This is a genomic window from uncultured Tateyamaria sp. (assembly GCF_947503465.1).
Taxonomy (GTDB): Bacteria; Pseudomonadota; Alphaproteobacteria; order Rhodobacterales; family Rhodobacteraceae; genus Tateyamaria.
Genome location: NZ_CANNDN010000001.1, coordinates 2406147 through 2462899 on the forward strand (window position 1 = coordinate 2406147; position 56753 = coordinate 2462899).

A 56753-nucleotide genomic window follows, 5' to 3' on the forward strand; every position below is an offset into this window, starting at 1 on the left:
GATCAGAACGGACATCAGGCCGGTTTCAGGTCAACGGCCGGGGCATAGGCAATGAAAAACGGATTGGCATAGCCGTCCTTGCCATAGACCAGCGGGCTGTGGTCGTCGAAGCGCACCACATGACCGCCTGCGCCGGTCAGCACGGCGTGGCCCGCGGCGGTGTCCCATTCCATGGTCCGGCCGACACGGGGATAGATATCCGCCTCGCCCGTCGCCACCAGACAGAATTTCAGGGACGAGCCCGCGCTTGTCATGTCCTTGACGGAATATTTGTTGATGTAATCATCCGTGGCCTGATCGCGGTGCGATTTCGAGGCGACAACCATCAGCGCGTCATTGTCGCTGTCGGCAACGGACAACGGGGTCACGTCACCAACGGCATCCTTGTCCAGGGTACCGGTTTCTTCCACGGTCTGCCCATCGGCCTGCGTATAGAACATGCGGCCCTTGGCGGGCGCATAAACGACACCGCGGGTCGGCACGCCATCCTCGACCAGGGCGATGTTGACGGTAAAGTCACCACGGCGATGCACGAATTCCTTCGTCCCATCCAGCGGATCGACAATCAGGAATGTCTTGCCCGTGGTGCTATGCGTGGCGGCCTGTTCTTCGGTAACCAGCATGATGTCGGGGAAGGCCGCGCGCAGACCGGCGGAAATCAAGGCATCGGCGGCTTCGTCCGCTTCTGTCACAGGGCTGTCATCCGATTTGACTTTCACGTCGAAATCATCGGCGTCATAAATCTCCATAATCTTGTCGCCAGCTTCCAGCGCCAGCTTGCGGATGACGGGGATTAACGCGTCATAAGTCATGAAAAAGCCTCCTTGGTCGGGCTTTTGTTGAAAACGGCCCGCGCGCTTCTTATGATGCGGCGCTAACGGAACGGCAAGATTTCCCTGCGACCTTCGCACTGCACGAGGCAGAACGGCACATGTTTCAATCAACGCGCAAACCACAGACGGGGTTAGGCATCGCGCTGTCGATGTTCGAGGTGATTTATCACTCGGTCGTCCGATCCGTGCGCAAGGCCCATAACAACGCCTTTCTCGCCATCGCGATGAACATGCTGCAGATGGTCATCTTTGTGATGGCCTTTTACGTGATGTTCTCGATCCTTGGACTGCGTGGTGCGGCGATCCGGGGTGATTTCCTGCTCTACATCATGACGGGCATCTTCCTGTATATGACGCATGTGAAATCGCTGGGCGCGGTCACAGGGGCCGAAGGGCCCGCCAGCCCGATGATGCAACACGCGCCGATGAACACGATCGTGTCGATCTGTTCGGCGGCCATCGGGGCCTTGTATATTCAGGTCCTGTCGCTGTTCATGATCCTGTTCATCTATCACGTGGCCTTCACGCCCGTGCATATCGAACAACCCTTTGCCGCGTTTGGCATGTTGCTGCTTGCGTGGTTCACAGGCTGCGCGCTGGGTCTGGTGCTGCTGGCAATCAAACCGTGGTTTCCGACCTTCGTGTCGATCTTTTCCCAAATCTACCAACGGGCAAACATGATCGCGTCGGGCAAGATGTTCGTGGCAAACACCCTGCCCAGTTTCATGTTGGCGATGTTCGACTGGAACCCGCTGTTCCATACCATCGACCAGTCGCGCGGATACACGTTCATCAACTACAATCCCCGCTATTCCAGCTGGGAATATGCATGGTGGGTTGGCGTCATTCTGCTCATGCTTGGGTTGATGGGTGAATTCTATACGCGGCGTCACGCATCTATCAGTTGGAACGCGCGCCGCTAAGCTGCATATAGCCAGCCATGGAACTGGACTGGCTGTCGCTGTTGCGCGACTTCATCACGTTGTTTGTTGTGATCGACCCTGTTGGGTCGCTGCCAGTGTTCCTGTTTGCCGTGGCCCATGTTCCAGCCGCCTTGCATCGGCAGTTCGCCATTCGGGCGGTCGGCATTGCCGGTCTGGTCCTGTTCGCCTTTCTGCTGGGTGGCCAGCTTCTGCTCGAGGCGATTGGCCTGCGCCTCGGGTCATTCCAGATCGCGGGCGGGATCATCCTGTTCCTCTTTGCCCTCACCATGATCTTCGGCGACGCCAAGTCCACGACCGAGATCGCAGAGGCCGAGCGCGACCACCTTGCCGGTGCGGTGTTCCCCCTCGCCATGCCCTCCATCGCCTCGCCCGGCGCGATGTTGGCCATCGTCGTCCTGACGGACAACACAACCGAAAGCCTTACGGACCAGGTGGTGACCGCCGGTCTGTTGCTTCTGGTTTTGGTCATCACGCTGGTCCTGCTTTTGACGGCCACATATGTGTACCGCCTGATCGGCAATACAGGCGCCAGCGTCATCAGCCGGGTTATGGGCATCATCCTTGCCACCATCGCCGTCGATTCGGTTCTTGTGGGGCTCGACACGCTGCAACTGCTGGATCTGGACGCGGCATTTCAGGAACCGGCCACATCCTCCGTCCTCGCGCCCCCGACGGAATAAGGTGCGGCCAGGGTGCAGGTCACTGGCGCTGCACATCTTCCATGACCCTGGCGTCGGGACGGGGACCATCTGCCGGCCCATGCAGCACACTCACGTCACCGGTGGTTTCAACAACGACGGCATGCACGGTTGCAAGGTCAAACGCATTCGCCTCGCGCAGTTTCGCACGCAGATCGGCATGGGTGACGCCTGCCAGTTTCATGTTCTCTTGCAGCGGCACACCGTCTTCCATGATCAGAAGCGGCGCATTGTCCAGGGCGGACGCACCGTCGCGCCAGACCCGAAGACGTGTCAGCAAGAATTGCACCAGAAACAAAGCGGCCAAGGCAATGGCGAACACATGAACGCCCGTCCCAAGTGTTGTCACCGCAGCGGCAAGAATTGAACCGACAGACACCGTGATCGCAAAGTCAAAGCCGGACAGCTTGGAAAAGGATCGCAACCCTTGCAGCCGCGTCAGCAGGATGATGCTGCCGACAATCAGGACAGTGCGCAAAAGGATGTCAAAAATATCGGTCATGTACGGTCCTGACTGGCCACTGGGAAACGGCGCAGGTGACGGATTTGTTCCGCGTCACGTCACCACCCGGCACGTCAGGTTGATGCGCCCGCCCCTGGGCAACAGCGTGGATGACCCGAACCTGATGCGATCCACCCCGTGATAGGTTAGGCGCGCATCGCCGCCCATCACCACGACATCCCCACTTTTCAGCCACAGCGATTCCGTCTTGCCGCCCCGCGTGGTGTTCCCGATCCGGAACAGCCCGTCATCGCCCAGCGACACCGACACCACCGGCCATTTGAAATCGGCCTCGTCCTTGTCCTGATGCATCCCCATCCGGGCCCCTTCGCCGTAGTAGTTGATCAGACAGCAATCGGGATCACGGTCCAGACCGGTCACATCATGCCACAGCGACAGCACGGATGCCGGGATCGGAGGCCAGTCCGAGCCGCCGGGATGCAGCGGCGCATAGCGGTATCCTGACCGGTCCGCATACCAACCGACCGCCCCGGCCGAGGTCATGCGCACCGACATCGGCTTGCCATAGGGCGTGTCGGGCGAAAACATCGGGGCGACCTTGGCGATAGCGCGCACATCGGCCACCAGGGCCGCCTGTTGCGCCGCATCCAGATGCCCTTTGTAAATCTCAAATCCGCGCACGCTTGCGTGCATGGCAATTTCCCCTTCGATAAGTGCAATTTTTGCTGTTTTTGGCCCCGTGACAACGGTTGCAGCACCCCTGCACCCTCCTTATATACGCCGCAGCGCGCACGAAATCGTGCGCAAACCTATGCGTGGCGTCGATGCCGAAACGGGTCGCCGCCTCGTGTCATCGCCTTGAACTGATATGAGGGATCGAAAAACATGGCTAAAGTCATCGGTATTGACCTTGGAACCACCAACAGCTGCATCGCCATCATGGATGGCAGCCAGCCCCGCGTGATCGAAAACGCGGAAGGCGCGCGGACAACCCCGTCCATCGTGGCCTTTACGGAAAACGAACGTCTCGTCGGCCAACCTGCCAAACGCCAGGCGGTCACGAATCCCGACAACACCATCTTTGGCGTCAAGCGCCTGATCGGCCGCCGCAATGACGACGCGGATCTGGCCAAGGACAAGAAAAACCTGCCCTTCGCCGTGATCGACGGCGGCAACGGCGACGCATGGGTCGAAGCGCGCGGCGAGAAATATTCGCCCAGCCAGATCTCTGCCTTCATCCTGGGCAAGATGAAAGAAACCGCCGAATCGTATCTCGGCGAAGACGTGACCCAGGCGGTCATCACCGTTCCCGCCTACTTCAACGACGCGCAGCGCCAGGCCACCAAGGACGCCGGCAAGATTGCAGGCCTCGAAGTGCTGCGGATCATCAACGAACCGACAGCGGCCGCACTGGCCTATGGCCTCGACAAGGAAAACTCGCAAACCATCGCGGTCTATGACCTTGGCGGCGGTACGTTCGACGTGACCATCCTCGAAATCGACGAGGGCCTGTTCGAGGTGAAATCCACCAACGGCGACACGTTCCTGGGTGGTGAAGACTTTGACATGCGCATCGTCAATTACCTCGCGGACGAGTTCAAAAAGGAACACTCGGTCGACCTGACCGCGGACAAGATGGCGCTGCAACGCCTCAAGGAAGCCGCCGAAAAGGCCAAGATCGAACTCAGCTCGGCCAACCAGACCGAAATCAACCAGCCATTCATCTCGATGGGCTCGAACGGCCAGCCGCTGCACATGGTCATGAAACTGACCCGCGCCAAGCTGGAACAACTGGTCGGTGACCTGATCAAATCCTCGATGAAACCCTGCGCCGCCGCGCTCAAGGATGCGGGCCTGTCCGCCTCCGACATTGACGAGGTGGTGCTGGTCGGCGGTATGACCCGCATGCCCAAAGTGATCGAGGAAGTGACCAAGTTCTTCGGCAAGGAACCCCACAAGGGCGTGAACCCGGATGAAGTGGTCGCGATGGGCGCCGCGATCCAGGCCGGTGTCCTGCAAGGTGACGTGAAGGACGTTGTCCTGCTGGACGTGACCCCGCTGTCGCTGGGTATCGAGACGCTGGGCGGCGTGTTCACCCGCCTGATCGACCGCAACACCACGATCCCGACGAAGAAAAGCCAGATCTTCTCGACCGCCGAGGACAACCAGAACGCCGTGACCATCCGGGTCTTCCAGGGTGAGCGTGAAATGGCGTCGGACAACAAGCTGTTGGGTGCGTTCAACCTTGAAAACATCCCGCCCGCCCCGCGCGGCATGCCCCAGATCGAAGTGACCTTCGACATCGACGCCAACGGCATCGTGTCGGTGGGCGCGCTCGACAAGGGCACGATGAAAGAGCAGAAGATCACGATCCAGGCGTCGGGCGGTCTGTCGGACGAAGACATCGAACAGATGGTCAAGGACGCCGAGGAAAACGCCGAAGCGGACAAGGCACGCAAGGAACTGGTCGAAGCGACCAACCAGGCCGAAAGCCTGATCCATTCGACCGAAAAGTCGCTGGAAGAGCATTCGGACAAGGTCGACCCGACCACGGTCGAGGCGATCGAACTGGCCATCGCCGCGCTCAAGGACGAGTTGGAAAGCGAAAACGCCGACAAGATCAAATCGGGCATCCAGAACGTGACCGAAGCGGCCATGAAACTGGGCGAAGCGATCTACAAGGCGGCGCAGGACGACGCCGACGACGAACCGCAAGCGGCGGATGAGCCGCGCGCGAACGATGACGATATCGTCGACGCCGAATTCGAAGATCTCGACGACGATAACAAGCGCGCCTGATTTTGGGCCTCAGAGGAACCAATCACGAGGCCGGCCCCCAATAGGCCGGCCTCAGACGTTCCAGCAAAGGACATGATCCATGGCAAAACGTGACTACTACGAGGTGCTTGGCGTCTCGAAAGGCGCAAGCGCTGACGAGATCAAGAAGGGCTACCGCAAGAAGGCCAAGGAACTGCATCCCGACCGGAATGCAGACAACCCCAACGCCGAGGCGCAGTTCAAAGAGGCCAACGAGGCCTACGAAGTCCTGAAAGACGCCGACAAGAAAGCGGCCTATGACCGCTTTGGCCATGCGGCATTCGAAGGTGGCATGGGTGGTGGCGGTGGCCGTCCCGGCGGCGGTTTCGGCGGCCAGCAGGGCGACTTTGGTTCTGCCTTTTCAGACGTGTTTGACGATCTGTTTGGCGACTTCATGGGCGGACAACGCGCTGGCGGTGGCGGGCGACAGCGCGCGGCGCGCGGGTCTGACCTGCGCTACAACCTGCGCGTTTCGCTGGAAGACGCATTTGCGGGCCTGCAGAAAACCATCAACGTGCCCACTTCCGTGCAATGCGACAACTGTTCGGGCACCGGCGCCGAAGGCGGCTCCGAACCCACGACCTGCCCCACGTGCTCCGGCATGGGCAAGGTGCGCGCACAGCAGGGCTTTTTCACCGTCGAACGCACCTGCCCCACATGCTCGGGTCTCGGCCAGATCATCAAGGACCCCTGCAAGGTCTGTAGTGGCGCGGGACGCGTGGAAAAGGACCGCGCACTGTCCGTGAACATCCCTGCAGGTGTCGAAACCGGCACCCGCATCCGCCTTGCGGGCGAGGGCGAGGCAGGCATGCGCGGCGGCCCATCGGGTGACCTCTATATCTTCATCGAGGTGGCCGACCACAAACTGTTCGAACGCGATGGCACAAACCTGTTCTGCCGCGTACCGGTCAGCATGGGGACAGCCGCCCTGGGGGGCAGCATCGAAGTGCCCACCATCGACGGCGGGCGCGGGCGCGTGCAAATTCCGGCAGGGTCCCAATCGGGGCGACAGATGCGATTGCGCAGCAAGGGCATGCCCGCACTGCGCGGCGGCGGCCCCGGCGACATGTTCATTGAACTCGCGGTCGAAACCCCGGTGAACCTGACAACACGTCAAAAGGAACTGCTGCGCGAATTCGAGGAACTCTCGGAGGAGAACAACCCCGAATCCTCCAGCTTCTTCTCCAGTGTGAAGTCCTTCTGGGATTCGATGAAGGGGTAACACGCCTTTTGCGCGCGATGCGCACGGTCAACCACAATCGTCACATCGGTCGGGCGGGCTTTCAACCCGCCCGCTTTCGACACAGCCACTCAGTTGGTGTGCACCCTGGCGGTGTACAGCCTGTGCACAGGGTGTGCACAGGTTGTGTACGTCCAATTTTGTCCAAATTAACCCTTCGCTAACCGCTCTGATGCACGCTTTGGCTATGTCCCATTTCGCAGAACAACCCCTTCCTTTCGACCTTGACGAGGCGCTCCCTGTCCCCCTGCCGAAGGGCCGGACACCGTCTTACATGGCCGATCATCGCAAACGTCTGCGCACCCGTTTCATGGACGGCGGCGCCGCGGCATTGCCGGATTACGAGATGCTGGAACTGGTCCTGTTCCGGGCCATTCCCCGACAGGATGTAAAGCCATTGGCTCACGCCCTGATGGCCGAATTTGGCGACTTCAATCGCGTCGTCACCGCCCCCGTCGAACGGCTGCGCGCGTTCAAGGGTGTGGGCGACGCAGTGGTCTGTGAACTGAAGATTGTCGAGGCAGCGGCACACAGGATGGCACGGGCCAAGGTGCTGAACAAGCAGGTGATTTCCAGTTGGGACGCTTTGCTGGACTATTGCCATACGACCATGGCACACCGCGAAACCGAACAGTTCCGGGTGCTTTACCTCGATCGCAAGAACGTGCTGATCGCAGACGAGGAACAGGCCAAAGGCACCGTCGATCACGTACCCGTCTATCCGCGCGAAGTGGCCAAACGCGCACTTGAACTGAACGCCTCCGCGCTGATCCTTGTGCACAACCACCCGTCAGGTGACCCGACCCCCAGCCAATCCGACATCGACATGACGGCCAGGATGGAAATGGCCTGTTCCGCCCTTGGGATCACCGTGCACGACCATTTGATTGTCGGCAAAAGCCGGGAACTCAGCTTCAAATCCGAAGGGTACCTTTAACGCAGCCACACCTCGACCCGCCGATTGGCCTGCCGTCCCCAGGCACTGTCGTCGCAGGCCATGGGCAACGCTTCCCCAAACGCGTCCACATCTAATTGAAATCGCTCGAAATTTGCTGTCGGGGCTGCGGCCTCGACCGCGCGGCGCACCGCTTGCGCGCGGCGTAGTGCAATATCCCTGTTGGCGGCGGCGGGACCATCCCCGTCACTGAACCCCACCAAAAGGATCTGCCGCGCATCATACGTCCCTTGCTCGATCGCGCGCGCCAATTGCTGCACATTCGACCGTGATTGCGCATCCAGCCGGATGGACCCTGCCTCGAACCGGAACGACGTCGTCAAACGGGACATGCCGTACAAGGTCCGGGTCATGCGCTGCAATTCCTCCAGCGACACCTCAGGTCCTGCGGACGTGATCGCATTGGCAAACCGGTATCCCTGGGCGTTGATCGATACCTCTTCGGGGGCCTGATCCACAAATCCGGCCCGCCGGATCACCACCTGCGCCGAAGGCCCGCGGGTAAAGGCCAGAAACTCTCGTCCGATCTTGGGCAATCTGCGTGCAGGCAGGTACAGGAACATCGGCGCCGTCAAAGGATAGTCTTCGGTCTTGATCGTCTCCCGCCCCGCGGACAGGGAAAATCCGCAGGGTCCCGTCAACGTCAATGTCCGGGTGTCGCCAGTGTCGGCATAGCTTGCGATGCCGATGGCAAACGGATCGCGCAACACGGCGTTGACCACATCCAGACCGCGGTCATGCCGGATGATACCATCGGCAAGCGCTGCACGCGCAGGGCCCATGATGTCATCTTCGACGGACTGGCCCAGCCCAGTGCGTGCATTCGGCAAGTGCAGCGAAATCGGAGCATCCGCGCCACCCAGTTCCGCCCAATTCTGTATTCGTCCCGCGAACACAGCTGCCAGGTCCTGCGGCGAAATCCGGTCAATCGGGTTCGACGGCGCAACAATCGGCACAAGGGCGTCCAGGGACAGAACGCGGCTGCGATTGGCCTGTGTCATGTCCCCCATCCCGGCATCCCTTGCACGTTGACGTTCGTCCGGACGGATCTCGCGCAGCGCCATGACGATGTCTGCGTCATTGGCCAAAAGGTCTGCGAACCCTTCGTCTGTTGTGGAAACATGGAAGTAAAAGCGGGCCACGCGTTTGGCCGTTGCCGTGTCGATCAGTTCGTAGATAAAGTTCCGCGCATCCACGTCTACGCGCCGCGTGTCGTAGTTGTTGCGCAAGGCAAACCCTTCGATCAGGGCGGGCATCAACACCGCCCCCATGGTGGAGGAACCGGATACACTGATCTCGGCCACGAAATCCTGCAGGTTCGGACAGGCGGGCCCTTCACACAACACACCCGACCCATCCACGGTCAATTCACCATAGACGGTTTCGATCCGGTAAAACTCGCCATCAAAGCCCAGGAGCGTTCCGCTGAGTTCGACCTGCCCGTCTGGGGAGGTCAGCGTGACGTCCTGCGCCCCAAGCGCGGTCCCGAAAAAGGAAAGTGCGGCGAAAATCGCCGCACGTACCAAAGCCATGTGAAGCCTGTTGTCGCTACGGTCAGTTGCTGGCGACTTTCAGGTCTGCGACCAAATTGTTCAACACTAGAAAACTGCCAACTGCATCACAACCGGGCACGGCCAGCGTCAAATCCTGGGTTTTCATCTGTCCGCCGGTCATCATCTCCAGCGATTGCGCCTCAACTTCCAGGCCGCAATTGTTGTGCGTCACTTCGGCTTCGACGCTCAGATCAATGACCCCGGACTTGGCCGAATGGCCGGACGGGTAGGTATAGACCTCGGCGATCAGGGTTTCAGCAGACTGCGCGTCACCCAACCGCATGATATAGCCGTTTTCGCCCTGCGTCATGCCATCGGCATTTTGGTCCACGCCAGACCAGATATGACCAGTCTGACCATACTCCGCACCAAATTCACGCGCGTGCAGTTCAAACCCGGCAAGACCGCGCCATTGAAGCGTCGTGCGTTCGTATTGATCCACGTCCGGTACGCTGGCCTGGACCACCGCGCCGTCACCATTCGAAAAGGCCATGATAAAGACCGCATTCCTGGTCAGTGCAGGCACCTGAATTGTCAAATCGCCGGCGTCATCCGTGGTTTCGGTGAACATCATGCCATTGTGATGCACGGTCAGGCGTTCATTGGCCGCGCACGGTGCGTTCAACGTCAGTGTGACCATGGCTGCCGCACCGACCGTGGCATGCGCGGCCATCTCGCAGCCTTCGGCCCGAGGCAGCGTGTCTGCATCCTGAGGTGTCTGTGCCGTGGCCGGGGCGGCAACACGCTGCACATTGCTTTCTGTCTGAGGAACAGGGACCGCAACGGGGTCCGAGGCTGATGTCAGCTCGATCTCCTGGACTTCCAACAGGACATCAGCGCTGGCGCTGCCGTTCAGGGCACCGTCGGCTTCTGTTGCAGTGGGTATCTGTACCGGTCGCGCATCTTCGCCGTATCGGGCCTGCGCGGTTTCGCTGCTTTGCATGACAAACCCGATACCAACGGCTATTGCCAAGGTTCCCACCGCTGTCGCGATTTCCTTCAAATGTCGCATCGTCCCATTCCCTTCCCACGGATTGGTTCAGGGATGGAATCGCACCACAAACTGGCCGGGGTATGACCGGTGTTGGGTGTCTTTGAGGCAGGAATGCGGCGGCTGGATCAGGCGAATGCGCCGTGACAGTGCTTGAACTTCTTGCCTGAACCGCACGGGCACAGATCGTTCCGCCCCGGGTTGCCCCAGGTGCTGCGGTCGTTTTCATCAAACCCGTTTGCCACCGCTTCGGCGGTTGGTTCAGACAACGCGTTCGCCTTGGTCACCTGTGCGGCCTCTTGCTGTTGCGCCGCCATCTGCGCCAGCATCTGCTCGCGTTCCTCGTCCGTCAGTGGGCGGATGCGGGACAGTTTGTTGGTCACTTCACTGCGCAGACTTTCCAGCATGGTTTCAAACAACTGGAACGCTTCGTTCTTGTATTCATTCAGCGGGTCACGCTGCGCATAGCCACGGAACCCCACGACCGACCGCAGATGTTCCAGCGTCAACAGATGTTCGCGCCACTTGCCGTCAATGGCTTGCAGGATCAGCTGCTTTTCGATGCTGCGCATGTTTTCTTGACCAAACGCTTCGGCCTTGTCCGCCATCAGCTTGTCATGCGCGGCGATCAGGCGCTCGCGGACCTGTTCGTCGTCCACGCCCTCTTCTTCGCACCACTCCATGACGGGCACGTCGATGCCCAGGTTTTCGATCACAGCCGCATAGAGGCCCTGCGTATCCCACTGGTCTGCATAGCTGTTGGCAGGCATGTACTGGTCAATCAGATCATCGACCACTTCGTCCCGCATGTCAGACGTGATTTCGGACAGATCCTCGGCTTCCATAATCTCGCGCCGTTGCGAGAAGATCACGCGCCGCTGGTCGTTCATCACGTCATCGAATTTCAGCAGCTGTTTGCGGATGTCAAAGTTACGGCCTTCAACCTTGGCCTGCGCGCGCTCAAGCGACTTGTTCACCCAAGGGTGCACAATGGCTTCGCCTTCTTCCAGACCCAACGTCTTGAGGACCTTGTCCAGCCTGTCCGACCCGAAGATGCGCATCAGGTCATCTTCAAGGCTGAGGTAGAAGGACGTGCGGCCAGGGTCGCCCTGACGCCCCGACCGGCCGCGCAGCTGGTTATCGATCCGGCGGCTTTCGTGGCGTTCAGACGCCAGCACAAACAGCCCGCCAGCGGACAGCACCTTTTGTTTTTCGTCTTCGTGTTCCGCCTCGATGCGCGTGCGCACCGCTTCGGGGTCGGCTTCGGGATCGGCGGTGATCGCCTCCAGAACCTTCATCTCGACGTTGCCGCCCAACTGGATGTCGGTTCCGCGACCGGCCATGTTCGTCGCGATGGTCACGGCGCCAAACTTGCCCGCGTCGGCGATAATCTGCGCCTCTTGTTCATGCTGCCGTGCGTTCAGGACGTTGTGCACGATACCTTCGGCTTTCAACGCCTCCGAAAACATCTCGGATTTGTCGATGGATGTGGTGCCGACCAGAACCGGCTGCCCCTTTTCATGCGCGGCCTTGATCTCGTCGATCATGGCCTTGTATTTTTCCTGACCCGTGCGGAACACCTGATCATCTTCATCCAGGCGCGCAATCGGCTTGTTTGTGGGCACTTCGACCACGCCAAGGCCATAGATGGTCTGGAACTCTTCCGCCTCGGTCGCGGCAGTCCCGGTCATGCCGGCCAGCTTGTTGTACAAGCGGAAATAATTCTGGAACGTCACAGACGCGAGCGTCTGGTTTTCGGGCTGGATCTGCACGCCTTCCTTGGCCTCGATGGCCTGGTGCAAGCCTTCGGACAACCGGCGCCCGGTCATCATGCGGCCAGTGAATTCGTCGATCAGGACAACCTCGCCGTTGCGAACGATGTAATCTTTGTCCTTCAGGAACAGTTTGTGCGCACGCAGACCCTGATTGACGTGATGCACGATGGTTGTGCTTTCCGGATCATACAGGGATGCGCCTTCCTCGATCAGGCCACGGGCGGTCAGCTGTTCTTCCAGAAACTCGTTGCCCTCGTCGGTGAAGGTCACGTTCTTCTGTTTTTCATCCAATGTGAAATGGTCATCCTCGATCAACGGGATGATCCCGTCGATGGTCACATACATCTCGGACCGGTCTTGCAACGGGCCGGAGATCACCAGCGGCGTTCGCGCCTCGTCGATCAGGATACTGTCGACCTCGTCCACGATGGCAAAGTTATGGCCGCGCTGCACCATATCCTCGATCGAGGGTTTCATGTTGTCGCGCAGGTAATCAAAGCCCAGTTCGTTGTTCGTGGCATAGGTCACGTCGCAGGCGTAGGCCTCGCGCTTGGCATCTTCGTCCATACCGGCGATGGCAACGCCAGTGGTCAGACCAAGGGCGCCAAACACCTTGCCCATCCATTCCGCATCACGCTGCACAAGGTAATCGTTCACGGTGACGACGTGCACACCTTTGCCCGTCAGGGCATTCAGATAGGTGGCAAAGGTCGCCGTCAGGGTCTTGCCCTCGCCTGTTTTCTGTTCCGCGATATTGCCCTGATGAAGAAAGATGCCGCCCAGCAGCTGCGTGTCATAGGCCCGCAGACCCAATGTCCGCTTGGCTGCCTCACGGCAATTGGCAAATGCCTCGGGCAACAGCGCATCCAGGCCTTCGCCACCCATGGCGCGTTCTGCCAGGGCTTGCGTCTTGTCCTTCAGGCCTTCGTCGCTCAGCGCTTCGAATTCGGGTTCAAGTGCGTTGATCTGGTCGACCAGCGGACGCACACTCTTGATCTTGCGATCATTGGGGGTGCCAAACACCTTCTTGGTGAGAGTTCCGAAACCGAGCATGCGTTCTCCAGCCGATCAATTCATGTTGTGCAGCAACTGCTTGCCGGGCGCGCGCCAAGCCCATAGATACGGTGGGCGAAAACCGGCCCGGGCCGCGTCCATAGGGCGATGTAAGGGTCACGCGAAACCGTGTCAATGCGCGCCCCGGGCGGGGTGCCAAAGCCCAAGGACTGTTCCATGAAAAAACGTTTCTTCTCGCTGCCTGCGCTTGGTCTGTTCGCCGCGCTTGCGATGCCTGCCGCAGCACAGGATGCAGACACGGTTGTTGCCACGGTCAACGGCACGGATATCACGGTGGGTCACATGATCGTGGCCCGTGCATCGCTGCCGCAACAGTTTCAGCAATTGCCGGACGAAGTCTTGTTCACGGGCATCCTGGATCAACTGATCAACCAGACCCTTCTGGCACAGGCCTATGACGGCGACTTGCCCAAACGCACCGGCCTTCAGATCGAAAATGAAACCCGGTCTCTGACCGCAGGCGAGGAACTGGAAGCGCTGTTCGAAGAACGGCTGACGGACGACGCGCTTCAGGCTGCGTATGACGCCAAATACGCGGGTGCGACCCCACAGGAAGAATACAACGCCTCTCACATTCTGGTGGAAACCGAAGAAGAGGCGCAAGCGATCAAGGCCGATCTGGACGGCGGTGCCGATTTTGCCGCCACTGCGCGCGAAAAATCTACAGGGCCCTCCGGCCCGAATGGTGGCCAGCTTGGGTGGTTTGGAACTGGCGCCATGGTGCCCAGCTTTGAGGCGGCTGTGATCGCGCTTGAGGTGGGCGAAGTGTCGGAACCGGTTCAAACGCAATTCGGCTGGCACGTCATCATCCTGAACGAAACCCGCACGCCCGACGCCCCCACGCTGGACGAGGTCCGCGAGGACCTGATTCAAGAGGTGCGCGACCAGACCGTCGAAACATATGTGGCGGACCTGACCGCGGCTGCACAGATCGACCAATCTGGCGCGGCCGATGTTGACCCGTCGGTCTTGTCTGATCTTACTCTGGTGGACTGATACATGGCCGGCACATTGCCACGGTCCCCCTTGGCGCCTGACCATTTTCCCGAACTCCCGATCATCGACGGCGTCACCTTTGCCGCCGTCGAAGCAGGGGTCAGGTATTCGGGCCGTCTTGATGTGATGCTTGCCCTGTGTGCGCCGGGTACCGCGATTGCGGGCGTATTCACCAAATCTGCGACACGCTCTGCGCCGGTCCTCGATTGCCAGGCCAAGCTGGGTGGCAAAAGTGACGCAGGCGCGGCTATTCTGGTGAATGCGGGCAATGCGAATGCCTTTACCGGACGCAATGGTACGGACGCGGTCGCAACTGTGGTCAACCGGGTCGCCGAGGCCACGGACCTGCCACCGAACAGGGTGTTTACTGCATCGACCGGTGTCATTGGCGAGCCTTTGGCCCATGACAGGATCACCCGGCACCTGTCCGCCCTTGTCACCGCGCAACAACCCGGGGCCATCGCAGACGCCGCTGCGGCCATCATGACCACAGACACCTATCCCAAGGGCGCGACCCAGACGGTTCAGGTGAATGGATCAGATGTACGCATTTCGGGCATCGCAAAAGGCAGCGGTATGATCGCGCCCGACATGGCGACCATGCTTGTCTACATCTTCACCGACGCACGTATGGATCAGGCGGCGCTCCAATCTTTGGTCAGCGCCACGGCTGACCGAACCTTCAACTGCATCACCGTCGACAGCGACACGTCCACATCCGACAGTCTGCTTGTCGCGGCCACAGGGGCAAGCGGTGTTGATGTGACGCACAGCGATGCGTTTGCCGATGCGTTGCACGCTGTGATGCTGGACTTGGCACATCAGGTTGTGCGCGACGGCGAAGGGGCAACCAAGTTTGTCGAGATTGCAGTCACCGGATGCGTCGATGACGCTGCGGCCAGGACACATGGCCTGTCGGTCGCCAACTCGCCACTGGTGAAAACGGCGATTGCGGGCGAAGATCCGAACTGGGGTCGCGTTGTCATGGCGGTCGGGAAATCAGGCGCTCCGGCGGACAGGGACACGCTGTCGATCTGGTTCGGGGACACCTTGGTGGCAGAACGCGGTTGGGTCAGCCCAACATACCGCGAAGAGGATGCCGCCGCGCACATGAAGAATGATCATATCCGCATCCGAGTGGACTGCGGCATGGGTGATGGGAATGCCACCATCTGGACCTGTGATCTGACCCATGGATACATCGACATCAATGCGGATTACCGGTCGTGAAGACGGTTCTTGTATCTGCCGTTGCTCTGATCGATGTGGATGGGCGTGTATTGCTGGCCCAACGACCAGAAGGCAAATCGATGGCGGGCCTTTGGGAGTTTCCGGGCGGCAAGGTCGAGTCCGGCGAAACCCCCGAGGCAGCGTTGATCCGCGAGTTGGAGGAAGAGCTGGGAATCAACACCTGGCAGTCCTGCCTCGCCCCGTTGACCTTCGCCAGCCACAGCTACGACACCTTTCACCTGTTGATGCCCCTGTTTGCCTGTCGCAAGTGGGAAGGCACGCCGCAATCGCGGGAAAATCAGGCGTTGAAATGGGTACAACCCAAGGATTTGCGGGACTATCCCATGCCCGAGGCGGATATCCCGCTCATCCCCATCCTTCGAGATTGGCTATAGGTGTCAGTTGGATTTTTCGCAAACTGACTTAAAAAACGACAATTTTATGACATTGTTGATGACTTGTTAACCAACACACCTATAGTTGCAGTACAACTTTCTTTTGGGGAGGAAAGTCATGCTGCGCACAATCGCTCTTGGCAGTGCTGTGTTGATACAGGGAATTTACGTCAGAACCTTGCCTGACGGTCGTATGACCGTCCGGGTTGGTCCGGCGCAATATTCCGGAAAACCCGTCACGCAAACTGCCTGATATGACATTCTGAAGAAAAAAGGGGACAGTGCATCGCACCGTCCCTTTTTCTTATGCGCGCGCACATCGCGCTTAGTCGAGTGTGCGTGTGATCTCTTCGCGTTCAAAGATCTCGATCACGTCTTGTGGACGGATATCGTCGTAGTTCTCGAACGCCATACCGCATTCCTGACCCGACTGGACCTCGGCCACCTCATCCTTGAACCGCTTGAGCGTTTTCAAGGTGCCTTCGTGGATCACCACGTTGTCGCGCAGCAGACGCACACCAGCCGAACGGCGGGCAACGCCCTCTGTCACCAGACACCCGGCAACTTTGCCAACGCCGGACACTTTGAAGACTTCCTTAATTTCGGCATAGCCGATGAAGTTCTCGCGAATCTCCGCGCTCAGCAGACCGGACGCGGCGGCCTTCACATCGTCCACAAGGTCATAGATGACCGAATAGTACCGGATCTCGACACCCTTCTGGTTCGCCGTGTTCCGGGCCGATGCGTTGGCGCGCACGTTAAAGCCCATGATCGGCGCACCCGAGGCTTCGGCCAGACCCACGTCGGTTTCGGTGATTGCACCAACGCCGGAGTGCAGCACGCGCACGCGTACCTCGTCATTGCCGATCTTCTCCATCGCCTGAACAATCGCCTCGGCAGAGCCCTGCACATCAGCTTTGACCAGAATGGGCAGCTCGGACACGTCCTCGTCCGCCTTGGCGTTCGCCATCAGCTGTTCGAGTGTCGTGGCGGCGCCGGCAGCCGCGCGTTTGTCCTTGGCCGCCTTTTCGCGATACTCGGCAATCTCGCGCGCCTGCGCCTCGGTCTCGGTCACGTTCAGCACGTCGCCCGCTTCGGGTGTGCCGTTCAGGCCAAGAACCTCAACCGGCACCGACGGGCCAGCCTCTTTCACGCGCTCGCCCTTGTCGTTGATCAGGGCACGGACCTTGCCGTACTGCTCACCCACAACAAAGATATCGCCCTGACGCAACGTCCCGGTCTGAACCAGAACGGTCGCAACGGGGCCACGGCCCACATCCAGCTGCGCCTCGATCACAGCGCCCTGGGCGGCACGATCGGGGTTCGCTTTCAGTTCCAGGATTTCAGCTTGCAGCGCGATGGCCTCCAGCAGTTCATCCAGACCCTGCCCGGTGATGGCCGACACTTCGACATCCTGCACGTCACCGGACATCTTCTCGACGATGACCTCGTGTTGCAGCAGGTCCGTGCGCACCTTGTCAGGCGTCGCATCGGGTTTGTCGATCTTGTTGATCGCCACGATCATCGGCACTTCTGCGGCTTTGGCGTGGTTGATGGCCTCGATGGTCTGGGGCATCACGGCGTCATCCGCCGCAACCACCAGCACCACGATGTCCGTCACCTGCGCACCGCGCGACCGCATCGACGTGAATGCCGCGTGACCGGGAGTATCCAGGAAGGACAGGACAGCGCCGCCATCGGTTTTGACCTGATAGGCCCCGATATGCTGGGTAATACCGCCCGCTTCGCCTGCGACAACCTTGGCATCGCGGATCGCATCCAGCAGCGACGTCTTGCCATGGTCAACGTGACCCATGATGGTGATGACCGGCGGACGACTTTGCAGATCCTCGTCCTTGTCCACGATCTCTTTGATCACGTCTTCGACGTCGGAATCCGACACACGCTGAACACGGTGGCCGAATTCTTCGACAATCAGTTCTGCGGTGTCCGCATCAATGGTCTGGTTCTGGGTGACCATCATGCCGTTGTTCATCAGTGCCTTGACGACGTCACCGACCTTTTCGGTCATGCGGTTGGCCAGTTCGCTGACCACAATGGCCTCGGGGACCTGCACGTCACGCACAACCTTTTCACGCTCGACAGATCCGCCCATGGCTTTCTGCCGGGCACGTTCCTGCTTGCGCTTCATCGCGGCCATGGACCGTTGGCGGCCGCCCTCGCCACCAGACAGCGCCTGGTTCAGGGTTAGCTTGCCGGACCGGCGACCGCCGTCGTCGCGGCTCCGGTTGTTGGGCCGTTGATCCCGGTCCCGGTCGTTTTTCCGTGGTGTTGCAGCTGGCTGTGCCTGGCGTTGGGCCGGCTTCGCGGCCTCGGCCGGAGCAGCGGCAGCCGCCTGCGCAGCAGCGGCGGCCTCGGCAGCCTTGCGCTTTTCTTCTTCTTCCTTGGCCTTCAGCGCCTCTTCGCGTTCCCGCTCGGCGGCCTCTTTGGCTTCGGCTTCGGCCCGGCGGCGCTCGCGTTCGGCTTCGCGGGCCTTTTCCTCGGCCTGACGCTTGGCGGATTCTTCGGCTTCGCGGGCCTTGGCCGCCTGGACAGCCTTCAGACGGCGATCCATTTCCGCATCGGAAATACCGGCCGGGCGCTTGCTGGGGTCACCCCCGGCAGCACCAGCACCGCCAGCAGGTTTCGCGGCACCGGGTTTCGGCACCACGACGCGCTTGCGCTTGGTTTCGACGACGACATTCTTGGTCCGTCCGTGGCTGAAACTCTGTTTCACATTGCCCGGACGCGCGCCGCTGCGCAGACCCAAAGTCTTTTTCCCGTCAGTATCGCTCATAAAGCTCGTCTATCCTTCCCGACGGCCCTTGCCGTCGTCATTTTCGCGCACACCGCGTAAACGGTTGGCTTCCTCTACAACACGTTGCGTGAGTCCACCAGAGGCGAGCGCCCCATGTATCACAGTTTGACGGCCAAAGGCCAAACCCAACTCATCCGCTGTCAGCCAGCCGATATACGTGCCGAAATGCGGCGTACTCAGCTTGGACTTGCCACGGCCCGAACCGTCCGACGCCTGGATCAGAACCAATGCCTCTTCCATTTGAAGCATGTTCTTGACCTTCTCGTACCCGGCCACGGCACTGCCCGACTTGCGGGACAGCGCGATCAGGTCAACGACCCGCCGCGCCAACTGCTTTTCAACCTCGTCAACCAAACCGTCCGGCACCTGCACGGGTTGCTTGGCCCCCCGTGCAAACAGCTTTTTCTGGACCGCCTTGTCCAGGGCAGCCCGGTCCGCCGCAACATAGATGCCACGCCCGGGCAGTTTGCCCGCGATGTCCGGCACAATCTGTGCGTCCGGCCCAACGACGAAACGGATCAACCCATGTTTTGGTTGCACCTCGCCCGTGGCAATGCACTTGCGCTCCGGCCCATCCGACCGATCTTTCGAGGCGCCGCCGCGTCCCATCAGGCCCACCTGAGGCCTGAGATCAGGCCTCGGCCTCCTGGGTCAGCTCTTCGCCATCTTCTTCTTCGGCTTCGGCCTGCGCCTCAAGCTCGGCAGGATCGACCCAACCCAACAAAATACGCGCTGTCATAACCAGCTGCTGCGCCTCTTCCAAAGACACGTCAAAGGGTTCCAGAACACCATCGTCCTTGTGACGTTCGCCATCGACAGTTGTCCAGCCACCGGCCAGTTCCCAGTCCGCGCACGTTGCAAAATCTTCGAGGGTTTTGACGTCATCCTTGGCAAGCGCCTCAATCATCTGGGGTGTCAGTCCGTCGAATTCAATAAGGCTGTCTTCGGCTCCCATCGACCGTGCATTGTCCAGTGCAGCCTTGGCTTGGGCCTCAAGCACATCGCGGGCACGGGCCTGCAATTCTTCGGCGGTGCCTTCGTCCACACCGTCGATGACCAACAGTTCGTCCAACTCGACATAGGCCACTTCCTCAAGGTTGGTGAACCCTTCGGACACCAGCAACTGGGCAAAGAATTCGTCCAGGTCCAGATTGTCCATGAACAGCTTGGTCCGCTCCTCGAATTCCGCCTGACGACGCGCCGATTCCTCAGCCTCGGTCATGATGTCGATATCAAGGTTGGTCAACTGGCTGGCCAGACGTACGTTCTGGCCCCGACGGCCAATGGCCAACGAAAGCTGCTCTTCGGGCACCACGACTTCAATCTTGCCCGCTTCCTCGTCCAGAACCACCTTGCTCACCTCGGCGGGCTGCAACGCGTTCACAAGGAAGGTCGGCTGATCCTCGTTCCACGGAATGATGTCGATCTTTTCGCCCTGCAATTCGTTCACAACGGCCTGCACACGGCTGCCGCGCATACCAACGCAAGCCCCCACCGGGTCGATGGAGTTGTCATAGGAAATCACGGCAATCTTTGCGCGCGAACCGGGGTCACGGGCCACGGCCTTGATGTCGATGATACCGTCGTAAATCTCGGGCACTTCCATCTTGAACAGCTCGGCCATGAACTCGGGCGCGGTGCGGCTCAGGAAAATCTGCGGCCCACGTTGTTCGCGGCGCACATCCTTGATGTAGCAGCGGATGCGGTCATTCGGGCGATACGATTCGCGGCCGATCTTTTCATTGCGGCGCAGGATCGCTTCGCCGGCCCCCACGTCCACGATGACGTTTCCGTATTCTTCACGCTTGACCAGCGCGTTGATGATGGTGCCCGCGCGATCCTTGAACTCTTCGAACTGACGGTCGCGTTCGGCTTCACGCACCTTTTGCAGAATCACCTGCTTGGCGGATTGGGCAGCAATCCGGCCCATCTCGACCGGCGGGACTTCCTCGACAAAGGTGTCGCCGACCTTGGGGTCGTCCAGATATTGCTTGGCCTGCTCGACGGTGAACTCGGCCTGGTAATTCTCCAGTTCTTCATCCTCGACCACGGTGCGGACACGGGTGAATGTCGCCTTTCCGGTCTTGCGGTCGATAGAGACACGAATGTCCATTTCCGCGCCGTAGCGGGATTTCGCAGCCCGGGCGAGCGATTCTTCCATCGCCTCGACCACCAGCGCGGGGTCGATCATCTTCTCACGCGCAACAGCTTCTGCGGTTTGCAACAGCTCAAGCTGGTTTGCAGATGTAATGGCCATCAGTTGTCCTCCTCTGACCCTTCGGTCGTCTCTATCTCGTCGAAATCATCTTCGTTCAACACGCCAGCAGCTTTGCGCTGGCGCAGCATTTCCTTGATCAGCTCGTCTGTCAGAACAAGCTTGGCATCGCTCAACCACTCGAACTTCAGGCCAATTGTGCCCTCGGCCACGTTGATCAGCACCTCGTCATCCTCGACCCCGGCCAGCACGCCCTTGAAGCGACGGCGTCCGTCGATCAATTCGTCGGTTTCCAGCTTCGCCTCGTACCCTTCGAACACATCGAAATCCTTGAGGCGGGTCAGGGGCCGGTCAATCCCGGGCGACGACACTTCCAGCGTATAGGCATCCAGGATCGGATCCTCGACATCGAGTGTCGCACTCACGGCGGTCGAAATCGCCCCGCAATCGTCTACCTCAATCCCGCCCTCGGGCTTGTCGGCCATGATTTGCAGGGTCGTTTCCTTGCCGCTCATCAGTCGCACGCGCACCAATTCGTATCCCAGATCCTCGATCACCGGTGTGATGATCTCGGCCAGGCGACGGTCGATGGCTGCTTTGGCAATCAGGTCGTTGGTCATTGGTTCCTACATGTGCATCGGGCACAAAAAAACGGGCGCGCGGCCCGTCGATGTTTCCCGGTGGAGCGTCAGGTTTGGACCCCAGCGCGCCGCTGTTGAGGGGGATATACGCATGTGCCTGCGAGTCTGCAAGCCCCATGCGCCTTGGTTCAGGCCATCCACCACCGTTCTGCCATGCGCAGGTTGTCCAGGGGCCAGGATTTGCCGACAGTCACGGGCACCGTCACGGACCGGCTGGCGATATGCGTGGCGGCATGGGCGTTGGGCAAGGTCTGGAAATCGCGCGGGTCGGCATAGTCGTCCAACGCGACGGCATCCGCCACATCGACCAGCCCGTCGCGCAATGCTTCGCCGCGCACCTGATCGGCACTGAACTGCACAAACTCGACCGAATCGAACCAACCGGCACCTTGTTTCCAATGATCCGGGACACGGGTGCCGATGAAGTGCCGTCCGTCGTCCAGTTTCTGCACTTGGTACAACCCGGTGCCGGTCGCGCCCCGGATCTCAAAGCCCGGTTGGGCCAGCAAGTAGGGCAGGTTCGGGTTCGGAGCGGACAGCGAAACCTGAACCGTCAGCGTGTCCAACGCCTCAACGTCGCAGGGCAGGCCCGACACGGCAGATGCATCAAATTGCGTTCCATCATGGAACGTCACACCGTCGCGCAGCGTGAAGCGCCACACGCGCGCCTCCGCATCCGACCACCATTCAGTCGCCAACTCTCCACGCAATGTGCCATCGGCCGCAATCTCGGTCAGGTTGTCAAAGACCGTCGCGGCCACCGCCCTGTCAAACAGCACAGGCGACAACGCCGCCCGCAACCGCCCGCCCCGCTTGGGCATCGCCGATGCGCCCGTGGCCACCAGCAAAGCGGCGGCAGCACCCGAGGCAAAAAGCGCGCGGCGGTCGATCCGGGTCATTTTCCTGCGATCCTGTCCATGGTGCGCACCAGTTCAGCCGAAATTCCCGGCTCAGACAAGGCATGACCGGCATTGCGGACCATTTTCAACTCGCCCATCGGCCACGCCTGCGACAGGGCATAGGCGCTGTCGGGTGGGCAAATCATATCGTAACGGCCCTGCACAATCGTGCCCGGGATATGCTTGATCCGGCCCGCATGGGCCAGGATCTGACCGTCAAACTCCAAAAAACCCGCATTGGTGAAATAATGGTTTTCAAGCCGGGCAAAGGCACGGGCATAGTCCCCGGGCGCCTCTCCTCCAGCACCGGAAGAGTGGATCGATGCCAAGGCGTTTTCCCAGGACGACCAGGCGCGCGCAAACCGCGTTTCCATCGCGACATCTCCGGAAAAGAGACGCCGGTGGTACGCGCCTATCAGATCGCCACGCTCATCTTCCGGGATCAACCCTTCGAACCGGGCCCACACCTCGGGCCAGAACTTGCCAGCGCCACCGCCATAGAACCAATCAAGCTCGGCCTGCGTCATCAGGAACACGCCCCGCAGAACCAGGTTGCGGACACGGGCCGGGTGCGCCTCGGCATAGATCAGGGCCAGCGTGGCCCCCCATGACCCGCCAAAAACAATCCACGCATCAATATCCAACGTCTTGCGGATCAGCTCGATATCGTCGACCAGATGCCATGTCGTGTTGTTCATGACGGACGCATGCGGACGGGACCGACCGCAGCCGCGTTGATCAAACAATATTACGCGGTAATGCTCGGGATCGAAGTATCGGCGCATCGCCGGGCTGCACCCGCCGCCGGGTCCGCCATGCAGCACCACGACAGGCACGCCGTCCGGATTGCCACACTGCTCTACATAAATACGGTGACCCTGTCCCACGTCCAGCATCCGCTGATCGAAGGGATCGGTGGGCGGATACAGATATTGCACCGCGCGCTTTTGATCACTGTGTTTGTCCATCGTACCGACCTACATAGGGCTCAAGGCGCACATGAGCATACGGAGACGCAAATGCAAACGCATCAAACCACCGTTGACCCATCGGAAATCGCGAAATTTGAAGCGATGGCAGCGGAATGGTGGGACCCGAACGGGAAATTCAAGCCGCTGCACATGCTGAACCCATGTCGATTGGACTATATCACCAGCCAGATCGCCGCCGAGTTCGACAGGGATCTGACGGGGCCCGAAGCGTTCAAGGGCCTGCGCATTCTGGACATTGGATGCGGCGGCGGATTGCTTGCCGAACCCATGGCGCGCCTTGGTGCCGACGTGGTCGGGGCCGATGCCGCTGAACGGAACATCCCGGTGGCACAGGTCCATGCCGAACACTCCGGCCTCACCATCGATTACCGCCACACCACGGCCGAGGAGATGGCCGCAGCGGGCGAACAGTTCGATGTGGTTTTGAACATGGAAGTGGTCGAACACGTCGCCGATCCGCTCAGCTATCTGACGGCATGCCGGCAATTGCTGAAACCCGGCGGTCTGCACGTGTGTTCGACCATCAACCGAAACCCCAAATCCTACTTGATGGCGATCATCGGGGCCGAACACGTGATGCGCTGGCTGCCCAAGGGCACGCATGAATGGTCCAAGTTCATCACGCCTGATGAACTCTTTGACCTGATGCGCAATGCGGGCCTCGACCCTGTGGATCGAAAGGGGTTCGTGTTCAATCCGCTGACATGGGCATGGAAACTGTCGGACACGGACCTGAGCGTGAACTACGTCACGGCGTCTCTGAATCCGGCTTAGGTTTGTTCGACATCTCAACCCGCAATTGACGCAGGATCGGGAGGGTCGAACGGACACGTTCTTCGCCCAGCTTGTCGATCACGTCACTTACCATCGGGGCAATCGCACTCAGAGCCTGTTCGCGCGCCCGTTTGCCTGCCGGGCTGATGGCAACCATCTTGCGGCGGGCGTCATCCCAATCGGGGCGGATGTGAATGTACCCTGCCCACTCCAGGCGGCTCAGCGTGTTGGTCATCGCCCCCCTTGTTACATTGAAGGTTTCGGCCAGTTGCGCGGGGCTGCGCTCGCCCTCGTGCCAGGCCAGGTGGTTCAAAACCGAGAAGTGCGAGATTTCCATCCCCTTGGGCAACACACGGCTTAACCTGTTGCGGACCATCTGGTCCGCAGCCAGCACCTCGCTAAAGAGCGAAATGGCCAGGGCGTGTTTTTCCGTGCTCATGCGCCATCAGGGGCCTTCGAAGGGGCGCGCATTGTCCCGTGATGGGATGCGGCGGCGCGCCTCGGCCACCTTTTCCAAATCCATATCAAAGACATAAATGCCGGGCGCGGTCCCTGCGTCAAGTATCACCTCACCCCAGGGATCAACGACCAGGGAATGTCCATAGGTGTCCCGTGTCTTGTGGCGGGCGCTGGAATGCGTGCCTGTCTGGGCCGGAGCAATGACCCAGACCCCGCCTTCGATCGCGCGGGCGCGCAACAGGCTGTGCCAATGCGCCGCACCGGACACAGGCGAAAAGGCTGAGGGGTAGGTCAGGATGTGCGCGCCCGCCGACACAAGCGCATCCGCCAGTCGCGGAAAGCGCATGTCATAACAGACGGCCATGCCGACGGAACCAAAAGCCGTTTGCGCCACGACAGCGCGATGCCCCGGTCGGTAGCCCGAGGATTCATTAAATGTCTCAGACGCATCAATGGCCACGTCAAACATGTGTATCTTGTCGTAACGCGCAATTATGTCCCCGCGGGGACAGATCAGAAAGGACCGATTGGCAAAGCGTCCATCGGCATCATCTGTCTTCAGGGCCAGCGACCCGATCAGAATGTATATGCCGCATTCAGCGGCCGCGGTACGCAACGCATGCAACGTCGGATCGTCGTCCTCGGCATGCAAAACAGACCGCTGATGCCGGCGATTGGTCGATACGCAATTCGTGACTTCGGGCGTCAGGACAAACTCCGCCCCCATCTGCGCCGCCTGCTGCACCATTTGAACGGTCCGCGGCAGGTTCGCCATCGGATCGTCCGACACATTCAGTTGCAGCAGGGCCGCCTTCATTCAGGCAGCCAGCAAGGGGTCAAGCTTGCCTGCGCGCTCGAGTGCATAAAGATCGTCGCAACCACCCACATGTGTGTCCCCGATAAAGATCTGGGGCACGGTCCGGCCGCCATTCGCGCGCTGGATCATCTCTGCCTTGCGGCCAGGCTGGGCCAACACGTTGACCTCGGAAAAGGACACGCCCTTTTCATTCAGCAGGCGCTTGGCCGCATGGCAATAGCCGCATAGCGGAGAGGTATAGATTTCGACGGCTTTCATGGCGCGGATCCTTTCAGCGCGAATTTGAACTTTGCCGATTATCTAGGGGTCTTTGGCAACACGTGCCAGTACAGCGACGCACACCTCTGTGGCACCTGCCGCACGACAGGCCTCGGCGCACGCGGCCAAGGTGGCGCCCGTCGTCATCACATCGTCGATCAAAACAACCGGCCGGTCAATCAACCGGTGGCGGCGTTTGGGCGTGACCCGGATGGCCCCATCCAGGATTGCGGCCCGTTCGCCCTTGGACTTGCCATCCAGGGAAGGGGTGCGCCGCGGCCGGTCCAGCAGATCCGCGCAGAAGTCCCGACCGGTCATCGTGGCCAGATGTGCCGCGATCAGCGCGGATTGATTATAGCGCCGCTTGGCCAGTCGCATCCAATGCAGGGGCACCGGTGCCAGGAGTGCGTTGTCGGGTGCCATGTCATCTACGGCGTGGCGCATCCAACCGGCGGCCGGTTTTGCAATCTCTTGCCGGTCCCCATGTTTCAACCCAAGCACCAACTTGCGGCCCATGCCCGTATACAACACCGCAGCGCGCCCATGTTTCCAAGGCTTTGGCGCCTTGAGACATGCGTCGCACTGCACCACCTCATCAGCGGCGGAACCGGGCAAGGGGGTGCTGCAACTGTCGCAGACCGTCCCCCCGACAAAGGCCGTCTTGCCCCAGCAGGTGCCACAGAGGCCAAAGTCGCTGTCGACCATCTCTCCGCAGCCCAGACAACGAGGCGGGTAGATTGCGGTGAGTGCCGTTTGTAATAGCCCCATGCCTGTTCTACCTATGCCGCCATGACCCAGCCGACCCCATTGACCGACACCAAGGCGCTGGCCCGTAACCGGGCACGCGCCGATACCGGGATGCTGTTCCTGCAAGACGCCGCCCGGGACGAGGTCGAGGATCGGCTGATGATGGTTAACAAATCCTTTTCATCGGTCGGAATCGTGGCAGCGTTTCCTGCCGTGTGGCAGGGACGTATCAACGGGGCGCATATCGTGCCCGAGGGCGACGTGCTGCCGCTGGACCATGGTAAACACGATTTGGTGATCCACTCTCTGGGCCTGCATTGGGCGAATGATCCCGTTGGACAACTGATTCAGTGTCGAAGGGCCCTTGGCGCTGACGGCCTGTTACTGGCCGTCGCACTGGGCGGGCAGACACTGCATGAAGTGCGCGCCTGCCTTGCCGAGGCAGAGGTTGCGGAAACCGGCGGCCTGTCGCCTCGCATCGCCCCAATGGCGGAAGTGCGCGATCTGGGCGCCCTGTTGCAGCGGGCGGGGCTGGCGTTGCCCGTTGCAGATACGGTTCCGCTGCGGGTGCGCTATCAATCGATGTGGCACCTCATGCGCGATTTGCGGGCGATGGGCGAAGGCAACGCATTGGCAGCGCGTGTGCGAACCGGCACCCGCCGGGGCATCCTGAACCGCGCTGCCGATATCTATGCCGCCACCTTTCCCAGCGGCGATGGTGGCATCCTTGCCACTTTCGAATTGATCGTGCTGACAGGATGGGCGCCGGATGCAAGCCAACAAAAGCCGTTGCGCCCGGGATCTGCGCAGGCGCGGCTTGCCGATGTGTTGCGCACGGACGAAACGCCGCTGTCAGATTGACCTGAACGCAAATCCGTTTATCTGAGGCGCATTGCAGACCAGGAAATGACCCAGATGCTCGACACCAGCAAAACCGCGACCCGACCGGCGCACGCGGCAGACGATCACCCGGCGATACCGCCGGCGCGTGTGGGCATCCTTCTGGCCAACCTGGGAACCCCGGACAACTACGACTATTGGTCGATGCGCCGGTACCTGAACGAATTTCTGTCGGACAAGCGCGTGATCGACTACAGCGCGTGGATCTGGCAACCTTTGCTGCAGCTGATCATCCTGACAAAAAGGCCCTTTTCATCCGGCGCGGCCTACAAGTCGATTTGGAACGAAGAGGCGGGGGAAAGCCCGCTGATGACGATCACCAAGGATCAGACGGCAAAGATCAAGAAGGCGATGCATGATCAGTACGGCGATCAGGTCATGGTCGATTTCTGCATGCGCTACGGCAATCCATCAACCAAATCCAAGGTCCGCGCGATGATCGAAGCGGGGTGCCAGAAGATCCTGTTTTTCCCGCTTTACCCGCACTATGCCGGGGCAACATCAGCAACCGCGAATGACCAGTTCTTTCGCGCGTTGATGGAGGAAAAATGGCAGCCGACCACGCGCACGGTCGAGCCCTATTACCAACATCCCAAGTATATCGAGGCGCTGGCCCAGTCCATCGAACGGGCCTATGGCGCGCTGGACACGCGGCCCGACATTCTGGTGTGCAGCTATCACGGTGTGCCGCTGCGCTATCTGATGGAGGGCGATCCGTACCATTGCCAATGTCAGAAAACGACGCGCCTGCTGAAAGAGCGACTGGGCTGGCAGGACACAGAGATCACGACGACTTTCCAATCAAAATTCGGCCCCGAAGAATGGCTGAAACCCTACACCGTGGAAGAGGTTGCGCGCCTGGCTGAGACCGGTAGGAAAAACATCGCCGTATGTGCACCCGCGTTCTCTGCCGACTGCATCGAAACGCTCGAAGAGATCAACGAAGAGATCAAGGAAAGCTTTGAAGAAGCAGGCGGCGAGACGTTTACGTACATCCCGTGCCTGAACGACGACGATGCGCATATTGATGCGCTGGGCACCGTGATCCAGGAAAACCTACGCGGCTGGCTGGACTGATCGGGCCGCCACACAAATAAAAAAGGCGGCTCGCGATGAGCCGCCTTTTTCTTTTCATATTGTCCGGGACTTAGTCCGAAACAACAGCTGCAACTGCGATCAGGATCAGCAGGGGCAGGATGATGCCACCGGAAGAGCTTTGAGTCTCTTCAACGATCACGGGTGCTTCGATGATCGGCTCGGCAGGTGCGCCAGCGAATGCGGTCGAAGCAGCAGCAGTCAGTGCAGCAGCGAGAACGAGTTTTTTCATATTAACCTCCAGTTACGCGCACCAGCAAACAGCGCTGGAACGCACCCAAGACTTACCTCGTGAGTCTGTGTAAACAGCAATATCGCGCGATTGAAAACCATGTTTCAGGGACTTAGCCGCCGATCCGCCCTAATGTCGTCAAATTAGCAACACTTGCGTGCCGACGTTCGCCATCTCGTACAGCTCTTCGATATGTTCGTTGTACAGGCCGATGCATCCGTTCGAGGACCGGCGCCCGATCTTGCGCGTATCGTGGGTGCCGTGAATGCGGTAATACGTCCAGCTGAGGTGCAGCGACCGCGTGCCCAACGGGTTTTGTGGGCCGGGGCCGATATAGTCGGGCCACTCGGGATTGCGTTCCTTCATCGACGGGGTCGGGCGCCAGTCGGGCTCCGGATCCTTGAGGATGACACGGGTACGGCCCCGACGGGTCAGATCTTCGGTGAGCGGAACACTGGACGGATACAGCTTGTAGATCGTCTGCGCCTCGTTCCAGTAGTGGACCGCGCGGCTGTCGATATCAACCAGGATCGCCCCGTTTTTCAAGTTGTCGAAATAGGGCTGCCAAGCCAGTGACCGAAAGCTTGAAATATTGCGCCGCGCGCTGAGCGTCGGATCGCGGGAGGCCTGGCCTGCCGGGACGTCCTGCGCCAGCGCCGGAGCGCCGATCAGGGCTGCCGAACCGGCCAAAAAGGCCCGTCGACTTGGGGTGTTGAATGATTTCTTGGACATTGAATGCCTCTCCGATGGTGTATTCCTGCCACTCGCGCGGACAATATTGCGTGAAAGACGCAGTCGCAAATCAAACAGATGTCATCGCGCAGCATCACGCCGATGTGGGTTTGTAATGCAACTCCCGACCGGCTATCGAGTTTCAAACAATATTCAAGATGTGCAGGAACAATGCGTAAACTCTCGGTTCTTCTGGTCGCTCTTTTGACACTTGCCGCATGTGCCACACCACCTGCCGCGCCATCGCGCGGTGAAGATGGCAGGCCTTTGCCCAAGCTGTACCGCATTCGGGGCAATGACACGGCCAAGCTTCAGTTCCGTATGCTGGATTCGGTGAATGCGCTGCGCAGTGCGCAAGGGGCCGCGCCGGTCACCTTGAACCCGCAACTGAACGCCGCCGCCGCGACCCATTCGCGTGACATGTCGCTACAGAATCGCCCCTGGCATTTCGGATCCGACGGGTCGTCTCCCATCGATCGGTTGCAGCGGGTTGGATACACGGGCAGCCTTGTGGGCGAAAACATTTCGGAAACCTACGAGACCGAACTTGAGACACTGGCCGCCTGGATGGAGCAGCCCGATACGCGCCGCACGATTCTGTCGCCCCAGGCCGCAGATATGGGATTTGCCTGGTTTCAGGAACAGAATGGCAAGATCTGGTGGACCATGGTCATGGGCAATCCGAACAACACGCCGCTGATCCCCGAAGCAAACCCATCCGCATCCCGTCTGGTGCCGCCCGATCCGGCAGAGGCCGATGTCGAAACCGCCATCGACGATACGCAAGAGGACGTGGTGATTATCACCACGCCCGCATCCGGCACCTGATCAGGCGTTGATCTGTATCGGGGTGCCGTTGCGCACCATGGCGTAAACATCTTCCATTTCGGTGTTGGTCACCGCGATGCAGCCCCAAGTCCAGTCTTCGCGCCTGCGTTTTAAGGGGCTGGAATTGCCATGGATAAAAATGTCGCCACCCGGTGGCTTGCCCAAAGCAGCCGCTTCGGCGCGGTCACGCGCGTTCGGGTACGAGATGCCCAACGACAGATAGAACTGGCTGTTGGGATTGCGGCGGTCGATGATGTAGTTTCCTTCCGGAGTGCGCCCGTCCCCTTCAAAGAACTTGTCGCCGATGGGCGCGAACCCCAGATCGATATCATAGTCCTTGAGCACCTTGTCATTGTGCAAAAGATACATCCGCCGGGCTTCCTTGTTCACCACGACATAGGTGACCTCGGGGCCGTTATACGTTTTGAATTTGCTTGAGGATGAACACGCACCCAGCCCCACGGCTGCCGCCCCGCCCATCACAAGATGTCTGCGTTTCATGAAAGTCCTGTCCCAATAGTCGTTTTTGTATTTGGGCGGGAAAGTACCACGCATTGCAACGGCCCGCATAGCGGGTTTTTGGCCGCAGGGATCACCAGCGCGTGATCACTTGTCCTTAAGCTGCGCCTCGATCGCTTCGAGCCGTTTGAGAACCTCGTCACGGTAGCTGTCAGTGGCCGCATTGCTTTCTTCGGCATGGGCGTCCTGCATCGAATTGACGATCAGGCCGACCAACAGGTTCACCACCGCAAAGGTCGTGACCATGATGAAGGGCACAAAGAACATCCAGGCGTAGGGATAAACCTCCATCACCGGGCGGACAATGCCCATGGACCAGGATTCCAGCGTCATGATCTGAAACAGGGAATAGGCACTCTGCCCCAGATCGCCGAACCAGTCGGGAAAGCTGCTGGCAAACAACTTTGTTGCCATGACGGACCCGATGTAAAAGATCAACGCCATCAACAGGAACACGCTGCCCATGCCGGGCAGGGCGGTGACAAACCCCTCGACCACGCGGCGCAGGCTGGGCGCGACCGAAATCACCCGCAGAACGCGCAAGATACGCAGCGCCCGCAGCACCGAAAGGGCACCCGCGCTCGGGATCAACGCGATGCCGACGATGACGAAGTCAAAGATATTCCAGCCATTGCGGAAAAAGCGCCCGCGATACGCGATCAGTTTCGCAATAATCTCTGCCGTGAAGATGCCAAGACAAATGCGGTCGATGGCAATGATCAGACCGCCCGCCACCGACATCGCCGCCTTCGAGGTTTCAAGCCCCAGCGTTATGGCGTTCAGAATGATGATCGCCATGATGGCATTTGTGACGCGCGGGCTTTCCAGCCATGTCGCAAGGGCAATTCGATCCATGGGTCGTCTCCTTCAGGCGGCGATATGGGACAGACGGAACGCACCGACAAGTTCCACATGCGCAGACCAGCGGAACTGGTCCACCGGTTGCACCCATTCCAGATCATATCCGGCCTTACAAAGTGTTTCGGCATCGCGGGCAAAGGTCTGCGGGTTGCAGGATACGTGGGCGATCACCGGAACCTGCGCCTGCGCCAATTCGGCAATCTGCGCGGCAGCCCCGGCACGCGGGGGGTCGATCACGACCGCATCGAATTTTGACAGCTCATCCGGCAGCAACGGGCGGCGAAACAGATCGCGGGATTCCGTCGTGACACGCTTCAAACCCTGCGCCTGTCGCCACCCGGCATCCAGCGCCGCCATCATGTCATCCCCGGATTCTACGGCGTGCACCTCTGATGCTTCTGCCAGGGGCAGCGCAAAGGTGCCGCACCCGGCAAACAGATCGACAACCGACTTGGGTGATCCAACGATGTCACGCACAAGGTCCGTCAGTGTTTGCTGCCCGTGCGCCGTCGCTTGCAAAAACGCGCCCGGCGGTGGGACGACGCGTGCATGTCCCATCCGCTGCGTGGGTGGCACACGCATGCCAATCGTTTCATCGTCCCAGCTGAGGCGCGCAAGGGCGTGTCGTTCGCACAAAGCAGCCAGACCAACCCGCAGCGGGCCATCCAGCGGCTTGCCGCCCGAGACGGACACATCCAGACCTTCGACGCTTTCGGTGACCGTCACCGACAACGCCCCTTTGCGGCTGGCACCAGCCAGGGCCAGATCATCGGCGACGGGGACGCCCTGAAGCAAACCGGGGGTCACCAGAATGCAGTTGGGGATCGGGACAATCGTATCGGATTTGCGTCCGTAAAACCCGGCCATCGCACCTTTCTTTGTACGTCGGGCAGCAAAGGTTGCGCGCCGACGCGAACGGTCCGGCGATGTCAATGTGGATCGAACATCAGTCTCTAAACCGTGCAACTTCAGGGTGTCTACAACAATGTCCCGCTTCCAATCGGCAACAAGTTCATCAGCGCCATGCTGCATCTTGCATCCGCCACACGATCGAAAATGCGGGCAGGGGGGTGCCACACGCAGTGGCGAAGGAACATCGATCCGAATATCCGTGAGGGTCGCGCCATCCAGCGTGCCGGTCACCTCTTCGCCCGGCAGGGTCATGGGGGCAAAGATGGGCCCGGACGCGATACCATCGCCCTGGTGCCCCAATCGTTCAATCGTCACTGTTGTCATGGTCCAAGGCCTACCCGCGCAGGGCAGCAAGCAAAAGCCCTATTCCGCCGCCTGGGTGCTGATGAAGCCGCCCGATTGCCGCTGCCAGTACCGCGCATACAGGCCGCCTTTTGCCAAAAGCGCATCATGCGGACCTTCCTCAACCACGCGGCCCTGATCCATGACGACGATGCGGTCCATCTCGGTCAATGTGGACAGGCGGTGAGCGATGGCCAAGACGGTTTTACCCCTCATAACGCGGGACAGGGCGGATTGGATTGATGCCTCCACCTCGCTGTCGAGCGCGCTTGTCGCTTCGTCCAGAACCAGAATGGGCGCGTCCTTGAGGATGGCGCGGGCCAATGCGATCCGTTGGCGTTGACCACCCGATAGTTTCACACCGCGTTCGCCCAGATGCGCGTCATATCCGGTACGTGCACGGTGGTCTTTCAGATCAAGGATGAAATCATGCGCTTCGGCCTTCTGCGCGGCGGCGACCATGTCCTCCTCGCTTGCATGCGGTCGGCCATAAAGGATGTTCTCACGGGCCGAGCGATTGAACATCGCCGTTTCCTGCGTGACCATGCCAATATTGTGCCGCAAACTGTCCTGTGTGACCTGACGGATATCGTTGCCGTCAATCAGAACGCGGCCACTTTCCCCTTCATAGAGACGCAGAAGCAGCGATACCAACGTCGACTTACCCGCCCCTGACGCGCCAACGATACCTACCTTTTCACCGGGTGCGATACGCAGTGAAATGCCGTTGATGCCGCCCGTTTCGCGCCCATAGCTGAAGGTGAGATTGTCGAACACAACCTCGCCCGTGACGTCATCCAGTGACTTTGCGCCGTCGATATCCTGTACGCGGTTGCGCGGGGTCAGCGTGCGTATCCCATCCTCGACCTCGCCGATGTTGGAATAGATGGCCATCAGCGTAAAGCTGACCCAGCCTGTCATCTGTGCGATGCGAATGGCGATGGCACCGGACGCAACAATGTCCCCCGGCGTCGCGATGCCTTGTCGCCACATCAGGATCGTGCCGCCCAGCAAGAACACCGGCAGCAACCCCGCAAGCGTCATCAGCGCAAAGCGGAAGCCCGCGGAGAGGATGCCAAAATCCACGGCGGTCTTGCGGAAACTGCCCATGGCGCCCAGCGCGGCCTGATCTTCGTGATCATCATGGGCAAACAGCTTGACCGTCTTGATGTTGGTGATCGTATCCACCACCTGACCAGACACCATCGCCCGCGCCGCGGCCCGCGCGGCCGACCGTTCGCGAATGCGCGGCAAGTACCAGCGGATGAGAGCAAAATACGCGATCAACCAAACCGCAAACCCAGTCGCGACGCGCCAATCAATGGACAGCAGCAGCAGCGTGGATCCAACCAGCGAAGCCAAAGCAAACGCAATGACGTTGATGAACTCCGACACCACATCGGTGACAGCGCGCGCAGCCTGCATCTGCTTTTGTGCAATGCGCCCGGCAAAGTCGTCATCAAAGAACGTGACCGATTGGCCCAAGGTCCAGCGGTGCAAACGGGACAGAACCAAGGGGTTCACGTTGGGCATCACGATGATCGAGTTGGTGGCTGAACTCAGCCCGAACAGGATGGGCCGGGCGATCAGGAAGAATGCAAGCGCACCGGCAATAAGCCCAATGTTAGTGACGGAAAAGAACCCGTCCGGGCCAAGTTGCACTGTCGCATCAATGACCATGCCAAGGATCAGGGCGGTCCCCGCCTCAAGCGCGCCCGCCGCAGCCGAACAGATGGCGGCAAGCCAAAGAGCGGGCCAAGCACCGGACAAGCACCAGAGCATAAAGGGCCACAGCGCCTGAGGCGGTGGCCCTTCGGCACGCCGGAAAGAGTCGATCCAGTCAGATATCTTCACTCGGCCGCCTCGGTCGCTATGAACCCGCCGGATTGGCGCGCCCAGAACTCGGAATATAGGCCGCCCTGCGCCAAAAGCGCGTCGTGCGACCCATCCTCGACAACTTTTCCGCCGTCCAGAACAAGAATGCGATCCATCTGGGCAATCGTGGACAGGCGGTGGGCAATGGCGATTACGGTTTTGCCCTCCATCATCTGGTACAGCGTGTCCTGAATGGCCGCTTCGACCTCGCTGTCGAGCGCGCTGGTGGCTTCGTCCAGGACAAGGATCGGCGCGTTTTTCAGGATAACACGCGCAAGCGTGATCCGCTGCCGCTGTCCGCCAGACAGTTTTACACCGCGTTCACCCACTTGCGCATCGTAACCGCCGCGCCCTTCGGGATCAGCGAGATCAACGATAAAGTCATGCGCCTGCGCCTGACGGGCTGCGGCCATCATCTCATCCTCGGTTGCGTCTGGGCGGCCATAGAGGATGTTGTCGCGCACGGACCGGTGCAAAAGTGAACTGTCCTGTTGGACCATCCCGATGTTCAGTCGCAACGAATCTTGCGTGACGGCAGCGATATCCTGCCCATCGATCCGGATCTGACCGCTTTCGGCGTCATAGAACCGCAACAGCAGCTTCACGAGCGTCGACTTGCCCGCGCCGGATCGGCCAACGACACCGACCTTTTCGCCCGGTTTGATGACGGTCGAAATGGCGTTCAGACCACCACTGCCCCGGCCATAATGGTGCGTCAGGTCAACCAGTTCGATTTCGCCGTCGCGCAGTTTCAACGGTTTGGCGTCCGGGACATCCACCAGCGTGACGGGCTGGGCAATCGTTTCCATCCCTTCGGAAATAACGCCCAGATTCTGAACCAACGACGTCATTGCCCACATGATCCAATATGTCATGTTGTTCAGGCGCAGCGCGATGGTCAGCGCCGCCGCCACCATGCCTTCGGTGGTGAACCCGCCAATCCACAACCAGATCGCAAGCGCGCCCATCGACACGATCATCGCAGCATTCAGGAGGGTCAGGGACACATCCATTTTCACCACGATGCGCATTTCTGTCATAAAGGTCTGCCGCGCTGTTTCGATGGCATCCTTGGCATAATCGATCTCACGGTCATGGTGCGCGAACATCTTGACCGAATGGATGTTGCTGTAGCTGTCGACGACGCGACCGGTGATGGCACTGCGGGCATCCGAACTGGCCTTGGATGCGGGCCCGGCACGCCGGATCACCCAGCGCAACAGCAACAGATACCCCAAAATCCAGAAGATCAGCGGCAAAGCCAACCATAAGTCAAAGCTGATCAACAGAATGACCGCCCCCACAACCGAGGTCACAAAGAACGAGCCGGCATCCAGCACCTGGAACATCGCCTCTCCCGTTGCGGGCGGGGTCTGCATGATGCGGTTGGCAATCCGTCCGGCAAAGTCATCCTCGAACCAACCAACAGATTGGCGCAGCACGTGCCGGTGCGACCGCCAGCGGATCAAAGTGCCAAGGTTGGGCATGATCGTGTTGTGCAACAGGGCCACATCGACAAGCCCAAGCAGCGTACGCAGGATCAGGACCCACCCGGCGACCAGCATGAATTCAAGGCCATATTCCGGAATGATCTGTTCCGGCACGCCCTGGGCCAGCAGGTCGACAATTCGGGCAACGTACCAAATCAGCAGGATTTCCCCGAAGGCAACCACGGTACTGAAGACAAAGGTGATCGCAATCACCCAGCGAAACGGCTTTAGATACGCGCGCAGAAACGGCCACAGCTTGGTCGGCGGCGTGTCGGTTTCGGTATAGGGCTGGTAAGGATCGACGAGCGATTCAAAGAACTTGAACATGACGGGGTCCGTAGAGGGAAGGTGCAACAGGTACGTGACGCGGGCGATTTGCCCGGCGCGCCACAGGGGCGTTCAGCGACGATTAGGCGTCGTTCCAGATCCCGCGTACCATCTTGCTCTCCATCAGGTTCGCTTATGACATAGCGCTGGACCGGACAAATGTCACGGGGTCAGCAACTGTCGTTTCGTTTTGGTCAGGTCAGACGCCAGCCAAAGCTGTTTGAGACGCCGCAGTTCAGCCCCCAGATCCACCCCCGCAAGATGCGGTAAATCGGCAGCACTTATGGGAAAAACAGCGTCTGCGCCCAAGGCGACCTGATCCAGCGCACCTTGCGCAAGCGGCGCATTTTCATAAGCGGATCGCAGCAAAATTGCCGCCCGGCCGGTGGCCTTTCCCCCAATGTGGCCGATGGCCTTGGGCGTGTCCGATGACGCCGAAAGCACCCGGATCGAATCGAGGTGGCGCTGATCACTGCGGGACAGGCGCAGCCGTTGCGCCACGTCCTGCCCGCCCAGCGCGGCCAGCCGTCCCATCGGATCAACGGGCACTGCGTTGGCCGTCTCCAGATGCACATAGGGGCCTACAAGTATGGGGTCAGCGCCCGGCAGAACTGCGGTCAAGACGCCCACCTGCTGCATGACGCAAAGGGCGGGAAAAGGATCTGGCGCGGCCATGAGTTTGAGCATTTCCGCACCGACACGTTCGGCCGACAATGTCTGTAACCCATCCAGGTTGGCAGATATCCCGGCAAGTGCATCCGCATCCCAACCTGCATGTGCCGGAGCGTATTGAGCGCTGAACCGGAAATAGCGCAAGGTTCGCAAGTAGTCCTCGCGGATGCGTTGACCGGCATCGTCGATGAACCGGACATGCCGCCTTTGCGCATCGTCATACCCCTGGACCGGATCGGTGATCTGTCCGTGCCGATCCGCGTAAAGCGCGTTCATTGTGAAATCACGCCGCCGCGCATCTTCGGCGATGTCATTGGAAAAGGCGACAACGGCGCGGCGCCCATCCGTCGCGACATCCTTGCGAAAAGTGGTCACTTCGAATGCGTGATCGTGGGCGATGACCGTCACGGTGCCATGGTCGACGCCTGTCGGCACGCAGCGAAACCCGGCATCCGTGCAGACCGTCGTCGTTTGGTCCGGTGTTGCATCGGTTGCGATGTCGATGTCGGTGATGGGCACACCCATGACGGCGTTGCGGACACAGCCGCCCACGAAATACGCCCGAAACCCCGCCTGTTCGAAAACGGTGCACAGGGACTGGGCCGACAAGTCGGTCAAAAAACCCGTATCAGGGTCTAATCCCTGGGCAACAATTCGGTCCATGCCCGCAATATACGCGCGGTCGCACCCCAGATGTAATAGGGTCCGTAAGGCACCGTGTAATACTTGCGGTTCTGGCCGCGCCAGTGTCGCGCTTCGACCACATAGTTCGTAGCAGTCAAGACATGTGACAGGGGCACGCGAAACACTTCGGACACTTCGCCAGCTTCCGGGACGGCTTCGAACTTGCCTTTGACCAATGCAACCACAGGCGTGACCGTGAACGAGGTCACCGTCTCGTGGGGCGCAAAGGTGCCCAGAACGTCGACATTGCTGTCGTCCAATCCAATCTCTTCCCGTGCTTCGCGCAGGGCAGTGGCAATCAGGTCCGCGTCGCCGTCATCGCGTTTGCCACCGGGAAAGGCGATTTGGCCGGGATGGTGTTTCAGGGCAGACGACCGCTTGGTCAGGATCAGCTCATACCCGTGATCACCCTGAATGATCGGCGCGAGAACAGCAGCAGGGCGCAGTTTGCGACCCGCGGGCAGTACCACACCGCTGTTCAGGTCAAAATCGGAAGAGGCGGCGCCGGATTGCGCCAGCGCCGACCGTGTCTGGTCAAGAAGGTCAGGCACCGTCCTGGGTTTCCGCCTCGAAGCCGACGGTCGCCGGGTCCAGATCGTAATGCGCGCCACAGAACTGGCAGTCTGCCGTTACGCGCCCCTCGTCCGTCGTCATCTTTTCGATATCACGGGCCGAATAGATCGACAGGCTTTGGCGCACGCGATCTTCGGAACAGGTACAGCCGAAACGCACCGGCTGCGCGTCGTAAACGCGGGGTGCTTCTTCGTGGAACAGACGCAAAAGCAAATCGTTTGGCGCCAGTTGCGGGCCAATCAGTTCCATTTCTTCGACTGTGTCCAACAGGATGTTCACGCGATTCCAGTTGTCCGATTCGTCGCCATCCAGCAGATCGTCGCTCCGCAACACGTCACCAGTTCCCTCAGACGTGGCCGCGAAGGGTGACGCCTTGGGCATGTGCTGCAGCATGATGCCGCCGGCCCGCCAGCGTTCCGGCGCACCGGGTTCGATCGACTTGCCAAAGCTGAGCTGGAACCGGGTGGGCAACTGCTCGGACTGTGCGAAATACGTCTCTGCACAGGCGGCCAACGAAGTACCGTCCAGCGGTGTAATCCCCTGATAGGGTGTCATGCCGGTCCCCTGGTCGATCATGATGGCAAAGTACCCCTCGCCCACCTGGTCAAACGGGGCGCCGTCGGTCAGCCGATCGCGATCAAAGCTGGCATAGGCGCGGATCTTGGCCACGTCGCCATCCTTTTCCGGACCGTAATAGTCGGTGGCGATCATGCGCACCGGGCCCTTGGACTGCACCTGAAGCGACAGCTTCCAGCGCAGTTTGATGGTCTGACCGATCAGCGCCGTCAGCAAAGCCATTTCGGCGACAAGCGCTTCGACCTGCGCGGGGTAATCATGTTGTTTCAGGATGCCATCCAACACTCCGTCCAGACGCGCAACGCGTCCGCGGATGTCGGAAGCATCAAGTTGGAATGGCAGGACGGTATCGTCCCACGCGAGTTGCGAACCGAGTGTCATTGGGGTTTCCTTTGGTGCCAGTCATTGGCATATCGCGTCTATATAGGATAGCGCGCAGAAACTGAAAGGGGGGGACACGATCCGACGGATTGGCACACCGCCCGACCCCAAACGGCGCTATACGCTGCGCCCCGGCGCCTACGCGATTCTGCCGCGAGGATCGTCCGTTCTGCTGACTTTCCAAAGCGCGCCGGAGCCGGAGTTTCAACTGCCCGGCGGCGGTATCGACCCGGGCGAAAGCCCCTTGCAGGCATTGTATCGCGAAGTGGTCGAAGAAACGGGATGGCGTATCGCGGCGCCGCGCAGATTGGGGGCGTTTCGGCGCTTTACCTATATGCCGGAATACAACCTCTGGGCAGAAAAGATGTGTCATATCTTCGTGGCGCGTCCTGCACTGCGCCTGAGTGACCCGATCGAGCCGGACCACAGCGTCGCCTGGTTGGCAGCCCGGGATGCCGTGGCGGCTGTCTATAACGACGGGGACCGCGCGTTTCTGCGGCACTACTTCGCCTGATCGGCGCCATGGTATTCAAACAAGATGCCAGAAACATCATCGGGAAATGTGGCTTCGCCCGCAAATTCGGTCAGTCGCCATAGCAGCGCTTCGAAGAACGGCGGGCCCGTCACCTCGGCCAGATCGTGCATCATCTCGGCAAGCCCCGCTTCTTGCAGCATCTCTCCGTCCGTGCCGGGGCATTCGGTCACTCCGTCCGACAACAACAGGATCCGGTCACCCGCTGCAAGCTGAGCTTCGAACTGGGTGAAGGAAATGCCGGACATCAAACCCACCGGAAAGCCACCCGGCCCATCCTGTTCGATTGTGCCGTCCGCGCGCTGAACGGCGGGATGTGGATGACCGGCCTGCGCCATACGTACATGGCCGGTTGCCAGGTTCACATCCGCCAAAAGCAGGGTGAAGTAATGTTCGGTCTCCATCTCGTCGAGGACAAGGTCATTCAGTGTCTCGATCACTTGTTCCGGCGGGAGAAACGCATAGCTGCCATCCTCCAGCCGCTCCAAAGCGACGTTCTGGTCGGGTGCTGCAGCGGACAGGTATCCCGCCAACCGCGCTGTCATCAGGGCCGAACTGATCCCATGGCCGGACACATCGATGGAATACAGACCAAGATGACCGGCCTGCGCGGGAAAAAACCCAACAAGGTCACCACCGACGTGGCCGCTTGACCGCAACATCAGGCTCAGATCGGCGGTTTCGAAAGACTTGTGCCGTTCCCGAACCAGCGACTGCTGAAGTTTCTTGGCCTCTTGCAGATCGCTGTCCAGCGAATCGTAAACCCGTTGCAGTTCATCCAGCGTGTCGGTGATCAGACGGTTCTTTTCGGTCAGCTCGCGTTGCATCTGGAGAATGCGCTCGCCCGCCGCGATCCGGGCGCGCAGCTCATTTGCGTCTACGGGTTTGGTCACAAAATCGTCCGCGCCAGCCTCAAGGCCCATGGCGATCTCGGCCTTTTCGCTTTTTGAAGTCAGAAGAATGAAATACCCGTATTTGTCCTGGCTGAGTTTGCGAAAGGCGTCGCAAAACTCCAACCCGTTCATGCCCGGCATCATCCAGTCGCTAAGCACAAGGTCAGGCGACACTTCCTTGCACATCTCCAACGCTTCTTCGCCGGACCCGGCCTCGTGCACCTCAAACCCCCAGCGTTTGACGGAACTGGACAAAATCTTGCGCTGTAGCCGACTGTCATCGACAATCAACACCCGATGCAACGCACCGGGGTCCTGCTGTGCCGGAGTTTCCTCCCGCTGGATCAATTCAACGCTCATCTTGCTGTGTGTTCCAACTGCTCGGGAGGGTGATAGGCGGCCCCACTTAACACCGGGTGAAGCACACATTCCGTTTGCCTAAAGGTTTAACGATCACCATTCCTTAACGGTGCCCGTGGTCAAACCGCCATCGTACGAACGGAGGCACAGATGATTGACTGGGACCGTGTCAGCACATTGCGCGCTGAAATAGGCAAGGAAGACTTCGAAGAGGTTGTTCCGCTCTTCATAGAAGAGGTGACGGGAATCATTGATGGGTTGCGCGATGACCCCGACCTCTCTCGGCTCGAAGAGGACCTGCATGCGTTGAAGGGCAGCGCCCTGAACCTTGGCTTTACCGATTTTTCAACACTGTGCCATCTGGGCGAGGCGATGTCAGCCAAGGGCAACGCCGCGGATGTCGATGTGCCCGCGATTGTCGACAGTTTCGAAGCATCAAGAGCCGCGTTTACATCAGGGTTGGCAAACGGGCAGGCCGCCTAGATCACGAACTGCGCCAGTGTCTCATCATTGGTTATGTCCGTGTAAGTGAACCCACCCGCATCCAACTCTGACAGGAACCGGTCAAAATTTTCCGGTCGCCTTGTTTCGATGCCAATAAGGACGGATCCGAAATTTCGGGCCGACTTCTTCAAATACTCAAACCGGGCGATATCGTCGTCCGGGCCAAGGATGTTCAGGAAATCCTTCAAGGCGCCAGGCCGCTGCGGCATACGCAGGATAAAGTACTTTTTGACACCCGAATACCGTTGTGCACGCTCTTTTACCTCAGGCAACCGTTCAAAATCAAAGTTGCCGCCAGAGGTCACGCAGACAACGGTCTTGCCCCGAATGTCATGCGCGATATCCTTCAGGGCCTCGATCGCAAGGGCACCGGCGGGTTCAAGGACGATCCCTTCGATATTCAGCATGTCGATGATCGTGGTGCAAATGCGGTCTTCGGGGATGTCGATGATATCGGACGGGTCCGCGGATTGCAGGCGTGCAAAGGTGCGTGCACCAATCGTCGCCACCGCGGCCCCGTCAACAAACGTATTGATCGGAGACACATCGATCGGGGCACCTGTCGCAATTGCGCGGGCCAGGGACGGCGCGCCTGAAGGCTCGACAAATGTATAGCGCACGCGATCTTCGAAATAGCTGCGCGTGCCCGCCGACAATCCTCCACCGCCCACGGGCAGAACGATGTGATCCGGCAGACGGTTCAATTGCGCCTCGATCTCGACCGCGACCGAGGCCTGGCCTTCAATCACGTCCTCATCATCAAAGGGCGACAGGAAATGCGCGCCCGCTTCAGCACAAAAGGCTTGGGCAGACGCCAACGTGTCATCAAAGTAGTCGCCGGTCAGACGCACCTCGACATGCGCGCCTCCAAACATCTGGGTCTTCATGATTTTCTGCTGTGGGGTCGTCACTGGCATGAAAATCACGCCCTGCACACCGAAATGCTTGCACATGAAGGCGACGCCCTGTGCATGGTTCCCCGCACTGGCACAGACAAAGACGGCGCTGTCGGTCATCACCTTGCGCATTGCATTGAACGCGCCGCGCAACTTGTAGGACCGGACCGGGCTCAGATCCTCGCGTTTTAGCCAGATGTCTGCGCCGAACCTTTCCGACAGCACCTCGTTCCGCAACAGGGGCGTGGCCGGAAACACCGCGCGCATGGCCTGTTCTCCGGCGCGTGCATCGTCCTGGAAGCTCATTCATTCACCCCTTGGCGGCAATCCCATTGACCTAGCCGTGCCGCTCGTGCGGGTCAATCTTGCCCCTGTTCGCCAAAACGGCTATCGGCAGCCAACTCTTGCAAGGGAAGACAGATGATGAGCGCACCCAAGAAAGTTGTGCTGGCCTATTCCGGCGGCCTCGACACTTCGATCATCCTGAAATGGCTGCAAACGGAATATGGCTGCGAGGTCGTGACCTTTACTGCCGATCTGGGCCAGGGCGAGGAACTGGAACCTGCACGCAAGAAGGCCGAGATGATGGGCGCTTCGGCCATCTATATCGAGGACGTGCGCGAAGAATTCGTGCGCGACTTTGTCTTCCCGATGTTCCGCGCCAACGCGCTGTACGAAGGACTGTACCTGCTGGGCACGTCCATCGCGCGCCCGCTGATCTCAAAACGGCTGGTCGAGATTGCTGCGGCCGAGGGGGCAGATGCCGTGGCGCACGGCGCAACCGGCAAGGGCAACGACCAGGTGCGGTTCGAACTGGCCGCCTACGCGCTTAACCCCGAAATCAAGGTGATCGCCCCCTGGCGCGAATGGGATTTGACCAGCCGGACCAAGCTGATCGACTTTGCAGAAAAGAACCAGATCCCGATTGCCAAGGACAAACGCGGCGAAGCCCCCTTCAGCGTGGACGCGAACCTGCTGCACACCTCGTCCGAGGGCAAAGTGCTGGAGGACCCGGCTGTTGACGCACCCGACTATGTTTACCAGCGGACCGTCGCGCCCGAGGATGCGCCCGAAACGCCCGAATACATCGAAATCGGGTTCGAAAAGGGCGATGCAGTCTCTATCAACGGGGAAACGATGTCTCCGGCCACGGTTCTGACCAAGCTGAACGAACTGGGCGGAAAGCATGGCATCGGTCGTCTGGACCTTGTCGAGGGTCGGTTTGTCGGGATGAAATCGCGCGGCATCTACGAGACGCCGGGCGGCACGATCCTTCTGGAAGCGCATCGCGGGATTGAACAGATCACCCTTGACCGAGGTGCTGCGCACCTCAAGGACGAACTGATGCCACGTTATGCCGAACTGATCTATAATGGTTTCTGGTTCTCGCCCGAGCGTGAAATGCTTCAGGCCCTGATCGACAAAAGCCAGGAACACGTGACCGGCACTGTGCGCCTGAAGCTGTACAAGGGTCTGGCGCGCACGGTTGGCCGTTGGTCCGATCACAGCCTTTATTCCGAAGCGCATGTGACGTTCGAGGACGACGCGGGCGCTTATGATCAGAAGGATGCCGCAGGGTTCATTCAACTGAACGCGCTGCGCCTGAAACTGCTGGCAGCGCGCGACCGGCGGCTCAAGTGATCTTGTGCGCGGCGAGTGCCTGGTAACGGGGCATCGCCGCGTCTGCCAATTCGGCATAACGCCCGGTCAATTGTGGCAATGGCCCCTCGGCCCCATCGAATCCGGTGGATGCATGCACGGCGTTATACCAATGTGCCGCCCAAACACCGTCTGCGGCATGACCGCCAGCGGGCCAGTTCAGCATGTTCGGCGTCCAGGGAATACCAAGCGCATGACAGAGAAGTTGTAACATTCCGGCCGGGTTCGCCCGAATATCGGCCGAGTCGATGACGATGCCGCCGCCGACCTGGTCAAAGATGCGCGCTTGTTGCTCAAATCCCAAGTCGTCCAGTACCGGCGCCTCGCGTTTCCGGGCATAGCTGGCAATGACACGCGCCGGATGACGGATCAGAAACACATGCGTCACGTGGTCCATCCAACGTCCACTCCAGCTGGACAGCATGTGATGGGTCATGTGTTTCTGATAAAAAATAGGCTCTGATACAGGAGAAATCAGCGAATTCGCCACGGCTGCCGGGTCTTGCGCCTGTGACGCCAACACCTCAGCACGCATAGGGTGATCGACGCCAGTTGCGGCCAGATAGGCTGCGTAAAACGGCTCGTCCACCACGCGCGTGTCGCCGCGCGCTGCAAAGCTGTACATCATCGCGGTCGACAGGTTTCGCGGCCCCGACCACATGGCAATTCTTGTCGTCATGATCGCACGCTATGTCCGTTTGACAGGATGGTAAATCATCTCACGCTTGCGCGACCTCTCTGTCCTGTGAGTTGAGCCTTCCGCGGCTTTGGGTAGTTTCAGACCAAAGAGGAGACATGCCATGACATCGCTTCGCACTTTGAAAACCATATCGCTGGGCCTGATGATCGCTCTCGGGTTGTTGGCGCAATCGAAAACCAGCCACGCGCAGCAACTGGAAACCATCACCGTGGCCGGTGGGTGTTTTTGGTGTGTGGAGGCTGATTTTGAAAAAGTTTCCGGTGTGACCGAGGCCGTGTCCGGTTTTGCCGGAGGATCCGTTGCCAACCCGACCTACAAGCAGGTCGTGAGTGGCCGCACCGGCCATTACGAAGCGGTTCAAATCACCTATGACCCGTCCAAAGTGTCTGCGGAAACGCTGTATGACCTGTTTTTCCGGTCCGTCGATCCGACCGATGCGGGTGGACAATTCTGTGACCGCGGTGACAGCTATCGCACCGCCATTTTTGCTTCCCCCGATCAAAAGGCCGCCGCTGAGGCGGCAAAAGCCGAAGCGCAGGCAGACCTGGGGCAGACCATCGTGACGCCCATCCTGGACGCAGCCGAATTCTACCCCGCAGACGGTTATCATCAGGATTACTATAAACAGTCGGGCCTGATCCTGACGCGGTTTGGGCCCAAGTCCAAGGCCAACGCGTACAAGGCATATCGGGAAGCCTGCGGGCGCGATGCGCGGGTCAAACAACTATGGGGTGATGCCGCGCCCTTTGCCGGAAGCTAGCCGAACCTTGCATCCTCGATCTCTTTGAGGTCGGGGATTACGTCGGCTGTACCAAGACGCGTCACCATCAATGCGCCCGCTTGCGTCGCCAGATCCAGCGCCTGACGCATGGGCATGCCCCGATCCAGACCCGCGACAAGAAAGCCGGTGAACGTGTCGCCCGCGCCCGTGGTGTCCACCGGCGTGACAGCAAGTGCTGGCACATGAACTTCGTTGCCGGAGGGACCAAGCCAAAGACACCCATCTGCGCCAAGCGTCACGACGACATCCGCAATGCCCAATGCGTGCACGGGACTGCCCAGCGCCTCTTCCAACTGCCCGGCCTCGACCTGGTTCAAAACCAGAAGGTCAATGAAGGGCAGTATGTCGCGCACGGCCTCGGCTTCGAAAGGGGCCGCTGCATAGACAACTTTCAGGCCCAGCTGTTTGGCCATCTCTGCGCCGACGCGCTGGCCGTTGGTTTCATTTTGGATAAGAAACGTATCGCCCGGCGACGCTTCGGCCAATGCAACGCCGATCATCTGTTCCGAAATTGCAGTATTAGAGCCTGAGTACAACACAATTTGGTTCTCGCCATCATCAGCAACCGCGATGTTTGCATGGCCGGTTGCATGATCCGGAAGTTCGGCAATCCGACGCGTGTCCACCCCGTACTCCATCAACCTCTCAGCAGTCCATTTTCCGTCACGCCCAATCGCGCCGATATGCGCGATACGCGCACCCGCGCGGGCGACCGCAACAGACATATTGGCGCCCTTGCCACCCAAACCCTGACTGAACTCTGTAGCGCCCAGCGTCTCTCCGGGTGCTGGCAGGTGTGGAACGCGATACACATTGTCGATGTTGATCGAGCCGAGATTCCAGACCGCCATCAGCCCACCTTGCAGGCCGCCAGAACAGCCATGTTGAGGATGTCATTGGCCGTCGACACCGCCGAACAGATCTGGATCGATCCGCCAATCCCGGCAAGGATGGGTCCGATCACCGTGGCGCCCCCCATTTCCTGCATCAGTTTCACCGAAATGCTGGCTGAATGGCGGGCCGGAACCACAAGGATATTAGCGGGGCCCGTAAGCCGCGAAAAGGGATAGGCCGCCTGCGCCTGCGCATTCAGCGCGACATCCACCGTCATCTCGCCTTCATATTCGAAATCTACGCCCCGTGCATCCAGCACGGCAGGCGCGCGGTGCATCTTTTCCGCACGTTCGGACACGGGGTAGCCGAAGGTCGAAAAGCTCACAAAGGCCACGCGCGGTTCCAATCCCATATTGCGGGCAACGGTCGCGCCCTGCTCTGCAATATCGGCCAGATCGTTTTCATCGGGCCATTCATGCACCAGCGTGTCGGCGATAAAGACGATGCGCCCCTTGTGCACAAGCGCGGTAATACCAGCGGCCTTGCTGGACGCATCTGCATCAAAGACATGGTTGATCCGGTCGAGAATGTGCGCGGACTTGCGCGTGGCACCTGTCACAATCCCGTCGCCGTGCCCATGCGCCAACATCAGGGCAGAAAACACGTGGCGGTCCCGCGCGGCAAGCCGGTGAATATCCTGCCGATCAAATCCGCGTCTCTGCAAGCGGTCATAAAGGTGCGACTTGTAGGCATCCAGATGCGTGGTGTTGGCCGCATTCACGATTTCAAGTTCGCGCACGGCATCGCCAAGGCCCGCGGTCTCGAGCTTGGCCTTCACATCTTCCTGACGCCCGACGACCAGCGATTTCCCAAACCCGTTGCGCTGGTACATGACTGCGGCGCGCAGCACGCGCGGATCGTCCCCTTCGGCAAAAATCATACGGGCCTGTGCAGCGCGGGCCCGGGCATTGATCCCTGTCAGGATGCTGGCCGTCGGATCCATGCGGGATTTCAAGCTCAACTCGTACGCATCCATGTCGATAATGGGCCGGCGGGCGGCACCAGTATCCATTCCGGCCCGGGCAACCGCTGGCGGGATGCGGTGAATCAGGCGCGGATCAAACGGTGTCGGAATGATATAGTCGCGACCAAAGGACAGCGATTTGCCATAGGCCAGCGCAACCTCGTCCGGCACATCCTCGCGGGCGAGGGCCGCCAGCGCGTGGGCGCAGGCAATCTTCATCTCGTCATTGATGGCGCGTGCATTGATGTCCAAAGCGCCGCGGAACAAGTAGGGGAAACCAAGCACGTTGTTCACCTGGTTCGGATAGTCGCTGCGGCCCGTGGCCACGATGGCATCCATCCGGACCTCGTGCGCTTCTTCGGGTGTAATCTCTGGATCAGGGTTCGCCATGGCAAAAATGACCGGGTTGTCCGCCATGGTTTCTACCATTGCAGGCGTGACCGCGCCTTTGACGGACACGCCCAGAAACACGTCCGCGCCTTTCATCGCTTCTTCAAGACTGCGCAACTCGGTCTTGACCGCATGCGCCGATTTCCACTGGTTCATCCCTTCGGTGCGCCCCTGGTAAATCACGCCCTTGGTGTCGCACACGATGCAGTTGTCGTGCCGCGCGCCCATGGATTTCAGCAACTCGATACAGGCAATGCCAGCGGCCCCTGCCCCGTTCAGGACAATCTTCACATCCTCGATCTTTTTCCCCGAAATGTGCAACGCGTTGATCAACCCAGCGGCACAGATCACGGCGGTGCCATGCTGGTCATCGTGGAAGACGGGGATGTCCATCTCTTCCTTCAGGCGCTGTTCGATGATGAAGCATTCGGGTGCCTTGATGTCCTCTAGATTGATGCCGCCAAAGGTGGGGCCCATCAATCTGACGGCCTGACAGAAGGCATCCGGGTCTTCCGTGTCCAGCTCAATGTCGATGGAATTTACATCGGCAAAGCGTTTGAACAGGACCGACTTACCCTCCATCACCGGTTTCGAGCCCAACGCACCAAGGTTGCCCAAACCCAGCACAGCCGTGCCATTCGAAATCACTGCCACAAGGTTACCCTTGTTGGTATAGTCATAGGCCGTTTCCGGATTCTCCGCGATCGCTTCGCACGGCACCGCAACGCCCGGGGAATAGGCAAGGCTCAGGTCCCGCTGCGTCGTCATGGGCACTGTCGGCTGAATTTCGAACTTGCCCGGCGTGGGTTCCATGTGGAACGCCAGCGCTTCTTCCGGCGTGACCTTTGTCTTGCTCATATGCGGTTGTCCTCCCGTGACACCATCGCGTCTTAGCCCAGTGCACAGTATGCCTCAATCGACTTTGGCTTTTCCTCCGCTCGCGCCGTTTGTAAGGTCGCGCGACCGAAGCGGGGGAAATCATGTCTGTTACGCCCATGATGGCGCAGTATCTCGAAATCAAAGAGGCGCATCCCTGCGCGCTGTTGTTCTATCGCATGGGCGATTTTTACGAGATGTTCTTTGACGACGCCGTCGCAGCGGCTGAGGCGTTGGACATTGCCCTGACCAAGCGCGGCAAACATGACGGTGCCGACATTCCGATGTGTGGTGTCCCTGTGCATTCCGCCGAAGGCTACTTGCTGACCTTGATCCGCAAAGGGTTCCGCGTGGCCGTTTGCGAGCAGATGGAAAGCCCGGCAGAGGCCAAAAAACGCGGCTCGAAATCGGTGGTGAAGCGTGGTGTGGTCCGTCTGGTCACCCCGGGCACGTTGACCGAGGATACGCTGCTTGAAGCGCGGCGGCACAACTTCCTTGCGTCATTTGCCGATGTGCGCGGTGCCGGCGCGCTGGCATGGGTGGACATCTCGACAGGCGCGTTTTCGGTGATGGCGCTTGATTTGGCCCAGTTAGGGCCTGAATTGGCGCGCCTTGCGCCCTCGGAACTGATTGTCACCGACGCCAAAGAGGGTGAATTACGTCCCCTTGTCGAAGACTTCGGCATCTCCATCTCGTCCTTGGGTGGGGCCGCATTTGACAGCAGCGCAGGGGCCGCACGTGTGGGTGCGCTTTTTAATGTACAGACCCTGGATGCATTCGGGACATTCAGCCGTGCAGAGGTTGGCGCCATGGGCGCATTGGTTGAGTATCTGGAAATCACCCAGAAGGGAAAACTGCCTCTGCTGCGTCCGCCCCGGCAAGATGTACAGGCACGCACTGTTCAGATTGACGCCGCTACGCGACGTAACCTTGAATTGACGTCAGCCCTGTCCGGGGGACGTAACGGCTCGCTTTTGTCGGTCATTGACCAGACTGTCACCGCGGCGGGTGCGCGGCTTCTTGAACGGCGTCTGTCTTCGCCGTCGCGCGTCTTGGAGACGATTTCGTACCGATTGGACGCAGTTCAGTACAATACAGACAATCAGAATTTCACACAATCTGCGCGCGATGCACTTAGGCGCGTGCCGGACATGGATAGGGCGCTGTCGCGGCTATCGCTGGATCGTGGTGGCCCGCGCGACCTTGCCGCCATCCGCAACGGGTTGAGCCAGGCCCAGACGCTGTTTGATGCGCAACCGCAGGATTTGCCAAACTTGCTGGTCCACGTGTTCAAGGACCTGCAAGGCCATTCCAGTCTGATCGCGCGATTGGAGGATGATCTGGTCGCTGATCCGCCACTTCTTGCAAGGGACGGTGGATTCATTGCGACAGGCTGCGACCCTGAACTGGATGAGGCGCGCCAACTGCGAGACGAAGGTCGGTCGGTCATTGCGCAGATGCAACAGAACTATGCGCAAGCCGCCAGCGTGCCGTCATTGAAGATCAAGCACAACAATGTCCTGGGCTATTTCATCGAAGTGACCGCGACGCACGCAGACAAGATGATGTCCCCACCGTTGAACGAAACCTTTATCCACCGACAGACCACGGCCAACCAGGTGCGGTTCACGACGGTCGAACTATCGGACCTGGAAACCCGTATTCTGAATGCAGGTGGACGAGCGCTTGAGATTGAAAAGCGTCTCTATGAAGGACTGAAGGCCCTAGTTCTTGAAAATGCAGCACGCATCAGTCAGACCGCAAACGCTCTGGCCGAGATTGATCTGACCACTGGTCTCGCAACACTTGCGCTGTCCCAAGGGTGGAGCAAGCCGGTCCTTGATACATCACGCGCGTTCAATATCGAAGGTGGACGACACCCCGTGGTCGAACACGCCTTGTCCCAACACGGTGGCGCACCTTTCATCGCAAATGACTGTGCCCTGAACGCCGAAGACGGGGCAGCTGTCTGGTTGCTGACTGGGCCGAACATGTCGGGCAAGTCGACCTTCCTACGCCAGAACGCGTTGATCGCCATTCTGGCGCAAATGGGCAGCTTTGTTCCGGCCCGATCTGCACGTATCGGTCTGGTCAGCCAGATTTTCAGCCGTGTTGGCGCGTCAGATGATCTGGCCCGGGGGCGGTCAACATTCATGGTCGAGATGGTTGAAACAGCGGCGATCCTGAACCAGGCGGACGACCGCGCCCTGGTGATCCTGGACGAAATCGGGCGTGGCACAGCCACCTATGATGGCTTGTCCATTGCATGGGCAACGCTTGAACACTTGCATGACGTGAACAAGTCGCGCGCCCTGTTCGCGACGCATTACCACGAATTGACAGCGCTTGCAGGCAAGTTGGACGGGGTCGAAAACGCGACCGTGTCGGTCAAGGAGTGGGATGGAGACGTCATTTTCCTGCACGAGGTAAAACGCGGTGCTGCGGACCGGTCATATGGAGTGCAAGTTGCGCAGCTGGCAGGACTGCCACCAGCGGTGATTGCGCGGGCCAGGGTTGTTTTGGACGCACTTGAATCCGGAGAACGCCAAGGCGGCGCCACGCAAAAGACGTTGATTGACGACCTTCCCCTGTTCTCAGCGACGCCGCCCCCGCAGCCTGTCAAAACGAAAGACTCGCCCGTGTTAGAGATGGTGGACGCAATTCATCCTGACGAACTGACGCCACGCGAGGCGCTGGACCTGATCTACAAACTGAAAGACGCGGCCAAATCCTGACCGCGCCTTCATCGTTCGAAAAATATGCGAATGCCCTAACTGGCGGGCATCGATGACACGCCGACCTGCGCGGGACGCAGCAAACGGTCGTGCAACATGAACCCTTCGGCAGACACCTGAATGATCTCGCCCGCCTTGGTGCCCGGTACGGGCGCTTCAAACATGGCTTGGTGAAGTTGGGGATCAAAGGCGTCGCCAACTTCGGGCGAGATCCGTTCGATTCCGTGTTTCTTGAATACATTGAGCAGCTCGCGCATCGTCAATTCGACACCTTCAAGCAAGGCGCCGGACACTTCACGCTGTTCATCGGTCGCGGATTCGAGTGCGCGCTTCATGTTGTCGTAGACAGGCAGCATGTCACGCGCCAGCTTGGATCCGCCATAATTCTCGGCCTCGCGACGGTCCTTCTCGGACCGCTTGCGCGCATTCTCCGCATCCGCGAGCGCGCGCATGAAGCGGTCTTTCAATTCGTCGCGCTCAGCACGCAACTGATCGATTTCAAGCGCTTCATCATCAATCTCTGCCATTTCATCGGCATAGACTTCTTCCTCGGCCATATCGATATCGTCGAGGAATTCGTCGTTCTTCGGCTCAGCCATGTGTCACCTTTCATTGCGGTCCGTCAGCATCCGCCCGACCAGCTGGGCTGTGTAATCCACAATCGGAACGATCCGGCCATAATTCAGCCGCGTGGGCCCAATGACCCCGACCGCTCCGATAATCTTTCGATCCGCGTTCATATATGGGGAAACCACCAAAGAGGAACCCGAAAGTGAGAAAAGTTTGTTCTCGGAACCAATAAAAATGCGCACACCGTCACCGTCCTGGGTCAGGTCCAAAAATTCGGCAATGTCACGCTTGCGTTCAAGGTCATCAAACAGGGATCGGATGCGATCCAGGTCTTCGGCTTCCGTCGATTCGCCCAGCAGGTTGGAGCGACCGCGCACGATCAGGCGCTCTGGTGTATCGCCCTCCCCCTCCCACGACGCGAGGCCGCTTTCGACCAAGGCCCGTGACAGGGCGTCAATTTCCTGACGCCGCGCCGAAATTTCCCGCTGCATGATGGTTTTCACCTCACTCAGCGTGTGCCCTTCGATCATTGCATTCAGAAAATTTGCGGCCTCGCGCATCGAAGAGGGAGTCTGCCCCGGCGGTGGCTGGAACAGGCGGTTTTCAACATGCCCATCGGCAAAGACCAGAACAACAAGTGCCTGCTCCGGACCGAGCGGCACAAAATCCAGATGCTTGATCGCCGCCTCGTGTTTCGGCGTCAGAACCAGCGATGCGCCCTGTGTCACACCCGACAGGGCCGAGCCGACGCGATCCAGTATCCCGGCAACATCCCTTTCGTTGGACCCCAGCGTCGCGTCGATCTTCTCGCGGTCGGAATCGTCGGGAACGCCCACTTCCAACAGGCCATCCACGAACATGCGCAGGCCCATTTGGGTTGGGATACGGCCGGCACTGACATGCGGGCTGTTTAGCAGACCCATGAATTCAAGGTCCTGCATCACGTTGCGGATGGTGGCGGCGCTGACCTTTTCGCTAAAGTCGCGCGTCAGGGTGCGTGACCCTACCGGATCGCCCGAATTCAGATACCCTTCGACCACGCGGCGAAACACCTCGCGCGAGCGGTCGTTCATCTCGTCCAGCAGTTTCTGTGTGTCGGTCATTGTTGATAATAAAAGGGCGCGGAAATCAAAGGTCAATCGGGGTTGCCAGTGGGTGTGGCACAGGGCTATCCCCACCGCATACACCAAAAAGGAAGTCACATGCGCCCCTCTGGTCGAGAACTGAACCAAATGCGGTCCGTTTCCATCGAAACCGGCTTTACCAAACATGCCGAGGGGTCCGCCCTGATCAAAATCGGTGACACGCATGTTTTGTGCACGGCCACCATCGAAGATCGGGTACCCCCGTTCATCAAGGGCTCGGGCCTGGGCTGGGTCACGGCCGAATACGGGATGCTGCCCCGCGCGACCAACACGCGCATGCGGCGCGAAGCGGCATCGGGCAAGCAAGGTGGGCGCACGGTAGAAATTCAGCGCCTGATTGGTCGCTCCTTGCGGGCGGGGGTTGATCGCGTCGCCTTGGGCGAACGCCAGATCACCGTGGACTGTGACGTTCTGCAGGCCGATGGCGGCACGCGCTGCGCGTCGATCACGGGCGGTTGGGTGGCGCTGCGTCTGGCCGTGAACAAGCTGATGCAAGCCGGTGATGTCGTAACCGATCCGCTTGTGTCCCCCGTTGCCGCGATCAGTTGCGGCATCTATGCGGGTCAGCCCGTGCTGGACCTGGACTATCCCGAAGACAGCGAAGCAGGTGTAGACGGCAATTTTATCATGACCGGCGACAAACAACTGATCGAAGTCCAGATGAGCGCCGAGGGTGCCACATTCAGCCGCGATCAAATGAACGCCTTGATGGACCTTGCAGACAAGGGCGTTTCCGAACTTGTCGAAGCGCAATTGGCGGCATCTGCATGACACGCAAGTTCGACGGCGACCGTATCCTTGTCGCGACGCACAACGCGGGCAAGTTGGAAGAGATGGAGCAATTGTTCCAGCCCTTTGGCGTCACCGTTGTCGGCGCGGCAGAGTTGAAGTTGCCCGAGCCGGAAGAAACCGAAACCACCTTTGTCGGGAATGCGCGGATCAAGGCGCACGCGGCTGCAACAGCAACTGGCATGCCGGCCCTGGCCGACGATTCCGGGATCGAGGTGGATGGCCTGGGCGGTGAACCCGGTGTCTACACCGCGGACTGGGCCGAAACCCCGAACGGCCGCGATTTCATGATGGCGATGACCCGCACCCACACGGAGCTTGTCAAACGGGAGGCAGTGCAGCCCTGGACCGCGCGATTTTGTTCGACCCTGGTCCTGGCCTGGCCCGACGGTCATGACGAAGTGTTCGCGGGCACGGTGGAAGGCACGCTTGTTTGGCCTGTGCGCGGGCAGCTGGGCCATGGGTATGATCCAATGTTCCAACCGATCGGGCGTGAACACACCTTTGCAGAAATGTCGGCCGACGACAAAAATGCGATCAGCCACCGTGCAGACAGCTTCAAGAAACTGATCGCTGGCTGTTTTGGCTGAGGACTGGGAAGCAGGCGGCTTCGGGCTGTATGTCCACTGGCCGTTTTGCGCTGCCAAATGTCCGTATTGTGATTTCAACAGCCACGTCTCTCAAAGCGTTGACCACGACGCGTGGTGCGCCGCACTGGTGGCCGAGGTTGAGCGCGTTGGCGCGTTGACCAAGGGTCGTGTTCTGCGCTCGGTCTTCTTTGGCGGCGGAACACCCAGCCTTATGGCCCCTGCGACGACAGGCGCAATACTGGACGCCGTTGCCCGCACATGGCCCATCGCAAATGATATGGAGGTGACGCTGGAAGCGAACCCCACTTCCGTCGAAGCGCGCAAATTCGCGGCGTTCAAGACCGCCGGGATAAACCGCGTTTCCATGGGTATACAGGCGCTGAACGATCCAGACCTTAGATCCCTGGGTCGCTTGCACACTGCAGCCGAAGGTTTAGCCGCGTTCGAAGTCGCCCGGTCCGTGTTTGACCGTGTCAGCTTTGATTTGATGTATGGGCGACAAGATCAGTCTTTGATCCAATGGGAAAGCGAGCTGCATCAGGCGCTTGAGCGTGATCTGGATCACGTGTCCCTGTACCAACTGACGATCGAGCCGGGCACTGCATTCGGTGACAGGTACAGTCGTGGAAAAATGCGCGGGCTTCCCGATGATGACCTTTCGGCAGACATGTATACGCTGACCCAGGATATCTGTGCGGCCCACAACATGCCGCGATACGAAGTGTCCAACCACGCGAAAGACGGCGCAGAGTCGCGGCACAATCTGATCTACTGGCGGTACGGGGACTATGCCGGTATTGGCCCCGGAGCACATGGGCGATTGACCCTGGATGGCACACGGGTCGCAACAGAGCAGTGGCGCATGCCCGCCGCTTGGCTTTCCGGTGACAGCCGCGAAACAACCGAAACCCTGTCGTCAAATGATCAGGCTGTCGAGTTTCTACTGATGGGCCTGCGCCTTGCCGAGGGCGTGGACCTGAACCGGTACGCGGCGCTTGCCGGGCAGCCGTTGGACAAGCGCCGTTTGAACGAACTGGCGGAAATGAATCTGATTACCCATCAGGAAGGTCAATTATCTGTTACAAATCAAGGATTTAGCTTGTTGAATGCAATCTTGCGCGTTCTGCTCGATCCCTAGCTGGCGCTAAGGCGGCGACACAGATCGTCCAGCTGATCCAATGTTTCGTATTGCAATGTCAGCGTCCCCGCCTCGCCATCCGGCTTGTGGGAAAGTGTCACCTTTACCCCGGTTGCTGCAGACAGATCATCTTCCAATGCCCGCGTATCGGCGTCTTTTTGCGCCGCGCTGCGTTTTTCCGAACCTGTAAAGATGTTTTTTCCAACGTCACCCGACGACTTCTTGACCAATGCTTCGGTCGCGCGCACAGACAGGTTTCCCGCGATCACTTTCTTTGCAAGCGCCAGAGGATCGTCGGCGGTGATAAGCGCTCGGGCATGTCCAGCGCTCAACGATCCATCAATAACAAACCCCTGCACACTTTCGGGCAGGTGCAGCAGGCGCAGCAGGTTGGCGATGTGGCTACGCGATTTGCCCAGCGCTTCGGCCATCTTCTCCTGCGTGTGGCCGAAGCGGTCCATCAACTGCTTATAGCCGGCCGCCTCTTCCATCGGGTTCAGATCGGCGCGCTGGATGTTTTCGATGATCGCGACTTCCAACACTTCGGCGTCGGAAAAGTCGCGGACCAGGACAGGCAGGTCGTGCAGTTGCGCCTGCTGCGCGGCGCGCCACCGACGTTCACCCGCCACAATCTCGTAGTCATCACCAATGGGCCGCACGATCAACGGCTGGAGGACACCCTTTTCCTTGATCGACGCCACCAGGTCCTCAAGCGGTCCGGCCTCGAATTGGCGGCGCGGCTGGTTCGGGTTCG

54 protein-coding genes and 2 pseudogenes (2 of these 56 cut by a window edge) are annotated in these 56753 nt (G+C 59.7%); 20 read left to right on the plus strand and 36 right to left on the minus strand.

Annotated features, from left to right (window positions below):
- On the minus strand, positions 1-15 hold the 5' portion of the coding sequence (locus Q0844_RS11995; protein WP_299045026.1) for a manno-octulosonate cytidylyltransferase. It extends 786 nt beyond the left edge of the window; only the first 15 of its 801 coding nucleotides appear in the window; its start codon is at positions 13-15; its stop codon lies off the left edge, out of view.
- Positions 15-812 (minus strand): 3'(2'),5'-bisphosphate nucleotidase CysQ, encoded by a 798-nt coding sequence (gene cysQ, locus Q0844_RS12000; RefSeq protein ID WP_299045029.1) that lies wholly within the window; start codon positions 810-812, stop codon positions 15-17. Before cysQ ends, Q0844_RS11995 begins: the two co-directional genes overlap by 1 nt.
- A 119-nt stretch (positions 813-931) precedes the next feature.
- Between cysQ and Q0844_RS12005 the strand changes: the two genes are divergently transcribed.
- Both Q0844_RS12005 and Q0844_RS12010 read left to right on the plus strand, forming a co-directional pair.
- Positions 932-1756, plus strand: a complete 825-nt coding sequence (locus Q0844_RS12005) for an ABC transporter permease (protein WP_299045031.1) — start codon at positions 932-934, stop codon at positions 1754-1756.
- A gap of 17 nt (positions 1757-1773) precedes the next feature.
- On the plus strand, positions 1774-2457 hold the full coding sequence (locus tag Q0844_RS12010; RefSeq protein ID WP_299045033.1) for a MarC family protein: 684 nt from the start codon (positions 1774-1776) through the stop codon (positions 2455-2457).
- Positions 2458-2476: 19 nt separating this feature from the next.
- On the opposite strand, the gene Q0844_RS12015 is transcribed toward Q0844_RS12010, so the two are convergent.
- Together Q0844_RS12015 and Q0844_RS12020 are read right to left on the minus strand one after the other, a co-directional pair.
- Positions 2477-2977 carry a YetF domain-containing protein gene (locus tag Q0844_RS12015; protein ID WP_299045034.1) on the minus strand — a complete coding sequence of 167 codons (501 nt, stop codon included), beginning with the start codon at positions 2975-2977 and terminating at the stop codon, positions 2477-2479.
- 54 nt (positions 2978-3031) lie between these two features.
- Entirely contained in the window at positions 3032-3631 is a 600-nt protein-coding gene (locus tag Q0844_RS12020) for an alpha-ketoglutarate-dependent dioxygenase AlkB (RefSeq protein WP_299045036.1), read from the minus strand.
- A 192-nt stretch (positions 3632-3823) separates the two neighbouring features.
- Between Q0844_RS12020 and dnaK the strand changes: the two genes are divergently transcribed.
- From dnaK to radC, 3 genes are all read left to right on the plus strand, one after another.
- Entirely contained in the window at positions 3824-5737 is a 1914-nt protein-coding gene (gene dnaK / locus Q0844_RS12025) for a molecular chaperone DnaK (protein ID WP_299045037.1), read from the plus strand.
- A 79-nt stretch (positions 5738-5816) separates the two neighbouring features.
- Positions 5817-6977, plus strand: coding sequence for a molecular chaperone DnaJ (gene dnaJ / locus Q0844_RS12030; RefSeq protein ID WP_299045039.1), 1161 nt, complete (start codon positions 5817-5819; stop codon positions 6975-6977).
- A gap of 205 nt (positions 6978-7182) precedes the next feature.
- Complete coding sequence (gene radC / locus Q0844_RS12035) at positions 7183-7932, plus strand: DNA repair protein RadC (RefSeq protein WP_299045041.1); 750 nt, start codon at positions 7183-7185, stop codon at positions 7930-7932.
- On the opposite strand, the gene Q0844_RS12040 is transcribed toward radC, so the two are convergent.
- The 3 genes from Q0844_RS12040 to secA form a co-directional block, all read right to left on the minus strand.
- Entirely contained in the window at positions 7929-9482 is a 1554-nt protein-coding gene (locus tag Q0844_RS12040; RefSeq protein WP_299045043.1) for a phosphate ABC transporter substrate-binding/OmpA family protein, read from the minus strand. The two genes, radC and Q0844_RS12040, sit on opposite strands and share 4 nt — an antisense overlap.
- Positions 9483-9504: 22 nt before the next feature.
- Positions 9505-10515 (minus strand): hypothetical protein, encoded by a 1011-nt coding sequence (locus Q0844_RS12045; RefSeq protein WP_299045044.1) that lies wholly within the window; start codon positions 10513-10515, stop codon positions 9505-9507.
- Between the two features lie 107 nt (positions 10516-10622).
- A complete protein-coding gene (secA, locus tag Q0844_RS12050; RefSeq protein WP_299045046.1) occupies positions 10623-13322 on the minus strand; it encodes a preprotein translocase subunit SecA in 2700 nt (899 codons plus the stop codon).
- Positions 13323-13499: 177 nt separating this feature from the next.
- On the opposite strand from secA, the gene Q0844_RS12055 reads away from it, so the two are divergent.
- Genes Q0844_RS12055 through mutT form a run of 3 tightly spaced genes read left to right on the plus strand, consistent with a single transcriptional unit; the run spans position 13500 to position 15964 of the window.
- Positions 13500-14339, plus strand: coding sequence for a peptidylprolyl isomerase (locus Q0844_RS12055; RefSeq protein ID WP_299045048.1), 840 nt, complete (start codon positions 13500-13502; stop codon positions 14337-14339).
- Between the two features lie 3 nt (positions 14340-14342).
- The gene (gene argJ, locus Q0844_RS12060; protein ID WP_299045050.1) at positions 14343-15569 is read left to right on the plus strand and encodes a bifunctional glutamate N-acetyltransferase/amino-acid acetyltransferase ArgJ; all 1227 of its coding nucleotides are present in this window, start codon (positions 14343-14345) and stop codon (positions 15567-15569) included.
- Positions 15566-15964, plus strand: coding sequence for an 8-oxo-dGTP diphosphatase MutT (mutT, locus tag Q0844_RS12065; protein WP_299045052.1), 399 nt, complete (start codon positions 15566-15568; stop codon positions 15962-15964). Before argJ ends, mutT begins: the two co-directional genes overlap by 4 nt.
- Positions 15965-16289: 325 nt before the next feature.
- Here mutT and infB read toward each other — a convergent pair whose 3' ends face one another.
- From infB to pip, 6 genes are all read right to left on the minus strand, one after another.
- Positions 16290-18761, minus strand: a complete 2472-nt coding sequence (infB, locus tag Q0844_RS12070; RefSeq protein WP_299045054.1) for a translation initiation factor IF-2 — start codon at positions 18759-18761, stop codon at positions 16290-16292.
- 9 nt (positions 18762-18770) lie between these two features.
- On the minus strand, positions 18771-19391 hold the full coding sequence (locus tag Q0844_RS12075; RefSeq protein ID WP_299045056.1) for an RNA-binding protein: 621 nt from the start codon (positions 19389-19391) through the stop codon (positions 18771-18773).
- A 22-nt stretch (positions 19392-19413) separates the two neighbouring features.
- On the minus strand, positions 19414-21039 hold the full coding sequence (gene nusA, locus Q0844_RS12080; RefSeq protein WP_299045058.1) for a transcription termination factor NusA: 1626 nt from the start codon (positions 21037-21039) through the stop codon (positions 19414-19416).
- Positions 21039-21617, minus strand: a complete 579-nt coding sequence (gene rimP / locus Q0844_RS12085) for a ribosome maturation factor RimP (RefSeq protein WP_299045059.1) — start codon at positions 21615-21617, stop codon at positions 21039-21041. Before rimP ends, nusA begins: the two co-directional genes overlap by 1 nt.
- A gap of 149 nt (positions 21618-21766) precedes the next feature.
- Positions 21767-22537: an ABC transporter substrate-binding protein gene (locus Q0844_RS12090; RefSeq protein ID WP_299045060.1), complete on the minus strand. Its 771-nt coding sequence runs from the start codon at positions 22535-22537 to the stop codon at positions 21767-21769.
- Positions 22534-23505 carry a prolyl aminopeptidase gene (gene pip / locus Q0844_RS12095; protein ID WP_299045061.1) on the minus strand — a complete coding sequence of 324 codons (972 nt, stop codon included), beginning with the start codon at positions 23503-23505 and terminating at the stop codon, positions 22534-22536. The genes Q0844_RS12090 and pip overlap by 4 nt, the downstream gene beginning before the upstream one ends.
- 51 nt (positions 23506-23556) lie before the next feature.
- On the opposite strand from pip, the gene ubiG reads away from it, so the two are divergent.
- Positions 23557-24303 (plus strand): bifunctional 2-polyprenyl-6-hydroxyphenol methylase/3-demethylubiquinol 3-O-methyltransferase UbiG, encoded by a 747-nt coding sequence (gene ubiG, locus Q0844_RS12100; protein WP_299045063.1) that lies wholly within the window; start codon positions 23557-23559, stop codon positions 24301-24303.
- Here ubiG and Q0844_RS12105 read toward each other — a convergent pair.
- The 5 genes and pseudogenes from Q0844_RS12105 to Q0844_RS20915 all read right to left on the minus strand — a co-directional run.
- Positions 24278-24742, minus strand: a complete 465-nt coding sequence (locus Q0844_RS12105) for a MarR family transcriptional regulator (RefSeq protein ID WP_299045065.1) — start codon at positions 24740-24742, stop codon at positions 24278-24280. The genes ubiG and Q0844_RS12105 overlap by 26 nt on opposite strands.
- A gap of 6 nt (positions 24743-24748) precedes the next feature.
- Positions 24749-25579 carry a carbon-nitrogen hydrolase family protein gene (locus Q0844_RS12110; RefSeq protein ID WP_299045066.1) on the minus strand — a complete coding sequence of 277 codons (831 nt, stop codon included), beginning with the start codon at positions 25577-25579 and terminating at the stop codon, positions 24749-24751.
- Positions 25580-25837, minus strand: coding sequence for a glutaredoxin 3 (gene grxC / locus Q0844_RS12115; protein WP_299045068.1), 258 nt, complete (start codon positions 25835-25837; stop codon positions 25580-25582).
- A gap of 42 nt (positions 25838-25879) precedes the next feature.
- Complete coding sequence (locus tag Q0844_RS12120) at positions 25880-26353, minus strand: phosphoribosyltransferase family protein (RefSeq protein ID WP_366523003.1); 474 nt, start codon at positions 26351-26353, stop codon at positions 25880-25882.
- Between the two features lie 63 nt (positions 26354-26416).
- A pseudogene (locus Q0844_RS20915) lies at positions 26417-26605 on the minus strand (double zinc ribbon domain-containing protein); the annotation flags it as partial.
- Between the two features lie 21 nt (positions 26606-26626).
- Between Q0844_RS20915 and Q0844_RS12125 the strand changes: the two are divergent.
- Both Q0844_RS12125 and hemH read left to right on the plus strand, forming a co-directional pair.
- Positions 26627-27445, plus strand: a complete 819-nt coding sequence (locus tag Q0844_RS12125) for an SAM-dependent methyltransferase (RefSeq protein ID WP_299045071.1) — start codon at positions 26627-26629, stop codon at positions 27443-27445.
- Positions 27446-27499: 54 nt separating this feature from the next.
- Positions 27500-28561 (plus strand): ferrochelatase, encoded by a 1062-nt coding sequence (hemH, locus tag Q0844_RS12130; protein ID WP_299045299.1) that lies wholly within the window; start codon positions 27500-27502, stop codon positions 28559-28561.
- A gap of 70 nt (positions 28562-28631) precedes the next feature.
- On the opposite strand, the gene Q0844_RS12135 is transcribed toward hemH, so the two are convergent.
- Both Q0844_RS12135 and Q0844_RS12140 read right to left on the minus strand, forming a co-directional pair.
- On the minus strand, positions 28632-28811 hold the full coding sequence (locus tag Q0844_RS12135) for a hypothetical protein (protein WP_299045072.1): 180 nt from the start codon (positions 28809-28811) through the stop codon (positions 28632-28634).
- A 138-nt stretch (positions 28812-28949) separates the two neighbouring features.
- Positions 28950-29543 carry a L,D-transpeptidase gene (locus Q0844_RS12140; protein WP_299045073.1) on the minus strand — a complete coding sequence of 198 codons (594 nt, stop codon included), beginning with the start codon at positions 29541-29543 and terminating at the stop codon, positions 28950-28952.
- 171 nt (positions 29544-29714) lie between these two features.
- On the opposite strand from Q0844_RS12140, the pseudogene Q0844_RS12145 reads away from it, so the two are divergent.
- Positions 29715-30221, plus strand: a pseudogene (locus Q0844_RS12145) (CAP domain-containing protein); the annotation flags it as partial.
- A 150-nt stretch (positions 30222-30371) separates the two neighbouring features.
- Here Q0844_RS12145 and Q0844_RS12150 read toward each other — a convergent pair.
- The 8 genes from Q0844_RS12150 to Q0844_RS12185 form a co-directional block, all read right to left on the minus strand.
- Positions 30372-30872 (minus strand): L,D-transpeptidase family protein, encoded by a 501-nt coding sequence (locus tag Q0844_RS12150; protein WP_299045074.1) that lies wholly within the window; start codon positions 30870-30872, stop codon positions 30372-30374.
- A gap of 105 nt (positions 30873-30977) precedes the next feature.
- Complete coding sequence (locus Q0844_RS12155; protein WP_299045075.1) at positions 30978-31745, minus strand: ion transporter; 768 nt, start codon at positions 31743-31745, stop codon at positions 30978-30980.
- A gap of 12 nt (positions 31746-31757) precedes the next feature.
- Positions 31758-32987 carry a class I SAM-dependent RNA methyltransferase gene (locus tag Q0844_RS12160; protein WP_299045077.1) on the minus strand — a complete coding sequence of 410 codons (1230 nt, stop codon included), beginning with the start codon at positions 32985-32987 and terminating at the stop codon, positions 31758-31760.
- A 39-nt stretch (positions 32988-33026) separates the two neighbouring features.
- A complete protein-coding gene (locus Q0844_RS12165) occupies positions 33027-34859 on the minus strand; it encodes an ABC transporter ATP-binding protein (protein ID WP_299045078.1) in 1833 nt (610 codons plus the stop codon).
- The gene (locus Q0844_RS12170; RefSeq protein WP_299045079.1) at positions 34856-36697 is read right to left on the minus strand and encodes an ABC transporter ATP-binding protein; all 1842 of its coding nucleotides are present in this window, start codon (positions 36695-36697) and stop codon (positions 34856-34858) included. Before Q0844_RS12170 ends, Q0844_RS12165 begins: the two co-directional genes overlap by 4 nt.
- A 162-nt stretch (positions 36698-36859) precedes the next feature.
- On the minus strand, positions 36860-37987 hold the full coding sequence (locus tag Q0844_RS12175; protein ID WP_299045080.1) for a CCA tRNA nucleotidyltransferase: 1128 nt from the start codon (positions 37985-37987) through the stop codon (positions 36860-36862).
- Between the two features lie 17 nt (positions 37988-38004).
- Complete coding sequence (locus Q0844_RS12180; protein ID WP_299045081.1) at positions 38005-38604, minus strand: CoA pyrophosphatase; 600 nt, start codon at positions 38602-38604, stop codon at positions 38005-38007.
- Positions 38597-39583: an Hsp33 family molecular chaperone HslO gene (locus Q0844_RS12185; RefSeq protein WP_299045083.1), complete on the minus strand. Its 987-nt coding sequence runs from the start codon at positions 39581-39583 to the stop codon at positions 38597-38599. Before Q0844_RS12185 ends, Q0844_RS12180 begins: the two co-directional genes overlap by 8 nt.
- Before the next feature lie 79 nt (positions 39584-39662).
- Here Q0844_RS12185 and Q0844_RS12190 point away from each other — a divergent pair, with 79 nt between their 5' ends.
- Positions 39663-40097, plus strand: coding sequence for an NUDIX hydrolase (locus Q0844_RS12190; RefSeq protein ID WP_299045300.1), 435 nt, complete (start codon positions 39663-39665; stop codon positions 40095-40097).
- On the opposite strand, the gene Q0844_RS12195 is transcribed toward Q0844_RS12190, so the two are convergent.
- Positions 40085-41368, minus strand: a complete 1284-nt coding sequence (locus tag Q0844_RS12195; protein WP_299045085.1) for a SpoIIE family protein phosphatase — start codon at positions 41366-41368, stop codon at positions 40085-40087. The two genes, Q0844_RS12190 and Q0844_RS12195, sit on opposite strands and share 13 nt — an antisense overlap.
- A 150-nt stretch (positions 41369-41518) precedes the next feature.
- Here Q0844_RS12195 and Q0844_RS12200 point away from each other — a divergent pair, with 150 nt between their 5' ends.
- Positions 41519-41851, plus strand: a complete 333-nt coding sequence (locus tag Q0844_RS12200; RefSeq protein WP_299045087.1) for an Hpt domain-containing protein — start codon at positions 41519-41521, stop codon at positions 41849-41851.
- On the opposite strand, the gene ilvA is transcribed toward Q0844_RS12200, so the two are convergent.
- Complete coding sequence (gene ilvA / locus Q0844_RS12205; protein ID WP_299045089.1) at positions 41848-43074, minus strand: threonine ammonia-lyase IlvA; 1227 nt, start codon at positions 43072-43074, stop codon at positions 41848-41850. The genes Q0844_RS12200 and ilvA overlap by 4 nt on opposite strands.
- 117 nt (positions 43075-43191) lie before the next feature.
- Here ilvA and Q0844_RS12210 point away from each other — a divergent pair, with 117 nt between their 5' ends.
- Complete coding sequence (locus tag Q0844_RS12210) at positions 43192-44409, plus strand: argininosuccinate synthase (RefSeq protein WP_299045301.1); 1218 nt, start codon at positions 43192-43194, stop codon at positions 44407-44409.
- Here Q0844_RS12210 and Q0844_RS12215 read toward each other — a convergent pair.
- Positions 44402-45088, minus strand: a complete 687-nt coding sequence (locus Q0844_RS12215) for an HAD family hydrolase (RefSeq protein WP_299045303.1) — start codon at positions 45086-45088, stop codon at positions 44402-44404. The genes Q0844_RS12210 and Q0844_RS12215 overlap by 8 nt on opposite strands.
- Positions 45089-45227: 139 nt before the next feature.
- On the opposite strand from Q0844_RS12215, the gene msrA reads away from it, so the two are divergent.
- Positions 45228-45887, plus strand: coding sequence for a peptide-methionine (S)-S-oxide reductase MsrA (gene msrA, locus Q0844_RS12220; RefSeq protein ID WP_299045090.1), 660 nt, complete (start codon positions 45228-45230; stop codon positions 45885-45887).
- Here the strand turns inward: msrA and Q0844_RS12225 are convergent.
- Both Q0844_RS12225 and Q0844_RS12230 read right to left on the minus strand, forming a co-directional pair.
- Entirely contained in the window at positions 45884-46759 is an 876-nt protein-coding gene (locus Q0844_RS12225; protein WP_299045091.1) for a ribokinase, read from the minus strand. The genes msrA and Q0844_RS12225 overlap by 4 nt on opposite strands.
- On the minus strand, positions 46759-49014 hold the full coding sequence (locus tag Q0844_RS12230; protein ID WP_299045092.1) for an NADP-dependent malic enzyme: 2256 nt from the start codon (positions 49012-49014) through the stop codon (positions 46759-46761). Before Q0844_RS12230 ends, Q0844_RS12225 begins: the two co-directional genes overlap by 1 nt.
- 122 nt (positions 49015-49136) lie before the next feature.
- Between Q0844_RS12230 and mutS the strand changes: the two genes are divergently transcribed.
- Positions 49137-51767 carry a DNA mismatch repair protein MutS gene (gene mutS / locus Q0844_RS12235; RefSeq protein WP_299045093.1) on the plus strand — a complete coding sequence of 877 codons (2631 nt, stop codon included), beginning with the start codon at positions 49137-49139 and terminating at the stop codon, positions 51765-51767.
- Positions 51768-51802: 35 nt separating this feature from the next.
- Here the strand turns inward: mutS and Q0844_RS12240 are convergent, their stop codons facing one another.
- The gene (locus Q0844_RS12240) at positions 51803-52366 is read right to left on the minus strand and encodes a nucleotide exchange factor GrpE (protein ID WP_299045095.1); all 564 of its coding nucleotides are present in this window, start codon (positions 52364-52366) and stop codon (positions 51803-51805) included.
- Between the two features lie 3 nt (positions 52367-52369).
- On the minus strand, positions 52370-53440 hold the full coding sequence (gene hrcA / locus Q0844_RS12245; RefSeq protein ID WP_299045097.1) for a heat-inducible transcriptional repressor HrcA: 1071 nt from the start codon (positions 53438-53440) through the stop codon (positions 52370-52372).
- 99 nt (positions 53441-53539) lie between these two features.
- On the opposite strand from hrcA, the gene rph reads away from it, so the two are divergent.
- The 3 genes from rph to hemW are packed head-to-tail and all read left to right on the plus strand — an operon-like array spanning position 53540 to position 55999.
- The gene (rph, locus tag Q0844_RS12250) at positions 53540-54253 is read left to right on the plus strand and encodes a ribonuclease PH (protein WP_299045099.1); all 714 of its coding nucleotides are present in this window, start codon (positions 53540-53542) and stop codon (positions 54251-54253) included.
- Positions 54250-54861, plus strand: a complete 612-nt coding sequence (gene rdgB, locus Q0844_RS12255) for an RdgB/HAM1 family non-canonical purine NTP pyrophosphatase (protein ID WP_299045101.1) — start codon at positions 54250-54252, stop codon at positions 54859-54861. Before rph ends, rdgB begins: the two co-directional genes overlap by 4 nt.
- Positions 54854-55999: a radical SAM family heme chaperone HemW gene (hemW, locus tag Q0844_RS12260; protein ID WP_299045103.1), complete on the plus strand. Its 1146-nt coding sequence runs from the start codon at positions 54854-54856 to the stop codon at positions 55997-55999. The genes rdgB and hemW overlap by 8 nt, the downstream gene beginning before the upstream one ends.
- Here hemW and Q0844_RS12265 read toward each other — a convergent pair.
- On the minus strand, positions 55996-56753 hold the 3' portion of the coding sequence (locus tag Q0844_RS12265; protein WP_299045105.1) for a ParB/RepB/Spo0J family partition protein. Its footprint extends 133 nt past the window's final position; the window shows 758 of its 891 coding nt (coding positions 134-891); its start codon lies off the right edge, out of view — the gene reads right to left on this strand; it ends in the stop codon at positions 55996-55998. The two genes, hemW and Q0844_RS12265, sit on opposite strands and share 4 nt — an antisense overlap.

Bases quoted from the DNA above. Each gene is read 5' to 3' on its own strand.
- Q0844_RS12090 (WP_299045060.1), bottom strand. From the start codon at position 22,537: ATGACCCGGATCGACCGCCGCGCGCTTTTTGCCTCGGGTGCTGCCGCC.
- Q0844_RS12215 (WP_299045303.1), bottom strand. From the start codon at position 45,088: ATGTGGTCGGGGCCGCGAAACCTGTCGACCGCGATGATGTACAGCTTT.
- ilvA (WP_299045089.1), bottom strand. From the start codon at position 43,074: ATGAGCTTCCAGGACGATGCACGCGCCGGAGAACAGGCCATGCGCGCG.
- mutS (WP_299045093.1), top strand. From the start codon at position 49,137: ATGTCTGTTACGCCCATGATGGCGCAGTATCTCGAAATCAAAGAGGCG.
- Q0844_RS12210 (WP_299045301.1), top strand. From the start codon at position 43,192: ATGAGCGCACCCAAGAAAGTTGTGCTGGCCTATTCCGGCGGCCTCGAC.
- Q0844_RS12230 (WP_299045092.1), bottom strand. From the start codon at position 49,014: ATGAGCAAGACAAAGGTCACGCCGGAAGAAGCGCTGGCGTTCCACATG.
- Q0844_RS12055 (WP_299045048.1), top strand. From the start codon at position 13,500: ATGAAAAAACGTTTCTTCTCGCTGCCTGCGCTTGGTCTGTTCGCCGCG.
- Q0844_RS12135 (WP_299045072.1), bottom strand. From the start codon at position 28,811: ATGAAAAAACTCGTTCTCGCTGCTGCACTGACTGCTGCTGCTTCGACC.
- Q0844_RS12005 (WP_299045031.1), top strand. From the start codon at position 932: ATGTTTCAATCAACGCGCAAACCACAGACGGGGTTAGGCATCGCGCTG.
- nusA (WP_299045058.1), bottom strand. From the start codon at position 21,039: ATGGCCATTACATCTGCAAACCAGCTTGAGCTGTTGCAAACCGCAGAA.
- Q0844_RS12240 (WP_299045095.1), bottom strand. From the start codon at position 52,366: ATGGCTGAGCCGAAGAACGACGAATTCCTCGACGATATCGATATGGCC.
- Q0844_RS12170 (WP_299045079.1), bottom strand. From the start codon at position 36,697: ATGTTCAAGTTCTTTGAATCGCTCGTCGATCCTTACCAGCCCTATACC.
- Q0844_RS12105 (WP_299045065.1), bottom strand. From the start codon at position 24,742: ATGAGCACGGAAAAACACGCCCTGGCCATTTCGCTCTTTAGCGAGGTG.
- msrA (WP_299045090.1), top strand. From the start codon at position 45,228: ATGACATCGCTTCGCACTTTGAAAACCATATCGCTGGGCCTGATGATC.
- Q0844_RS12010 (WP_299045033.1), top strand. From the start codon at position 1,774: ATGGAACTGGACTGGCTGTCGCTGTTGCGCGACTTCATCACGTTGTTT.
- argJ (WP_299045050.1), top strand. From the start codon at position 14,343: ATGGCCGGCACATTGCCACGGTCCCCCTTGGCGCCTGACCATTTTCCC.
- Q0844_RS12110 (WP_299045066.1), bottom strand. From the start codon at position 25,579: ATGAAGGCGGCCCTGCTGCAACTGAATGTGTCGGACGATCCGATGGCG.
- Q0844_RS12075 (WP_299045056.1), bottom strand. From the start codon at position 19,391: ATGGGACGCGGCGGCGCCTCGAAAGATCGGTCGGATGGGCCGGAGCGC.
- rph (WP_299045099.1), top strand. From the start codon at position 53,540: ATGCGCCCCTCTGGTCGAGAACTGAACCAAATGCGGTCCGTTTCCATC.
- pip (WP_299045061.1), bottom strand. From the start codon at position 23,505: ATGGACAAACACAGTGATCAAAAGCGCGCGGTGCAATATCTGTATCCG.
- Q0844_RS12200 (WP_299045087.1), top strand. From the start codon at position 41,519: ATGATTGACTGGGACCGTGTCAGCACATTGCGCGCTGAAATAGGCAAG.
- grxC (WP_299045068.1), bottom strand. From the start codon at position 25,837: ATGAAAGCCGTCGAAATCTATACCTCTCCGCTATGCGGCTATTGCCAT.
- secA (WP_299045046.1), bottom strand. From the start codon at position 13,322: ATGCTCGGTTTCGGAACTCTCACCAAGAAGGTGTTTGGCACCCCCAAT.
- Q0844_RS12040 (WP_299045043.1), bottom strand. From the start codon at position 9,482: ATGGCTTTGGTACGTGCGGCGATTTTCGCCGCACTTTCCTTTTTCGGG.
- Q0844_RS12155 (WP_299045075.1), bottom strand. From the start codon at position 31,745: ATGGATCGAATTGCCCTTGCGACATGGCTGGAAAGCCCGCGCGTCACA.
- hrcA (WP_299045097.1), bottom strand. From the start codon at position 53,440: ATGACCGACACACAGAAACTGCTGGACGAGATGAACGACCGCTCGCGC.
- Q0844_RS12225 (WP_299045091.1), bottom strand. From the start codon at position 46,759: ATGGCGGTCTGGAATCTCGGCTCGATCAACATCGACAATGTGTATCGC.
- hemH (WP_299045299.1), top strand. From the start codon at position 27,500: ATGCTCGACACCAGCAAAACCGCGACCCGACCGGCGCACGCGGCAGAC.
- radC (WP_299045041.1), top strand. From the start codon at position 7,183: ATGTCCCATTTCGCAGAACAACCCCTTCCTTTCGACCTTGACGAGGCG.
- Q0844_RS12150 (WP_299045074.1), bottom strand. From the start codon at position 30,872: ATGAAACGCAGACATCTTGTGATGGGCGGGGCGGCAGCCGTGGGGCTG.
- Q0844_RS12020 (WP_299045036.1), bottom strand. From the start codon at position 3,631: ATGCACGCAAGCGTGCGCGGATTTGAGATTTACAAAGGGCATCTGGAT.
- Q0844_RS12160 (WP_299045077.1), bottom strand. From the start codon at position 32,987: ATGACAACAGTGACGATTGAACGATTGGGGCACCAGGGCGATGGTATC.
- Q0844_RS12045 (WP_299045044.1), bottom strand. From the start codon at position 10,515: ATGCGACATTTGAAGGAAATCGCGACAGCGGTGGGAACCTTGGCAATA.
- ubiG (WP_299045063.1), top strand. From the start codon at position 23,557: ATGCAAACGCATCAAACCACCGTTGACCCATCGGAAATCGCGAAATTT.
- dnaJ (WP_299045039.1), top strand. From the start codon at position 5,817: ATGGCAAAACGTGACTACTACGAGGTGCTTGGCGTCTCGAAAGGCGCA.
- rdgB (WP_299045101.1), top strand. From the start codon at position 54,250: ATGACACGCAAGTTCGACGGCGACCGTATCCTTGTCGCGACGCACAAC.
- Q0844_RS12195 (WP_299045085.1), bottom strand. From the start codon at position 41,368: ATGAGCGTTGAATTGATCCAGCGGGAGGAAACTCCGGCACAGCAGGAC.
- dnaK (WP_299045037.1), top strand. From the start codon at position 3,824: ATGGCTAAAGTCATCGGTATTGACCTTGGAACCACCAACAGCTGCATC.
- Q0844_RS12125 (WP_299045071.1), top strand. From the start codon at position 26,627: ATGACCCAGCCGACCCCATTGACCGACACCAAGGCGCTGGCCCGTAAC.
- rimP (WP_299045059.1), bottom strand. From the start codon at position 21,617: ATGACCAACGACCTGATTGCCAAAGCAGCCATCGACCGTCGCCTGGCC.
- infB (WP_299045054.1), bottom strand. From the start codon at position 18,761: ATGAGCGATACTGACGGGAAAAAGACTTTGGGTCTGCGCAGCGGCGCG.
- Q0844_RS12015 (WP_299045034.1), bottom strand. From the start codon at position 2,977: ATGACCGATATTTTTGACATCCTTTTGCGCACTGTCCTGATTGTCGGC.
- Q0844_RS12120 (WP_366523003.1), bottom strand. From the start codon at position 26,353: ATGGGCCGCAAGTTGGTGCTTGGGTTGAAACATGGGGACCGGCAAGAG.
- Q0844_RS12185 (WP_299045083.1), bottom strand. From the start codon at position 39,583: ATGACACTCGGTTCGCAACTCGCGTGGGACGATACCGTCCTGCCATTC.
- cysQ (WP_299045029.1), bottom strand. From the start codon at position 812: ATGACTTATGACGCGTTAATCCCCGTCATCCGCAAGCTGGCGCTGGAA.
- Q0844_RS12140 (WP_299045073.1), bottom strand. From the start codon at position 29,543: ATGTCCAAGAAATCATTCAACACCCCAAGTCGACGGGCCTTTTTGGCC.